At 69.9% G+C, this 57,671-nt stretch carries 40 protein-coding genes and 1 pseudogene (2 of these 41 running past the window's edge); 30 read left to right on the top strand and 11 right to left on the bottom strand.

What is annotated here, in order from left to right; all coding sequences use genetic code 11:
• The 4 genes from dapF to hflX all read left to right on the top strand — a co-directional run.
• Positions 1–766, top strand: partial view of a diaminopimelate epimerase gene (gene dapF / locus ACZ4UU_RS38900; protein WP_471908145.1) — the 3' portion only. 104 nt of this gene lie to the left of the window's left edge; only the last 766 of its 870 coding nucleotides appear in the window; the start codon falls outside the window, past its left edge; it ends in the stop codon at positions 764–766.
• A gap of 297 nt (positions 767–1,063) precedes the next feature.
• On the top strand, positions 1,064–3,253 hold the full coding sequence (locus tag ACZ4UU_RS38895; RefSeq protein ID WP_471908144.1) for a RelA/SpoT family protein: 2,190 nt from the start codon (positions 1,064–1,066) through the stop codon (positions 3,251–3,253).
• A gap of 140 nt (positions 3,254–3,393) precedes the next feature.
• Positions 3,394–4,992, top strand: coding sequence for a M1 family metallopeptidase (locus tag ACZ4UU_RS38890; protein WP_471908143.1), 1,599 nt, complete (start codon positions 3,394–3,396; stop codon positions 4,990–4,992).
• Between the two features lie 191 nt (positions 4,993–5,183).
• Positions 5,184–6,677, top strand: a complete 1,494-nt coding sequence (gene hflX, locus ACZ4UU_RS38885; protein ID WP_471908142.1) for a GTPase HflX — start codon at positions 5,184–5,186, stop codon at positions 6,675–6,677.
• A gap of 70 nt (positions 6,678–6,747) precedes the next feature.
• Here hflX and ACZ4UU_RS38880 read toward each other — a convergent pair whose 3' ends face one another.
• On the bottom strand, positions 6,748–7,944 hold the full coding sequence (locus ACZ4UU_RS38880) for a trypsin-like serine peptidase (RefSeq protein ID WP_471908141.1): 1,197 nt from the start codon (positions 7,942–7,944) through the stop codon (positions 6,748–6,750).
• 157 nt (positions 7,945–8,101) lie between these two features.
• The gene (locus tag ACZ4UU_RS38875; protein ID WP_471908140.1) at positions 8,102–9,322 is read right to left on the bottom strand and encodes a trypsin-like serine peptidase; all 1,221 of its coding nucleotides are present in this window, start codon (positions 9,320–9,322) and stop codon (positions 8,102–8,104) included.
• A gap of 289 nt (positions 9,323–9,611) precedes the next feature.
• Between ACZ4UU_RS38875 and ACZ4UU_RS38870 the strand changes: the two genes are divergently transcribed.
• Positions 9,612–10,433, top strand: a complete 822-nt coding sequence (locus ACZ4UU_RS38870) for a methyltransferase domain-containing protein (protein ID WP_471908139.1) — start codon at positions 9,612–9,614, stop codon at positions 10,431–10,433.
• A gap of 33 nt (positions 10,434–10,466) precedes the next feature.
• Here ACZ4UU_RS38870 and ACZ4UU_RS38865 read toward each other — a convergent pair.
• Together ACZ4UU_RS38865 and ACZ4UU_RS38860 are read right to left on the bottom strand one after the other, a co-directional pair.
• A pseudogene (locus ACZ4UU_RS38865) lies at positions 10,467–10,594 on the bottom strand (IS630 family transposase); the annotation flags it as partial.
• 141 nt (positions 10,595–10,735) lie between these two features.
• Positions 10,736–11,242: a nitroreductase family deazaflavin-dependent oxidoreductase gene (locus tag ACZ4UU_RS38860; protein WP_471908138.1), complete on the bottom strand. Its 507-nt coding sequence runs from the start codon at positions 11,240–11,242 to the stop codon at positions 10,736–10,738.
• Between the two features lie 202 nt (positions 11,243–11,444).
• Between ACZ4UU_RS38860 and ACZ4UU_RS38855 the strand changes: the two genes are divergently transcribed.
• The gene (locus ACZ4UU_RS38855) at positions 11,445–12,515 is read left to right on the top strand and encodes a PP2C family protein-serine/threonine phosphatase (RefSeq protein WP_471908137.1); all 1,071 of its coding nucleotides are present in this window, start codon (positions 11,445–11,447) and stop codon (positions 12,513–12,515) included.
• A gap of 858 nt (positions 12,516–13,373) precedes the next feature.
• On the opposite strand, the gene ACZ4UU_RS38850 is transcribed toward ACZ4UU_RS38855, so the two are convergent.
• Positions 13,374–14,882, bottom strand: coding sequence for a SulP family inorganic anion transporter (locus tag ACZ4UU_RS38850; RefSeq protein WP_471908136.1), 1,509 nt, complete (start codon positions 14,880–14,882; stop codon positions 13,374–13,376).
• A gap of 419 nt (positions 14,883–15,301) precedes the next feature.
• Between ACZ4UU_RS38850 and ACZ4UU_RS38845 the strand changes: the two genes are divergently transcribed.
• From ACZ4UU_RS38845 to ACZ4UU_RS38825, 5 genes are all read left to right on the top strand, one after another.
• Positions 15,302–15,706: a MerR family transcriptional regulator gene (locus tag ACZ4UU_RS38845; protein ID WP_471908135.1), complete on the top strand. Its 405-nt coding sequence runs from the start codon at positions 15,302–15,304 to the stop codon at positions 15,704–15,706.
• Between the two features lie 358 nt (positions 15,707–16,064).
• Positions 16,065–17,783, top strand: a complete 1,719-nt coding sequence (locus ACZ4UU_RS38840) for a diaminobutyrate--2-oxoglutarate transaminase family protein (RefSeq protein WP_471908134.1) — start codon at positions 16,065–16,067, stop codon at positions 17,781–17,783.
• Between the two features lie 262 nt (positions 17,784–18,045).
• Positions 18,046–20,259 carry an IucA/IucC family protein gene (locus ACZ4UU_RS38835; protein ID WP_471908133.1) on the top strand — a complete coding sequence of 738 codons (2,214 nt, stop codon included), beginning with the start codon at positions 18,046–18,048 and terminating at the stop codon, positions 20,257–20,259.
• A gap of 177 nt (positions 20,260–20,436) precedes the next feature.
• On the top strand, positions 20,437–21,345 hold the full coding sequence (locus tag ACZ4UU_RS38830; protein ID WP_471908132.1) for a GNAT family N-acetyltransferase: 909 nt from the start codon (positions 20,437–20,439) through the stop codon (positions 21,343–21,345).
• Between the two features lie 493 nt (positions 21,346–21,838).
• Positions 21,839–23,818 (top strand): ATP-dependent DNA helicase, encoded by a 1,980-nt coding sequence (locus ACZ4UU_RS38825; RefSeq protein WP_471908131.1) that lies wholly within the window; start codon positions 21,839–21,841, stop codon positions 23,816–23,818.
• A 188-nt stretch (positions 23,819–24,006) separates the two neighbouring features.
• Here the strand turns inward: ACZ4UU_RS38825 and lexA are convergent, their stop codons facing one another.
• On the bottom strand, positions 24,007–24,786 hold the full coding sequence (lexA, locus tag ACZ4UU_RS38820) for a transcriptional repressor LexA (RefSeq protein WP_471908130.1): 780 nt from the start codon (positions 24,784–24,786) through the stop codon (positions 24,007–24,009).
• 564 nt (positions 24,787–25,350) lie between these two features.
• Between lexA and nrdR the strand changes: the two genes are divergently transcribed.
• Positions 25,351–25,920: a transcriptional regulator NrdR gene (gene nrdR, locus ACZ4UU_RS38815; protein WP_471908129.1), complete on the top strand. Its 570-nt coding sequence runs from the start codon at positions 25,351–25,353 to the stop codon at positions 25,918–25,920.
• A gap of 164 nt (positions 25,921–26,084) precedes the next feature.
• Positions 26,085–28,979, top strand: a complete 2,895-nt coding sequence (locus ACZ4UU_RS38810; protein WP_471908128.1) for a vitamin B12-dependent ribonucleotide reductase — start codon at positions 26,085–26,087, stop codon at positions 28,977–28,979.
• 121 nt (positions 28,980–29,100) lie between these two features.
• On the opposite strand, the gene ACZ4UU_RS38805 is transcribed toward ACZ4UU_RS38810, so the two are convergent.
• Complete coding sequence (locus tag ACZ4UU_RS38805) at positions 29,101–29,634, bottom strand: TerD family protein (protein ID WP_471908127.1); 534 nt, start codon at positions 29,632–29,634, stop codon at positions 29,101–29,103.
• A 154-nt stretch (positions 29,635–29,788) separates the two neighbouring features.
• On the opposite strand from ACZ4UU_RS38805, the gene ACZ4UU_RS38800 reads away from it, so the two are divergent.
• The 3 genes from ACZ4UU_RS38800 (at position 29,789) to ACZ4UU_RS38790 (ending at position 32,090) form a co-directional block, all read left to right on the top strand.
• The gene (locus tag ACZ4UU_RS38800) at positions 29,789–30,394 is read left to right on the top strand and encodes a YdbC family protein (protein ID WP_471908126.1); all 606 of its coding nucleotides are present in this window, start codon (positions 29,789–29,791) and stop codon (positions 30,392–30,394) included.
• 118 nt (positions 30,395–30,512) lie between these two features.
• Positions 30,513–31,172: a histidine phosphatase family protein gene (locus tag ACZ4UU_RS38795; RefSeq protein WP_471908125.1), complete on the top strand. Its 660-nt coding sequence runs from the start codon at positions 30,513–30,515 to the stop codon at positions 31,170–31,172.
• Between the two features lie 12 nt (positions 31,173–31,184).
• Entirely contained in the window at positions 31,185–32,090 is a 906-nt protein-coding gene (locus ACZ4UU_RS38790) for an ADP-ribosylglycohydrolase family protein (protein WP_471908124.1), read from the top strand.
• Between the two features lie 352 nt (positions 32,091–32,442).
• Here ACZ4UU_RS38790 and ACZ4UU_RS38785 read toward each other — a convergent pair whose 3' ends face one another.
• On the bottom strand, positions 32,443–33,990 hold the full coding sequence (locus tag ACZ4UU_RS38785) for an MFS transporter (protein ID WP_471908123.1): 1,548 nt from the start codon (positions 33,988–33,990) through the stop codon (positions 32,443–32,445).
• A 188-nt stretch (positions 33,991–34,178) separates the two neighbouring features.
• On the opposite strand from ACZ4UU_RS38785, the gene ACZ4UU_RS38780 reads away from it, so the two are divergent.
• The 3 genes from ACZ4UU_RS38780 to ACZ4UU_RS38770 all read left to right on the top strand — a co-directional run bounded on the left by ACZ4UU_RS38780 (position 34,179) and on the right by ACZ4UU_RS38770 (position 36,296).
• Positions 34,179–34,802: a TetR/AcrR family transcriptional regulator gene (locus ACZ4UU_RS38780; RefSeq protein ID WP_471908122.1), complete on the top strand. Its 624-nt coding sequence runs from the start codon at positions 34,179–34,181 to the stop codon at positions 34,800–34,802.
• A gap of 82 nt (positions 34,803–34,884) precedes the next feature.
• Positions 34,885–35,586: a ribonuclease HII gene (locus ACZ4UU_RS38775; RefSeq protein ID WP_471908121.1), complete on the top strand. Its 702-nt coding sequence runs from the start codon at positions 34,885–34,887 to the stop codon at positions 35,584–35,586.
• Between the two features lie 68 nt (positions 35,587–35,654).
• Complete coding sequence (locus tag ACZ4UU_RS38770; RefSeq protein WP_471908120.1) at positions 35,655–36,296, top strand: hypothetical protein; 642 nt, start codon at positions 35,655–35,657, stop codon at positions 36,294–36,296.
• A gap of 574 nt (positions 36,297–36,870) precedes the next feature.
• Here ACZ4UU_RS38770 and ACZ4UU_RS38765 read toward each other — a convergent pair.
• Positions 36,871–37,506, bottom strand: coding sequence for a hypothetical protein (locus ACZ4UU_RS38765; RefSeq protein ID WP_471908119.1), 636 nt, complete (start codon positions 37,504–37,506; stop codon positions 36,871–36,873).
• Positions 37,507–37,842: 336 nt separating this feature from the next.
• Here ACZ4UU_RS38765 and ACZ4UU_RS38760 point away from each other — a divergent pair, with 336 nt between their 5' ends.
• From ACZ4UU_RS38760 to ACZ4UU_RS38725, 8 genes are all read left to right on the top strand, one after another.
• Positions 37,843–40,002, top strand: coding sequence for a RecQ family ATP-dependent DNA helicase (locus ACZ4UU_RS38760; protein WP_471908118.1), 2,160 nt, complete (start codon positions 37,843–37,845; stop codon positions 40,000–40,002).
• A gap of 237 nt (positions 40,003–40,239) precedes the next feature.
• Positions 40,240–42,000, top strand: a complete 1,761-nt coding sequence (locus ACZ4UU_RS38755) for a DUF4192 domain-containing protein (protein ID WP_471908117.1) — start codon at positions 40,240–40,242, stop codon at positions 41,998–42,000.
• Positions 42,001–42,688: 688 nt separating this feature from the next.
• Positions 42,689–44,605 carry a glycogen debranching N-terminal domain-containing protein gene (locus ACZ4UU_RS38750; protein WP_471908185.1) on the top strand — a complete coding sequence of 639 codons (1,917 nt, stop codon included), beginning with the start codon at positions 42,689–42,691 and terminating at the stop codon, positions 44,603–44,605.
• 130 nt (positions 44,606–44,735) lie between these two features.
• A complete protein-coding gene (locus tag ACZ4UU_RS38745) occupies positions 44,736–45,494 on the top strand; it encodes an NUDIX hydrolase (protein WP_062719454.1) in 759 nt (252 codons plus the stop codon).
• 188 nt (positions 45,495–45,682) lie between these two features.
• A complete protein-coding gene (locus ACZ4UU_RS38740; protein ID WP_471908116.1) occupies positions 45,683–47,710 on the top strand; it encodes an ABC transporter ATP-binding protein in 2,028 nt (675 codons plus the stop codon).
• A 163-nt stretch (positions 47,711–47,873) separates the two neighbouring features.
• Positions 47,874–48,761 (top strand): FadR/GntR family transcriptional regulator, encoded by an 888-nt coding sequence (locus ACZ4UU_RS38735; protein ID WP_471908115.1) that lies wholly within the window; start codon positions 47,874–47,876, stop codon positions 48,759–48,761.
• Between the two features lie 427 nt (positions 48,762–49,188).
• A complete protein-coding gene (locus ACZ4UU_RS38730) occupies positions 49,189–50,724 on the top strand; it encodes an RNA polymerase sigma factor (RefSeq protein WP_471908114.1) in 1,536 nt (511 codons plus the stop codon).
• A gap of 133 nt (positions 50,725–50,857) precedes the next feature.
• Positions 50,858–51,715 carry a serine protease gene (locus tag ACZ4UU_RS38725; RefSeq protein WP_471908113.1) on the top strand — a complete coding sequence of 286 codons (858 nt, stop codon included), beginning with the start codon at positions 50,858–50,860 and terminating at the stop codon, positions 51,713–51,715.
• A 111-nt stretch (positions 51,716–51,826) separates the two neighbouring features.
• Here the strand turns inward: ACZ4UU_RS38725 and ACZ4UU_RS38720 are convergent, their stop codons facing one another.
• The gene (locus ACZ4UU_RS38720) at positions 51,827–52,057 is read right to left on the bottom strand and encodes a DUF7455 domain-containing protein (protein ID WP_266961483.1); all 231 of its coding nucleotides are present in this window, start codon (positions 52,055–52,057) and stop codon (positions 51,827–51,829) included.
• A gap of 446 nt (positions 52,058–52,503) precedes the next feature.
• Between ACZ4UU_RS38720 and ACZ4UU_RS38715 the strand changes: the two genes are divergently transcribed.
• The 3 genes from ACZ4UU_RS38715 (at position 52,504) to ACZ4UU_RS38705 (ending at position 56,857) form a co-directional block, all read left to right on the top strand.
• Complete coding sequence (locus tag ACZ4UU_RS38715; RefSeq protein WP_471908112.1) at positions 52,504–54,627, top strand: DNA gyrase/topoisomerase IV subunit B; 2,124 nt, start codon at positions 52,504–52,506, stop codon at positions 54,625–54,627.
• 218 nt (positions 54,628–54,845) lie between these two features.
• A complete protein-coding gene (locus ACZ4UU_RS38710) occupies positions 54,846–55,268 on the top strand; it encodes a DUF485 domain-containing protein (protein WP_471908111.1) in 423 nt (140 codons plus the stop codon).
• The gene (locus ACZ4UU_RS38705) at positions 55,265–56,857 is read left to right on the top strand and encodes a solute symporter family protein (RefSeq protein ID WP_471908110.1); all 1,593 of its coding nucleotides are present in this window, start codon (positions 55,265–55,267) and stop codon (positions 56,855–56,857) included. Before ACZ4UU_RS38710 ends, ACZ4UU_RS38705 begins: the two co-directional genes overlap by 4 nt.
• Positions 56,858–57,024: 167 nt before the next feature.
• On the opposite strand, the gene ACZ4UU_RS38700 is transcribed toward ACZ4UU_RS38705, so the two are convergent.
• Positions 57,025–57,671, bottom strand: partial view of a response regulator gene (locus ACZ4UU_RS38700; protein WP_471908109.1) — the 3' portion only. Its footprint extends 34 nt past the window's final position; 647 of the gene's 681 nt are visible here — the last part of the coding sequence; its start codon lies beyond the right edge, outside the window — the gene reads right to left on this strand; its stop codon occupies positions 57,025–57,027.

Below are 57,671 nucleotides of genomic sequence, written 5' to 3'. Positions count from 1 at the left end.
CGCCCTGTGCGACCGCCGCGCCGGCATCGGCGGTGACGGGCTGCTGCACGTCGTGCGGTCCGCGGCGCACCCCGAGGCCAAGGACATGGCTGCCGAGGCCGAGTGGTTCATGGACTACCGCAACGGCGACGGCTCGATCGCGGAGATGTGCGGCAACGGCGTGCGCGTGTTCGCGCGCTACCTGCAGCACGCCGGGTACGCCGCCGAGGGTGATCTCGCGGTCGCCACGCGCGGGGGTGTGAAGACCGTGCACATCGCCAAGGACGGAGATGTCACCGTCGGCATGGGCAAGGCGCTGCTTCCCGAAGGGGACGTCACGGTCACCGTCGGTGAGCGCACCTGGTCCGCGCGGAACGTGAACATGGGCAACCCGCACGCGGTCGCCTTCGTGGACGACCTCGCCCACGCCGGCGACCTGTACTCGGCGCCGCCGTTCAGCCCGGCCTCGGCCTATCCGGACGGGGTCAACGTCGAGTTCGTGGTCGACCGAGGGCCCGGCCACGTCGCGCTGCGCGTGCACGAGCGCGGCGCCGGCGAGACCCGGTCGTGCGGCACGGGCGCGTGCGCCGTCGCCGTGGCCACCGCTCGGCGGGACGGGACCGACCCGGCGGTCACCGGCGTCCCCGCGACGTACACCGTCGAGGTGCCGGGCGGCACCCTGGTGATCACCGAGCGGCCCGACGGAGAGATCGAGATGACCGGCCCCGCGGTGATCGTGGCCGAGGGAGAGATCGACGCCGAGTGGCTGGAAAAGTTCGTTCCCTGAACGGTTTGGCGACGCGGCATCAGAGTCTCGGGCCGGACGTGGCTTGAGAGGTGAGCCGTCGGACCTTCAGGGCGTTCGAGATCACGAACGACGGCTGGCTGTCTGGCGCAAAAACGTATACCCGCACACCCTCGCTCGAATGGGTGATCCGTTTCACGCTCGGCGGGAGGCGGTCAGTCGCACGTGATGGGCTCGGTAGCATCAAGCACCGGCCCGGACGGGGGAGATGTCTTCATCCCCTGAGCCGTGTCCGCCATGGGGCACCCCGTTCGCCGGTCCACGCAGCCGGAGGTGCCCATGAGTGCGGAGGCCACGAATTCCGCGACGCCAGGCCCGGTAGCAGGCCCTGTGACGCCTGCGGTGCCTCGCAGGAAGGCCCGTGCCCGCATCGACCTGCGCCGCCTCGGCCGGGCGGCGTTGCTCGGCCCCGCCTCGCGCGGCCGGTTGCCCGACGCCATCAGCCATGTCGTCGAGGCCCACCGGGCCCACCATCCCGACGCCGACCTCGAACCGCTGCGCCGCGCCTATGTGCTGGCCGAGTCCTCGCACCGCGGCCAGATGCGCAAGAGCGGCGAGCCGTACATCACGCACCCGCTCGCGGTGACCCTGATCCTCGCCGAACTCGGCGCCGAGACCACGACCTTGACGGCCTCTCTGCTGCACGACACCGTCGAGGACACCGACGTGACGCTCGATCAGGTCGGCGAGCAGTTCGGCGCGGAGGTCCGCTTCCTCGTCGACGGCGTCACGAAGCTGGAGAAGGTCGACTACGGCGCCGCCGCCGAGCCCGAGACCTTCCGCAAGATGCTCGTCGCCACCGGCAACGACGTCCGCGTGATGTCGATCAAACTCGCCGACCGGTTGCACAACATGCGCACCCTCGGCGTGATGCGCCCCGAGAAACAGGCCCGCATCGCCAAGGTGACCCGTGACGTGCTCATCCCGCTCGCCGAGCGACTCGGCGTCCAGGCGCTCAAGACGGAACTGGAGGACCTGGTCTTCGCGATCCTGCACCCCGAGGAGTACGAGCACACCCGGGAGCTGATCGTCGGCAACGCCTCACGCGAGGACGATCCGCTCGCGGAGATGGCCGACGAGATGCGCACGGTCCTGCGCGAGGCCGGCATCCAGGCCGAAGTCCTCATCCGGCCGCGGCACTTCGTCTCCGTGCACCGCGTCTCCCGCAAACGCGGCCGACTGCGTGGCGCCGACTTCGGGCGGCTGCTGGTGCTGGTGAACGAGGACGCGGACTGTTACGGCGTGCTGGGTGAACTGCACACCTGTATGACGCCGGTCGTCTCGGAGTTCAAGGACTTCATCGCCGTCCCCAAGTTCAACCTGTACCAGTCGCTGCACACAGCGGTCGCCCGCGCGGACGGCCAGGTCACCGAAGTCCTCATCCGCACCCACCAGATGCACAAGGTGGCCGAGGCCGGCGTCGTCGCGCTCGGCAATCCCTATGCTCCTCCTTCGGAGGAGCAGGTCGCTGCCGGCGACGGCGAGCGCGCCGACCCCACGCGCCCCGGCTGGCTCTCCCGCCTCCTCGACTGGCAGGAGGCCGCCCCCGACCCGGACACCTTCTGGTCCACCCTGCGCGAGGATCTCGCCCAGGACCGCGAGATCACCGTGTTCCGGCCCGACGGTGGCACTCTGGGGCTGCCCGAGGGCGCGACCTGTGTGGACGCCGCCTACGCGCAGTACGGCGAGGACGCGCACGCGTGCATCGGCGCCCGCGTCAACGGCCGCCTGGCGACCCTCAGCACCGTTCTGCGGGACGGCGACACCGTACAGCTCCTCATGGGCCAGGACCCGGCCTCGGAGCCTTCCAGGGAGTGGTTGGAGCACGCTCACACGCCTGCCGCCAGGATCGCCATCCAGCGGTGGCTGGCCGCGCACCCCTCGCAGGGGACCGCGGAGGCCAAGGAGGCCGGGGTGGCCTTCCGGGGGGCGGCGGAAGGGGCCATGAACCAGACGGCTGCCCCGGAAGGGGCGCCCGTGCGGCCGGGTGCCGAGGGCCCGGTCGGCCGGTCCGAGGGCGGCGACGTACTCGTCGACCGTCCCGGCGCGACCGTACGCCTCGCCGGCTGCTGCACCCCCGTACCGCCCGACGAGGTCACCGGATTCGCCGTGCGCGGGGGAGTGGTGACGGTTCATCGCGTCGGGTGCTCCGCGGTGGCGCGTATGAAGGGGGCCGGGCGCGCGGAGGTCGGTGTGCGCTGGGGAGAGATCACCGAATGCCGGGTCACTCTGGTCGCCGAATCGTTCGTCCGCCCCCATCTGCTGGCGGACCTCACGGAGGCCATGGCCCTGGAGGGCGCGGAGATCGTCTCGGCGACGGTCGAACCCCCGACCCAGCAGCGCGTACGCCACACCTACACCGTCCAGCTGCCGGACGCGGCGCTGTTGCCGGGGCTCATGCGGGCGATGCGGAACGTGGGGGGCGTGTACGACGTGAGCAGGGCACAGCCGCAGACTCAGGGGGTGTGAGCAGGGCGCGTGTGAGGGGGTGACGCGGGCGCGTGAAGGCACGGGGGGCTCCAGCGGCTGGACCCACCTGACATACCCGTTCGAGTGGGACGGTCGCGCGTCGTCGACGCCCCGCACGCGCGCGCTGATAGCCGTGGTGCATGCTGCTCACCCCCCGCACCGAGGCTCAGCGACCAGTCCCTGGCGCTCCTCGCACCCGCCCCGGAACCCGCCGACGGGCCCAGGCGTCCGCCCTGGTCGCCCTCACCGCGTCCTTCGGCCTCCTCGCCGCGAGCGCCCCGGCCGAACCCCTGGGCGTCGGCGACCGTCTGTTCCCGCACCTGGGCAACCCCGGCTACGACGTGGCCTCGTACGACCTCTCCTTCACCTATACCGGCACGAACAGCAAGCCCCTCCAGGCCGTCACCACGATCGACGCCTGGACGACGAAGGACCTGGACCGCGTCAACCTGGACTTCGCCCACGGCAAGGTCGAGTCAGTCGAGGTCGACGGGACCTCCGCGACGTTCCGCAGCGCCGGTGAGGACCTGGTCGTCACGCCCGAGGAGCCGTTGGCCGACGGCAGCTGGACGCGGATCACCGTGCGGCACACCAGCGACCCCGTGTACGGCAAGACCCGGGAGGGCGGCTGGGTGCGGACCAAGGACGGCCTCGCCATGGCCAACCAGGCCGACGCCGCCCATGTCGTGTTCCCGTGCAACGACCACCCCTCCGACAAGGCGATGTTCACCATCCGGGTCACCGCGCCCAATGGCTACACCGCCGTGGCCAACGGCCTGCCGACGGACGTGGACCGCGCGGGCGGCTCGACGACCTGGACGTACCGCACCCGGCACCCCATGGCCACCGAACTCGCCCAGGTGTCCATCGGCCGCTCGGAGGTAGTGCACCGCACCGGGCCGCACGGACTGCCCGTCCGGGACGTCGTGCCCGTCAAGGACCGCAAGCAGCTCGAACCGTGGCTGAAGAAGACCCCGGGCCAGATCTCCTGGATGGAGAGCAAGGTCGGGCGCTACCCCTTCGAGACGTACGGCCTGCTCATCGCCGACGCCGCCACCGGATTCGAACTCGAGACGCAGACGCTCTCGCTCTTCGAGCGGGACCTCTTCACCGACTCCGCCTTCCCGAAGTGGTACATCGAGTCGATCATGGTGCATGAGCTGGCGCACCAGTGGTTCGGCGACAGCGTCAGCCCGCGCGCATGGTCCGACCTGTGGCTCAGCGAGGGGCACGCCACCTGGTACGAGACGCTGTACGCGGCGGAGAAGGCGGGCCGGCCGATGGAGGCGCGGATGAAGGCCGCGTACGCCGCCTCCGACCGCTGGCGTGCGGCAGGCGGGCCGCCCGCGGCGCCCAAGGTGGCCGCCGCCGGCCAGAAGAACGGGATCTTCCGGCCGAACGTCTACGACGGCGCCTCCCTGGTCCTGTACGCCCTCCGCCAGGAGATCGGCGCCCCGGCGTTCGAGCGCCTGGAGCGCGCCTGGGTGCAGCGCTACAAGGACCGTTCCGCCACGACCGCGGACTTCGTCGCGCTGGCGGAGGACATCTCCGGACGCCACCTCGACGGCTTCATGCACGCCTGGCTGTACGGCGAGAAGACCCCGCCGATGCCCGGTCAGCCGGAGTGGAAGTCTGCGGACCCGACGCAGACGGCCGGGAAGACGAAGGCAACCGGGAAGCCGGCTGGGAAGAAGGCCGCCGCCAGGACGGCCGCCGGGAAGAAGGCGACCGGCGAATAAGGCGGTGACGAGACGGGCCGTGCCGTGCGACCATCTTCAGGTCGGCACGGCACGGTCCGCGGGAATCTCCCGGGGTACTCGTGCGTTGTGGGTAGTGACGGACAGTTTCCGGGCGCTACGGACCCACTCCGAAGGGCCAGAACCACTGCCACCGTCGCCGCAAACGGATTCCCCATCGACGTAAGGACCCAATGACCTCCTCTTCTTCCCCTTCCCAGGACTCGCAGCGCTTCGCGCACACCTATCCCGAAGGTCTTCGGGCCGATGCCCTGATGGAAGAGGACGTCGCCTGGAGCCACGAGATCGACGGAGAGCGGGACGGCGACCAGTTCGACCGCTCCGAGCGCGCGGCACTGCGCCGCGTGGCGGGCCTCTCCACCGAGCTCGAGGACGTCACCGAGGTCGAGTACCGCCAGCTCCGCCTGGAGCGGGTCGTGCTCGTCGGTGTCTGGACCTCGGGGACCGTGCAGGACGCGGACAACTCCCTCGCGGAGCTCGCCGCCCTCGCGGAGACCGCGGGCGCGCTCGTGCTCGACGGCGTGATCCAGCGCCGTGACAAGCCCGACGCGGCCACCTTCATCGGTTCCGGCAAGGCCCTGGAGCTGCGCGACATCGTCGTCGAGTCCGGCGCCGACACCGTCATCTGCGACGGTGAGCTCAGCCCGGGCCAGCTCATCGCCCTCGAAGACGTCGTCAAGGTCAAGGTCATCGACCGTACGGCCCTGATCCTCGACATCTTCGCCCAGCACGCCAAGTCCCGAGAGGGCAAGGCGCAGGTCGCGCTCGCGCAGATGCAGTACATGCTGCCGAGGCTGCGAGGCTGGGGTCAGTCGCTGTCCCGGCAGATGGGCGGCGGCAAGGGCGGTGGCCTCGCCACCCGTGGTCCCGGTGAGACCAAGATCGAGACGGACCGGCGTCGGATCCGCGAGAAGATGGCGAAGATGCGCCGGGAGATCGCGGACATGAAGACCGGCCGCGAGATCAAGCGCCAGGAGCGCAAGCGCCACAAGGTGCCTTCGGTCGCCATCGCGGGCTACACCAACGCCGGTAAGTCCTCCCTGCTCAACCGCCTCACTGGCGCGGGCGTGCTGGTCGAGAACGCGCTGTTCGCGACCCTCGACCCGACCGTGCGCCGGGCCGAGACCCCGGGCGGACGGCTGTACACGCTGGCCGACACCGTCGGTTTTGTACGGCACCTGCCGCACCACCTGGTCGAGGCGTTCCGCTCCACCATGGAGGAGGTCGGCGAGTCCGACCTGATCCTGCACGTGGTGGACGGCTCGCACCCGAACCCGGAGGAGCAGCTGGCCGCCGTACGCGAGGTGATCAGGGACGTCGGCGCGACCGACGTACCGGAGATCGTCGTGATCAACAAGGCGGACGCGGCCGACCCGCTGACGCTCCAGCGGCTGATGCGGATCGAGAAGCGCTCCCTCGCGGTCTCGGCCCGCACCGGCCAGGGCATCGACGAGCTGCTTGCGCTGATCGACAACGAGCTGCCCCGCCCGTCCGTCGAGATCGAGGCGCTCGTGCCGTACACCCACGGCAAGCTGGTCGCCCGCGCCCACACCGAGGGCGAGGTGATCTCCGAGGAGCACACCCCGGAGGGCACGCTGCTCAAGGTGCTGGTGCACGAGGAACTGGCGGCGGATCTCGCGCCGTACGTTCCGGCGCCGGCCGCCTGAGCCACGCCGTAGATACGCCGAAGGCCCGCCCCCTCACGCAGGGGGCGGGCCTTCGGCGTATGTATGAGTGTCAGCGACCGCCGTACGTCTTGCTCATGTACTGGTACACGGATTCGGCGCCCGCTCCCAGCTGCGGGCCTGCCAGCCAGGTGTTGTCCTCAGGGCCGATGGACGTGTTCGACACCAGCTTGGTCTCGCCGTCCACCACCCGGAACCAGCCGCCCCCCGACGAACCGCCGGTCATGGTGCAGCCGATGCGGTACATCGTCGGCAGAGTCGAGCTGAGCGAGAACCGGCCCGGCTGGTCGAGGCACTTGAACATCCGCAGGCCGTTGTACGGCGGCGCCGCCGGGTAGCCCCAGGCGCCCATCGTGCCGGCCTCGGTCGCCGACGGCGCCGAGAAGTCCACGTCGAGGGCGGCGCCGACCGTCTCCTCGAGCGACTTGGAACCCTGCTCGGGCTTCACATGCAGCACGGAGTAGTCGTACGCGGCACCCGCGCCGCCGGTCTCCGAGCCGCCCTGGATCCACTCGTTGGACGTCGAGACCCAGTCCGCCCACCAGTTGCCGTACGGGGCGATCTCGGTGGCGTTCGCGTTGCTCAGCTGAGCCGCGGACTTGCCGAGATCGTTGTACGCCGGTACGAAGACGATGTTGCGGTACCAGCCGCCGTCGCCACCGGCGTGCACACAGTGGCCGGCGGTCCAGACGAGGTTGGACTTGCCGGGGTGGTTGACGTCCTTGATGACCGTGCCGGAGCAGACGGCCGGGCCGTCGGGGGAGTCGAAGAAGACCTTGCCGACCGGTGCCGCGTTGTCGTGGTACGGCGTCTTCTCGGCCGTGGCCTGCACGGGGGCGGGCTCCGGATCGCTCACGCCCTGGTCGGCGGAGGCGTCCTGCGTGGTGACCGTCTTGTTGGCCTCCTTGGCGGACTGCATCCGATCGGGCTTCCAGAGGCCCTCGATCACCGGGTTGACGAAGTCCTTGGCCTCACTCAGCCACTTGTCCTTGTCCCAGTCCTTCCAGCCGCCGCTGGTCCACTTGTCGACATCGATGCCGTGCTCATTGAGCTTGTCCGCGATGTCGGTCGGGATCTGGATCTTGCCGTCGCCGATCTCGTCGGCGGCCTTGGACGCGGCGGCATCGGCCCGGTCGTTCGCCGCGTCCTCCACCGAGCCGCCACAGGCGGTCGCGGTGAGCGCGAGGACGGCGACAAGGCCGGTGGCCGTCAGGGCGGAGCGCCGCCTGCGGCGTGGAGCTGTGGGCATGGGTGTGGAACGCACGGTGCGGTAACCCCCGTTGGAACGTGCTGAGACGTAGTGCGACCCCTCGGACGCGACACCCCACTATGCCCGTGGAGTTGAGGGCGAACGGCGGTGAGGTGGTGAAGGTTTCTCCCCCGCCCCACCGCCGCCGGTGCCTACGTCACTGACCGGCGTACTTGTCGCTCACCTTGTCGAAGATGCCGTTGGCCTCCTTGCCCAGCCGCGGGCCTGCCAGCCAGCCCGAGTCCACCGGGCCGATGGAGGTGTTGGAGATGAGCGCAGGCTTGCCGTCCGAGCCCGTCGCGACCCAGCCGCCACCGGACGAACCGCCGGTCATGGTGCAGCCGATGCGGTACATGGTCGGGTCCGATGCCTTGAGCGACAGCCGGCCCGGCTTGTCCTGGCACTGGTACAGCTTCTGGCCGTCGAACGGCGCGGCCGCCGGGTAGCCGATCGCCTTGATGCTGTCCACGTCGGGGACAGCGGGCGCGTTGAAGTCCACCGGCAGGGCCGAACCGACCATCTCCTCCAGGGACTTGCCGTTGCCGCCCTTCTCCGGCTTCACTTGCAGCACTGCGAAGTCGTACGAGGCGCCGTCGCCGCCCGTCGCACCGCCCTGCGCGATCCACTGGTCCGAGGTCTGCGCCCAGTCGGCCCACCAGACGCCGTATGGAGCGACCTGCTCCCGCGTGGCGTTCTTGATCTGCGCGGCCGGCATGCCCGAGTCGTTGTAGGACGGCACGAACGCGATGTTGCGGTACCAGCCACCGCTCTTGCCGGCGTGCACACAGTGTCCGGCCGTCCAGACCATGTTGGACTTGCCGGGGTTGGCCGGGTCCTGGACGACCGTCGCCGAGCAGACCATCGTGCCTTCCGGGGAGTCGAAGAACACCTTGCCGGCCTCGGGCGCGTTGGCGTGGTACGACGTCGGTACGGCCTGGGCGTCCACGGGCGCCGGCGTCGGGTCGGTCACGCCCTGGTCACCGGAGAGGTCGCTGTCGTCGACGCCACGGTCCGGATCCTCGGCGTCCCGCATACGGTCCGGGTCCCACAGGCCCTCGATGATCGGGTTGATGTAGTCCTGCGCCTCGCGGAGCCAGTCGTCCTTGTCCCACTGCTTCCAGGCGCCGTCCTTCCACTTGTCGATGTCGATCCCGTGCTCTTTGAGCTTGTCCTTGATGTCGTCCGGGATCGTGATCTTGCCCTCGCCCCCGGCCGCCGCCGACGCGGTGGCGGCGCCGCCGGCCTCGGGCTCGCCCGACTCGCAGGCGGTGACGCTGAAGGCCAGCGCCGCGGCCAGCGCGACCACGGGGAGCGGGGAGGTGGTGCGGCGCGTGTTCCTCCCTCGACGAGCGGTGAACGACGGCCGTATCGAACGCATGATCTGACTCCCCCTGGGATGACGGTACTTGGTGCCGCGGCCGTGTACTTCCGCGTTCCATCGCTGGTCCGGTGTGTGTCACGGCGCGTTGGGACGGCACCACACACTATGCGCTCGCTGCGGGGGAGTTCCGACGGAACGGCAACGGTTTCGCTACGGGCTTGCTGACCTGGCAATTCATCCGGAGAGGTGCTGATTGGGAAACGCCGTGGCTTGTGCATGGCCGAGTGAGGCTGGTGCTCTGGCGGGAAAGGCCCATGGGCCTGGTCGGCACCTCTAGCGTGCTCCCATGAACGATCGCGATGTTGCTCACGGTTTCACGTCGGTGGACACGCAGCCTCGGCCCGCCGAATGGGTCCAGGCCCTGGACCGGTTGAGTGCGGAGCCGTTCTACGCCGCTTACAAGCAGCGGTTGCGGGAGTTCCTGCGTGCCGAGCCCGGCGAGCTGTTCCTTGAGGTCGGAGCGGGTACTGGGGACGCCGCCGTAGCCCTGCGCTCGCGCTGTGGGGTCGAGGTCGTGGCGGTTGACAGCTCCTTGACGATGATCGCGCAGGCACGGAACCGAGGGCTGCCACGCGCCGCTGTCGCGGACGGGCATCGGCTGCCCTTCGCGGCGGGTCAGTTCAACGGCGCCTGGGCCGACCGGGTCCTGCAGCATGTCGCCGAACCGGCGCGGGTGCTGGACGAGTTGCTACGCGTGGTCCGCCCCGGTGGCCGGATCGCCCTGGCAGACCCGGACTACGACACCCAGGTACTCGACATCGAAGACCAGGAGCTCGCCCGCCGGGTGTTGCGCTTCCGGGCCGACGCGGGTCTGCGCAACGGTGCGCTGGCCCACCGACACGCCGGACTGCTCGGTGCTCGCGGCCTCCACGACATCACTGTGGAAGCCCGGACTCTGGTCGTGCGCGACTCGTCGGCGGCCGACAATGTCATGGGCTGCGCACCTGGGCGCACACCGCCGCTGCTCGGGGCTACCTCGACCTCAAGGACGCGGACCGGTTCGTGGCCCAGTTCGACGATGCCGTGCGCGCAGGTCGCTTTACCTACGCCGTCACGTTCTTCCTTACGGCGGGCACGCTGCCGTTGTCAGACTGAGGGCAGCGAGTGAGGGGGAGATATGCCGTATCCGACCGCGGCGGTGCGGGAGCGGCCCCCAGTGGTGGCCCTTCTCGCTGCGGGCGCGGGCTCGTTCCTTCGTTCGGCGGCCAGGAGGTCGCGGTGGCGGGTGTTGGCGTCGCGCCATCGCAGGTAGGCATGCAGGGCCCGGGTGGTGGTGACCGTGCTTGTGCCTCTCGTGCGCCGCCGGCTCAGCCCTTGGGGCGAGACCCTTGCGCAGTGCAAGAGATCGCCAGCCCCTGCCGTCCCGCCGTCCCGCTGGGCTTCGCTGCCGGACTCGCTGCCGGGCTTCGCTCAGCGGCGAGCACGGCTGACGGCGTCGAGACGCACGAAGGGGATGGCTCGTCCGGCATCTCGGAACGACGCGTCGCCACCATCCACCGGTAGCCCCATGAATGCGCACAGACGGCGGGCTGTTGCGGGATGCCTCCGGGCATAGCGGGCCATTTCCTCCCCTCCCTCCTCGGGTGACAGGAACTGGGCGGTGACGGCATGGTGACGGTTGCCGAACTGAATGACCGTCTTCGGCTCCGCGCGAAGGTTCCGGTACCAATCGGCTTTCGGGCCGAAGCCGGCAGCGACGGTCCAACTCCCTTCGGAGGGTTCGTAGTGCACGACCTCCAGGACCACATGGCGATTCAGTCCGGTGACGCGGCCGGTGTGGTGCAGCAGGAGCAGCCGTTTGCCGAAGACCGGCCCCAGTCCCGCGCGGAAGAGCAGGATCGGCAGCCGTGCGGCCAGGCGCCGCCATCCGGCAGGGAGTTGCGGGCGGACGGATGTTTCCTCGCGTCTGCGCGTCATCGTGGCTCTTTTCGCGGGTAGGAACTGTCGACTCTCGGACTCGGCTCGGACTCGGCTCGGACTCGGATCCGGACTCGATTGGGTAAAGGGCTGGTGCGGGGATCTCCTCGTTCGGCAAACCTTTGCATAGTCTAAATGTGATGGGGGGAGACATCTGGGAAGAGTGACCCCCTCCAGGGCTGCCACACCGCTGGAGTACGTCGTGACCGTGAACAAACCGTCGTCCGGTGGCCGGGCTCTGTCCTGGATGCCGATCATGGTGATGGCGGCGGTGGCGGGCGTGGACGTCGTGGCTGGCCCGAGTGTCGGGCTGCTTCCGCTGGTTTCGCTGGGGCCGGCGTTCTCAGGGCTGGTCGGAGGGTGGCGGCGTACCGCGCTGATCGGCTTCGTGGCGCTGGTGCTGTGCGTGGGGCTGGGGCTGTACGACGGACTGTTCGAGTCCCGGCGGGGATACACCGCTATGGCTTCTGTGGCGGGAGTGACGGGCGCGGGTATCGCGGCGGCCGTGATGCGTTCGCGTCGGGAGGCGGAGCTGGCCAGTGTGCGGTCGATCGCGGAGGTGGCCCAGCGGGTGCTGCTGCGGCCGGTGCCGCTGACCGCGGGGCCGTTGCAGGCGGCGGTGTCGTACACCTCTGCTGTCGCCGAGGCTCGGATCGGCGGAGATCTGTACGAGGTGGTGGCCTCGCCGCACGGCGTCCGGGTGATCGTGGGCGATGTGCAGGGCAAGGGGCTGGCCGCGGTGGAGACGGCCGCGGTGGTGCTCGGCGCGTTCCGGGAAGCCGCCCATGACGAGCCCGAATTGACGGGACTCGGCGCGCGTCTGGAGCGCAGTGTGGCACGGGAGTTGGAGGGGGAGAAGTTCGTCACCGCGATACTCGCCGAGATCGGTACCGACCACGAGGCCGTCTTCCTGAACTACGGCCATCCGGCCCCGATGCTCGTACGGCGCGACGGAACGACTGACTTTCCCCAGCCCTTCGCGTACGCGCTCCCGTTGGGACTGGGTGCGCACGGGACGGATGCTCCCGAGCCGTTCCGCGTGGGCTTCGCACCTGGCGAGCAACTGCTGCTGTACACCGACGGCATCACCGAAGCCCGCGACGACACCGGCCGCTTCTATCCCCTCGGCGACCGCGCCCACCTGCTGAAGGATCTGGACGCGCACGCCGCTCTGCGGGGCTTGCGCGAAGACGTGGTTCAGCACGTCGCCGGGCCAGTGCATGACGATGCGGCGATGCTCCTGCTGCGCTACCACGGTCATGGACATGCTTAGGGGCGGGGCGGGGCGGGGCGGGGCGGGGAGAATCTGTCCCCGGTCCGTGATTGAGCAGCAACCACTGGCGCCGACGTCGGACGATCCGGAACCGCACCCGCTGGTTGGGCGACCGACGCCGCTGTCGGGCGCGACGCGTGATGGTCGGACATGCGCCGACCGCATCGCCCTTGGCCCGGGTGGAACCGCGTTTGATGGGGCAATCGCGCGCCGTGGTGTGGGGGCCCGCGGATTTCGTCGGTCTGCCACCGTGGTGGCTGACCGGGGAGGGACTCCTGGCCGGAGTGCTCGGGGCGGGGTTCCATCGGCCTGAGTGCGCTGGTGGGCGCCTGGTGCGGGATCCCCGGGCTGGCACACGGCGAAGCCGGCCTGTTGTGCGCTGCGGCACTTGCTTTCCACCCTGGCGTGATGCGGGCCGGACGGGCGCTGATCGGCATCGTGGCGTGCTCGGAATGGGCCTGGCCCTCGTCACCTCAGGCCGCCGCTGGTGTGGTCCTGGCCGGGCACGGGCGTGTCGAGTCCGTGGTCGTGACGTCGGTGCAGGACGCTGCGGCGACGGCCGGCCGTGGCCGCTGCCTGTGCTACGCGGCCGCTACCTGTGCTCCGTGGCCGACCGGTATGGCGCACCGCTCGAGATCCGCATCTGGCGAGGCTGCGGTAAGACGACTCGCCCTGGCGACGCACTCGCCGTCGTGTACGACCCGAAGGGGCGGGCGTCTTGGCGGAGCGTGGAGACCGGGGCGTCCCGGGTGAAGCCCCTGCGTGATGCGGCCGGCTGGGCCGAAGGCGCAGTGTGCCACGGCGGAGGGCCGTGGGAAGCGATGCCTCCCACGGCCCTCGGTTGCGGGTACGCGCCGGTCAGTGACTTCCGGTGAGCTCACCGCTGAGCGTCTTGTGGATCCGGGCGCTGGGTTCGTTCAGGCCGATGATCTGGACGGTCTTGCCGCGTTGGGCGTACTTGGTCTCGATGGCGTCCAGGGCCGCGACGGAGGAGGCGTCCCAGATGTGGGCGGCGGTCAGGTCGATGACCACCTTGTCGGGGTCGGTGGCGTAGTCGAACTGGCCGACGAGGTCGTTGGAGGAGGCGAAGAAGAGTTCGCCGGTGACCCGGTAGACGGCCGTGGCGTGGTCGGGGTCGGTGACGGCGGTGACCTCGGCGAGGTGGGCGACGCGCTTGGCGAAGATGACCATGGCGGTGATGGTGCCGACGACGACGCCGATGGCGAGGTTGTGGGTGGCGACCACGCACGCGACGGTGATCACCATGACGGTGATTTCCCCGGCCGGCATTCGCTTGAGGGTCTTCGGGGCGATGGAGTGCCAGTCGAAGGTGGCCACCGACACCATGACCATCACGGCGACGAGCGCGGCCATGGGGATGTCGGAGACGACCGGCCCGAAGGCGATGCACAGCACCATCAGGAATGCTCCCGCGAGGAACGTCGACAGGCGGGTGCGGGCGCCGGAGACCCGTACGTTGATCATCGTCTGGCCGATCATGGCGCAGCCGCCCATGCCGCCGAAGAAGCCGGTGACGATGTTGGCGATGCCCTGGCCGACGGACTCGCGGGTCTTGGAGGAGTGGGTGTCGGTGATGTCGTCGACCAGCTTGGCGGTCATCAGCGACTCCATCAGGCCGACCAGTGCCATGGCGAGCGCGTACGGGGCGATGGTGGTGAGCGTGTCCAGGGTGAAGGGCACGTCCGGCATGCCGGGGACGGGCAGGGACGAGGGCAGGGCGCCCTTGTCGCCCACCGTCGGCACCGCGATCCCGGCCGCGACGGTGATGACGGTGAGGATGACGATGGACACCAGCGGCGCCGGGATCACGGTGGTGATCTTCGGGAAGAACACCATCAGTGCCAGCCCGGCGGCGATCAGCGGATAGACCGGCCAGGGCACGTCCGTCATCTCCGGCACCTGCGCCATGAAGATGAGGATGGCGAGGGAGTTGACGAAGCCGACCATCACACTGCGCGGCACGAACCGCATCAGCTTCGCCACCCCGAGCGCGCCGAGGACGATCTGGAAGATGCCGGCGAGTATGACGGCCGCGACGAGGTAGCCGAAGCCGTGCTCGCGGTTGAGCGGGGCGATGACCAGGGCTACGGCACCCGTGGCCGCGGAGATCATGGCCGGCCGGCCGCCCACGACGGCGATGGTCACCGCCATGGTGAACGAGGCGAAAAGGCCGACCGCCGGGGCGACCCCGGCGATGATCGAGAAGGAGATCGCCTCCGGGATCAGCGCCAGGGCGACCACGAGACCGGCCAGCACCTCGGTGCGCAGCACCTTCGGATCGGACAGCCAGGACGGGCGTCGGGAGCCGCGCAGCCACGCGGCCGGGGACAGTGCGGAGGAAGACAAGAGATGAGGAACCTGTCGTGCTCGGGCACACCCGGCATCAGGCGGGCGCGCAGAAAGGTGTGGAAGGCCAGGCGGCCGGCCACGAAGTCCGTGAACGGCGGACCGGAGTCAGAGCGGCGGTAGCTGAGCGACCCGCGAGGGAATCGGTCGCTGCTCAGGAGCGAAGGGTCACGGCGGGCAGGCAGCGGCGCCAGGCATCACGGACATGCGCACGCTCTCTCCTGCTTCACGGACTACGGTCTTCGCCGGGGGCATCGTCGGCCCCGACATGACTGACGGTCACGGGACGGCATCCCGCACCATGGGTATGGGCAAGGCAGCCAGCCGAGCCAGTACCAGGGAAACTCTACCCTAACGTTAGAGTAGAGATCGGCGGCGGCCATGCGCGGCCGTGACGAGAGACGAGGAAGGCACCCCGCGTGAGCAGCGAGCACATGCAGATCGGCGAGGTCGCCGCACGGACCGAGCTGTCGCTGCGCACCATCCGGCACTACGAGGAGACCGGCCTCGTCATCCCCTCCGCCCGCTCCCAAGGCGGGTTCCGCCTCTACACCGAGGCCGACGTCGCCCGCCTGATGGTCATACGCCGCATGAAGCCCCTCGGCTTCACCCTCGACGAGATGCGTGCCCTGCTGGAGGCCACCGACCGCCTCGACTCGGGCGAGGAACTGCTGTCGGAGGAGCGCGAGGAACTCCTGGAGCGGATTCGCGGCTTCGAACAGGCCGCCCAGCAGCGGGTCGAGGACCTGCGCACCCAACTGTCCCGTGCTGAGGAGTTCGCGGCCACCCTGGCCGAGCGCCTCTCGCGGGCTCCCGCCCTCTGACGCGGTCCTGTTCCTGTCGCCTGCTGGACATCTCGTACACGACCGGGCTGGGCCCCCAGGCCGGTCCTGATACGACGCTGCGCGACCGTCTGCGTAGCGTCCAGAGGGGGTCGGCGGGCGCTGCACCTGGGCATGTGCGGAACCGGCAACGGTTCCCGCCACGGCAAGGATCTTGAAGCAACCCGTAACCCGGTGAACGGTCCGGGGTTGGTAGCGGTGGGGGGCCTGCTGTCTGTGTGCGGTCCCCTGTGCCCAGTTCCCCGGAGTTTCGAGTGGACGCTCGCGGGGCTTCGTATGTCGGGTCGGGCGAGGATGTGTGAGACCTGCTCGCCCCTGGACAGCGGGAGGACAGGGAGCCATGGCAGTGACCGAATCTGTGCGCGGGGAAACAACGGAGTCGGCGGGGGCGCACCCGGTGCACGAGGGGATTCTGCGGCGGCAGTCGGCGCGCGAATCGGCGGCACGCACGTACGCGCGTGCCCTGCCCATCGTGCCGGTGCGGGCGCGCGGACTGACCATCGAAGGGGCCGACGGCCGCCGCTACCTGGACTGTCTGTCCGGTGCCGGGACGCTGGCACTCGGACACAACCATCCCGTGGTCCTCGAGGCCATCCGCAAAGTCCTGGACTCGGGCGCACCACTGCACGTCCTGGACCTGGCGACCCCGGTCAAGGACGCCTTCATCACCGAGCTGTTCCATACCTTGCCGCCCGGCCTCTCCGACCACGCGCGCGTGCAGTTCTGCGGCCCGGCCGGCACCGACGCGGTGGAGGCCGCGTTCAAGCTTGTCCGGGCCGCCACCGGACGCAACGGGATCCTCGCCTTCAGTGGCGCCTATCACGGGATGACCGCCGGGGCGCTCGAAGCGTCCGGGGGCGCCTTCGACGTACGCGTCGCGCGCCTGCCCTACCCGCAGGACTACCGCTGCCCCTTCGGCGTCGGCGGCGAACGCGGTGCCGAACTCGCCGCCCGCTGGACCGAGTCCGTCCTCGAAGACCCGAAGTCGGGAGTGCCGCATCCCGCCGGGATGATCCTCGAACCCGTCCAAGGCGAGGGTGGTGTCATCCCCGCGCCGGACGGCTGGCTGCGGCGCATGCGGCAGATCACCGCCGACCGCTCCATCCCACTGATCGCCGACGAGGTCCAGACAGGAGTCGGGCGCACCGGTGCCTTCTGGGCCGTGGAGCACAGCGGCGTCACCCCCGACGTCATGGTCCTCTCCAAGGCCATCGGCGGCAGCCTGCCCCTGGCGGTCATCGTCTATCGCGACGAACTCGACGCCTGGCAACCCGGCGCGCATGCCGGAACGTTCCGGGGAAACCAGCTCGCCATGGCCGCCGGCACAGCGACCCTCGCCTACGTCCGCGAGAACCGGCTCGCCGAGCGGGCGGCCGAACTGGGCTCGCAGATGTTGCGCCAACTCCGTGCACTCGCCGGTGAGTTCACGTGCATCGGCGATGTGCGGGGGAGGGGGCTGATGATCGGGGTCGAGGTGGTGGAGCCAGCCGAATCGGTGCGCAATGCAGGGCCGCGGACGGCGAACAGGGCGGCGCTTGAGAGGGCGGGCGGCGAGCCGGGTCTCCTGGCTCCTCTGGGAGGGCACGGGCGCGCTCCCGGCCAGGCTGATCCTGGTGGTTCCGATGATCTGGGATGGCCTGGTGGGGGTGCGGCGAGCGGTCTCGTGGACGCCGCCCATGCCCGGACTACGGGCGGTCTCTCGGAGGACCTGGCACCAGCCGGCGGAGGAGCGCGGGCGGCGGCAGCGCAGGACCAGGATCGCCGCCCACGTCCAGCTGCGCCCGAACTCGCTGCCGCCATCCAGCGGGAGTGCCTTCGACGCGGCCTGATCGTCGAACTCGGCGGCCGCCACTCCAGCGTCGTACGGCTGCTTCCACCGCTGACCATCAGCGACGAGCAGGCCAGCGCAGTGCTGGACCGGCTGACCGACGCGGTGGACGCGGTGTCCCGCGATCAGGTCGGCCACGACGGGACCTATCAGCCGCACCGGGGCCACCGACAGCGCGGAGGGCGAACAGATCGGACAGGCCGGGCCGACTGGGCCGATCGCGCCGTGTAGCTGCGCAGCCGATGAGGGCGCGCCACTGCCTACCTCGACCTGTGCCGTCGTGCCGGCGTCAGTCGACCGACCCACGTCCGAGCGCCCCCTCACTCCCCTCCGAAACCTCATTGCCAACTGACACACCCCCTCCGAGCTCACCCTTTGGCCGCGGCCCCCTCGCGGCCACGCCCACCCTCACCACCAGCACGGCGGCCGCCGCCGCACAGCCGGAACCACCTCAAGTCGCCGTACAGCCGGACCCACTTCAAGAGGACCAGCCTTGACCACCACCCCCGCGACCGACGGCCGTACCGATACCCGCGCGCAGAGCTCGTCCGCTTGGCAGCCCTCCCAACAGGAGCCGGAGCCGACCGTGCCGGAACGGGGCCTCGCCGATCCCCAGGCGTCGGTACTCGCGCCGATGCAGGGAGGCGCGCCGGACGCGGAGTCGCTGCCCGAGTGCACCGCCGACTTCTTGGACCATCCCGACACCTTCTTGGACCATCCCGACCCCCACATGGCAGCCCAGGCCGCCGCAGTGGAGAACCTGCTCCGCTGCTGGGTACGCGAGACGAACGTCCCGGCGCCCGACAACGGGGCCCTCCGAATCCCCTTGCCGGCCACTGGTACCGCCCTGCTTGTCCCGGTCCGCTATTGGTCCCCGACCGGATGGCACCGTTTCGGCCTCCCACACCTCGCCGACGCCCCGTCCCAGTCCCCGCCGACCGACGCGGTCACCCTCGCCGCACTACTCAGCAGGGAGGCGCTCGGAGGTGGCACCCCGCCTGCTGGTGGCGCCGGCCCGCTGCCGAACTCCGACACCGCGACACCCTCGACTGCCTCCACACCGTCTGCTGGGGCCTCCCTCGCTTCCTTGTCCGTCCCATCTCCCGCCGCTGTATCCGTGAAGTCCGCCGAGTCTGCGACCCCTGCCGTACCTCCGCTCCCTGATGTGCCTCCGGCCTCCGAGTCTTCGGCCTCTCCAGAGCCCACAACCCTGCCCCACCCCGCGTTTTCCTCCGCCGCCACTGACCTCGTTGCCCGTGTCGCCGACTCCGTCCGGCGGACCGTCACGTTCATCAGCGAGCGCCGTGAACGCCTTGCCGACTGCCCAGACCGCTTCCTCGCGGCCGAGCAGGCACTTCTGCTCGGACACCCGCTGCACCCGACGCCGAAGAGCCGCGAGGGGCTGTCCGAAGGCGAAGCCGGGCGGTACTCACCCGAGTTGCGAGGCTCCTTCCCTCTGCACTGGCTGGCTGTCGCTCCCTCCGTGCTCGCCACTGACTCCGCTTGGACCGAACGGGGCCGTGCGGTCCCAGCCGCCCATCTCACGGCCCGACTCGCCGGCCCTGACTTGCCATTGCCCGACGGGTACGCGGCACTCCCTCTGCACCCTTGGCAGCACCGCGAGGTGCTACACCGCTCCGACACCGCGGCCCTGATCGAGGCCGGTGTGCTCCGGGACCTCGGCGCCCACGGTGCCCCGTGGCATCCCACCTCCTCCGTTCGAACCGTCCACCTGTCCGGCGCACCCGCCATGCTCAAACTGTCGCTGGGGCTGCGCATCACCAACTCCCGCCGTGAGAACCTCCGCAAGGAACTGCATCGCGGTGTCGAGGTCCACCGCCTCCTGCGTAGTGGTCTCTCGACTCAGTGGCAGATTGCGCACCCGGGGTTCGACATCGTTCGCGACCCGGCATGGATCGCCGTCGACGGGCCGGACGGCGCTGCTGTGCCTGGCATCGACGTGGTGATCCGGCACAACCCGTTCACGCCTTCCGATGACGTGTCCTGCGTAGCCGGACTCGTCTCGCCCCGCCCCTGTGCACGACCCGGCACCGCCTCCGGCCGACCGCGGTCGGGCAAGGAACTCCTCAGGTCCCGTCTGTCCGAGGTCGTCACGCATCTCGCCGCCCGGACAGGGCGCCCTCGCGGGGCCGTTGCTGCCGAGTGGTTCCTGCGCTACCTCGAACAGGTCGTCCGTCCGGTGCTGTGGCTGGATGCCGAGGCCGGGATCGCCCTGGAAGCACACCAGCAGAACACCCTGCTCCTGCTGGATGGCGACGGCTGGCCCGCAGGCGGCCGATACCGCGACAACCAGGGCTACTACTTCCGTGAGTCCCGGCGCACGGAACTCGACGCCCGGCTTCCCGGCCTTGGCGAGTGGAGCGACACCTTCGTCTCGGACGATGTCACCGACGAGCGCTTGGCGTACTACCTCGCGATCAACAACGTGTTCGGGCTCATCGGGGCGTTCGGTTCCCAGCGTCTCGCCGACGAGCAATTGCTGCTCGCGGCATTCCGTCGTTTCCTCGGCGACATCGCCTCCGGTCCCGCCCGCTTGAACACAGCACTGCCAGCACACCTGCTCGACTCACCCGTCCTGCGGTGCAAGGCGAATCTACTGACCCGAGTGCATGGCCTCGACGAACTCGTCGGCCCGGTCGACACCCAGTCCGTCTACGTCACCATCGCCAACCCCCTCCACACCTGACCCTCCCTGTCGCCCCCGTCATCCCTTCCTTGCGTCCTGGCTGCCGCCAACCCTCGCCCTCCCTCGTCACTCCCCCTTCGCTCGACTCCTGTGCTCCCGACACTGTCTCCGGCCTCCAGCAACCTCCTTTATCCCTGAGGAACACGCCCCACCCCGTCTCCTGAGAGGAGCGTCGCCGTGCCCCCCACCGACGCGAGTGCCGACGCCGATACCGCCCCCGTCACCGCCCCCGGAACCGCCACGAGCCCTGGGGATCGTGAGAGCCGTCGCGCCCTGGATGCCGGCGCGAGCGCGGACAGTGAGGACACGCTGGACGTGCCCCTGCCCGACGAGATCACAGCGCTCTTCGCGGAGGAGGCCGGTGGCGTCGGGGCAGGGAACCCGGGCGCTGCCTCAGCAACCGGGGGGACGTCCGCGCCTGCGCCCGACCTCGCAGCCAAGCCGGTACCCGATCCCGCGGACGCACCGGTACTCGATCCCGTAGGCGCACCCGCCTCCGACCTGCCCCTCGCCGACGATCTGCTCGATCACATCGCCGACTGGGGGCCGATCAGCACCCCCGCAGGGGTGCTTCACCTGGTCCCCGTGCGGATCGACCGAGACCTTCCGATCATCGACCGTTGGATGAACGATCCCGCCGTAGCAGCGTTCTGGGGACTCGCCGGGCCCCAGAACGCGACCGAGGAGCACCTGGGGGCGCATCTCTCAGGTGACGGACGCAGCGTCCCGTGCCTGGGATTGTTGGAAGGCACGCCGATGAGCTACTGGGAGATCTATCGAGCAGACCTCGATCCGTTGGCTCGGCACTATCCGGCTCGGCCCCATGACACCGGTGTCCATCTCCTCATCGGAGCCGTCGGTGACCGTGGGCGAGGACTTGGTGGAACCCTCTTGCGAGCAGTCGCCGACCTTGCATTCGACAAGCGCCCCACTTGCGCTCGCATCGTCGCCGAACCCGACATTCGCAACACTCCTTCCGTCGCCGCTTTCCTGAGCGCCGGCTTCCGGTTCTCCGCCGAGGTCGACCTGCCCGCCAAGCGGGCCGCCCTCATGGTCAGAGACCGAAGTCTGCGCCACCTGCTGTGACGCCACGTCACAGCGTCATCACTTTTGGTACACCGCTCACGGCGATCCGGTTCCCACTCCCGACGAACCGGTTTCAGGCAGACTCGAGCCCGGACCGCGACCGAATTCGCCTCGCCACACCCTGCCGACCGCGACGTGTCCGAATCGCCCCGCCACACCCCGCCGACCCGGCCACTTCCGAACCACCTGGATCGCGGACGTGCAGCCTCTAGCCCCGGCCGAACCGATCCCACCTCACCCGATCCCGCACCGACCCCACTCCGTACCGCCCGGAACCGAAGCCGCCCCGCCCCGAACCGAACCCGCACCGACCCGACTCCGCACCCGTCCCGAACCGAACCCGCACCGACCCGACTCCGCACCGTCCCGAACCGAACCCGCACCGACCCGAACCAAACCGGTCCCCACCCGAGGAATCCCAGGTCTTGATCCCGCCGCTCGTCCCCACCGTGGGCGCCCCTTTGTCAGTGCCGGGCCGTAGGGTGGTCGCGCTATGACAAAGCCCTCACTCCCCGAACTCCTGCATGCTGCCGTCACTGCCGTCGGCGGTACCGAGCGCCCCGGCCAGGTGACCATGGCCGAATCCGTCGCGGAGGCGATCGACGGTGGGTCCCATCTGCTGGTCCAGGCCGGCACCGGCACCGGAAAGTCGCTGGGCTACCTCGTGCCCGCGCTTTCTCAGGGGGAGCGCGTCGTCGTGGCGACGGCCACCCTGGCGCTCCAGCGCCAGCTCGTGGAGCGCGACCTGCCGCGCACCGTCGATGCGCTGCACCCGCTGCTTCGCCGTCGCCCCGAGTTCGCGATGCTCAAGGGCAGGTCGAACTACCTGTGTCTGCACCGCCTCCACGAGGGCGTGCCGCAGGACGAGGAGGAGGGCCTCTTCGACCAGTTCGAGGCCGCCGCACCGACCAGCAAGCTGGGGCAGGACCTGCTGCGGCTGCGCGAGTGGTCGGACGAGACGGAGACGGGTGACCGGGACGACCTGACGCCCGGTGTGTCCGACCGGGCCTGGGCTCAGGTGTCGGTGTCGTCGCGCGAGTGCCTGGGCGCCTCGAAGTGTGCGTACGGCGCCGAATGCTTCGCCGAGATGGCCCGCGAGCGCGCCAAGCTCTCGGAGGTCGTCGTCACCAACCACGCTCTGCTCGCGATCGACGCGATCGAGGGCGCCCCCGTACTCCCCCAGCACGAGGTCCTGATCGTCGACGAGGCGCACGAGCTGGTCTCCCGGGTCACCGGAGTGGCCACCGGCGAACTCACGCCGGGCCAGGTCAACCGCGCCGTGCGCCGCGCGGCGAAGCTGGTCAACGAGAAGGCCGCCGATCAGCTCCAGACCGCCGCAGAGGGCTTCGAACGGCTGATGGAGCTTGCGCTGCCGGGCCGCCTGGAGGAGATCCCGGAAGACCTCGCCTACGCGCTCATGGCGCTGCGCGACGCCTGCCGTACGGTCATCTCCGCGATCGGGGCGACCCGCGACAAGTCGGTACAGGACGAGGACGCGGTCCGCAAACAGGCGCTGGCCTCGGTGGAGTCCGTGCACGACGTGGCGGAGCGCATCACGAACGGCTCCGAGTGGGATGTCGTCTGGTACGAGCGGCATGACCGTTTCGGGGCTTCACTGCGCGTGGCTCCCATGTCCGTGTCGGGCCTGTTGCGGGAGAAGCTCTTCGCGGATCGGTCCGTCGTCCTGACTTCCGCGACCTTGAAGCTCGGCGGCGACTTCAACGGCGTGGGCGCGTCTTTGGGACTCGCTCCCGAGGGCACCGAGGGCGATGACCTTCCGCAGTGGAAGGGAGTGGATGTCGGCTCACCCTTCGAGTACCGCAAGCAGGGCATTCTGTACGTCGCCAAGCACCTGTCGCGGCCCGCGCGGGACGGCGATCGGGCGGACATGCTCGACGAGCTGACCGAGCTCATCCAGGCGGCAGGCGGCCGCACGCTCGGTCTGTTCTCCTCGATGCGCGCCGCCCAGTTGGCCGCTGAGGAGCTTCGCTCCCGTATCCCCGAGTTCCCGATCCTTCTGCAGGGCGAGGAGACGCTCGGCGAACTGATCAAGAACTTCGCGGCCGATCCGAAGACCTGCCTCTTCGGCACGCTCTCCCTCTGGCAGGGCGTCGATGTCCCCGGCCCGAGCTGTCAGCTGGTCGTCATGGACAAGATCCCGTTCCCGCGCCCCGACGATCCTCTGATGAGCGCTCGCCAGAAGGCGGTGGAGGACGCCGGTGGCAACGGGTTCATGGCGGTCGCGGCCACGCATGCCGCGCTGCTCATGGCGCAGGGCGCCGGCCGCCTCGTACGGGCATCGGGAGACCGCGGCGTGGTCGCCGTACTGGACCAGCGGCTGGCCACAGCGCGGTACGGGAGCTATCTGAAGGCGTCGCTGCCCGACTTCTGGTACACGACGGACCGTAACCAGGTCCGAAAGTCGCTGGCCGCCATCGACGCGGCGGCGCAGAAGTCGGAAGCGGAACAGTGATCGCGGGTTAGCCTGTCGCGGCGCCGCGACAGGCTAACCCGCGATCTTGCATCCACCGACGTCGGGGTCGGCACCGCTCAGGATCTGGAGCAGCACGAGCCCCGCAACAGCACAGGGCCCCGGAACCGGCGCAGGGGTTCCGGGGCCCGGTCAGAGGGCGACGCCGTGCGCTTCGCCCGCCGCAGCGGTCACACACGCCGCAGCACTGCCACCACCTTGCCCAGGATGGTCGCGTCGTCACCGGGAATCGGCTCGTACGCGGCGTTGTGCGGGAGGAGCCAGACATGGCCGTCCTCGCGCTTGAAACGCTTGACCGTGGCCTCGCCGTCGAGCATGGCGGCCACGATGTCGCCGTTCTCGGCCACCGGCTGGCGCCGGACCGTGACCCAGTCGCCGTCGCAGATCGCGGCCTCGATCATCGAGTCACCCACGACCTTGAGGACGAACAGCTCGCCGTCACCGACCAGCTGTCGGGGGAGCGGGAAGACGTCCTCGACGGACTCCTCCGCGAGGATGGGGCCGCCGGCGGCGATGCGGCCGACCAGCGGAACGTACGATGCGGCGGGCTTGCCTGTGGTGTCCGTAGGCTGCACGGAGGCGGCCTGGTCGGAGCCACGCACCTCGTACGCACGCGGACGGTGTGGGTCACGGCGGAGGAAGCCCTTGCGCTCCAGTGCCATCAGCTGGTGTGCCACCGAGGACGTGCTGGACAGGCCGACCGCCTGGCCGATCTCCCGCATCGACGGCGGGTAGCCGCGTCGCTGCACGGAATCCCTGATGACCTCGATCACGCGGCGCTGGCGATCGGTGAGCCCTGAGCTGTCCGCCCGGATGCCGGGAGGTCGGCCCGGCAGGGAGCGCTTGTGCCCCTCGGGATTCATGGCTTCGTTCATCGCATGCACCGGCTCGAGTCGGCCCTGGGAGCGGTCCTGGGCAGTGATGGTGGCACTGTCTGCGGTGGTGGTCACGTCGGCCCCTCTCGATGGTCTCCCTGCTGCACAACGGTAGTTGCTTTCGAAAGGTTGCGCCAAACACACGTTCGAGTGAAAAATCGCGAATCACCTGACGTGATCGTGTGTCCGGGTGTATGGCTGGCGTGCGGTCCGGCGGGCAAAAGGGTTCATTGTTGTACCCTTCACCGCCGGGGTGACGACCTCGTGGGTTGTTGCCCCAGTCTGCCATCCGAGATCGGATCAGCCGGGAACCGACCCCCATCTGTGCGGGAGTCCCACGTCCCCTTCGTGCGGCGCTCACGGTATCTCCGTATGTGCCGGGGCGATACGCCCGTGCGCCAAAGCGTGCGGCGCGTCGGTGCGGACGTACGCCACCTGCCACGGCTCGTGCGACACGCGAGAAGCGTGTCGATGTATGAGCCAATCCCCACATCTAGTGGTTGGATTGCGGCAGCAGCCCAGAAGTTGTGGTCCCCCCGGTCTTCGACCGCTCGGAGATCGCCTATGCTTGGGGCTGCTTCGAGGGGCCCATGAGGTCCCGCGAGGCTATTGAGTCTGCTGTGAGGAGGGTTGGGAGTTATGCACTGCCCCTTCTGCAGGCACCCCGACAGCCGCGTCGTCGACAGTCGTACGACCGACGACGGCACGTCGATCCGTCGACGCCGCCAGTGTCCTGACTGCTCCCGCCGTTTCACGACGGTGGAGACATGCTCACTGATGGTGATCAAGCGGTCCGGAGTCACCGAGCCGTTCAGCCGCACCAAGGTCATCAACGGTGTGCGCAAGGCATGCCAGGGACGACCGGTCACCGAGGACGCGCTCGCCCAGCTCGGCCAACGGGTCGAGGAGGCGGTGCGAGCCACCGGAAGCGCCGAGCTGACCACCCACGACGTGGGACTGGCCATACTCGGCCCGTTGCAGGAGCTCGACCTCGTGGCCTTTCTGCGATTCGCCTCCGTCTACCGGGCGTTCGACTCGCTCGAGGACTTCGAGGCCGCGATCGCGGAACTCAGGGAGGCGACGGGACGCCCCGCCGCGGACGACGACGACCGCGAAGACGACGCCGGCGCAGTCACGGGGGGCCAGGAAGACGAGCGCGGGTCCGGAGGGACTGCACAGGTCCCCGTGCCCGCCAACGCCGCCGACTGAGGGCGGGCCGGATCCGGTCCTCGGACCGTCGGATCCGGCCGAGGGCGGCGACAGAAGACCTGCTGCGGGCGGCAATCGGACGGTGCCCGCAGCACCAGACAGAACATGTGCCACGGGGAACATCGGGGCACTTCAGGGCGTTTTAGCCCGTACAGGGAGGCGGCATGACAGAGACGGCGAGCGGTCCGGCACGGAGTTCCCGCGCCAAGGGCACCAAGGCGACCAAGGGACTGCGTATCGAGCGCATCCACACCACCCCCGGCGTACACCCGTACGACGAGGTGGCCTGGGAGCGCCGTGACGTCGTCATGACCAACTGGCGCGACGGCTCTGTGAACTTCGAGCAGCGCGGCGTCGAGTTCCCCGACTTCTGGTCGGTGAACGCGGTCAACATCGTCACCAGCAAGTACTTCCGCGGTGCCGTCGGCACCCCGCAGCGCGAGGTGAGCCTCAAGCAGCTCATCGACCGCATCGTGAAGACGTATCGGAAGGCAGGCGAGGACTACAAGTACTTCGCCTCGCCCGCCGACGCCGAGATCTTCGAGCACGAGCTGGCCTACGCCCTCCTGCACCAGATCTTCAGCTTCAACAGCCCTGTGTGGTTCAACGTCGGCACGCCCCAGCCGCAGCAGGTCTCGGCCTGCTTCATCCTGTCCGTCGACGACTCCATGGAGTCGATCCTCGACTGGTACAAGGAAGAGGGCATGATCTTCAAGGGCGGCTCCGGCGCCGGCCTGAACCTCTCCCGGATCCGTTCCTCCAAGGAACTGCTCTCCTCCGGTGGCAACGCCTCCGGTCCGGTCTCCTTCATGCGCGGTGCCGACGCCTCTGCAGGAACGATCAAGTCGGGTGGCGCCACGCGCCGCGCCGCCAAGATGGTCATCCTCGACGTCGACCACCCCGACATCGAGGACTTCATCGAGACCAAGGTCAAGGAAGAGGAGAAGATCCGCGCCCTGCGTGACGCGGGCTTCGACATGGACCTGGGCGGCGACGACATCACGTCCGTCCAGTACCAGAACGCCAACAACTCGGTCCGCGTGAACGACACGTTCATGAAGGCGGTCGAGGCCGGCGGCAAGTTCGGCCTGACCTCCCGTATGACCGGTGAGGTCATCGAAGAGGTCGACGCCAAGGCCCTGTTCCGCAAGATGGCCGAGGCCGCCTGGGCCTGCGCCGACCCCGGCATCCAGTACGACGACACCATCAACCACTGGCACACGTGCCCGGAGTCCGGCCGTATCAACGGCTCGAACCCGTGCAGCGAGTACATGCACCTGGACAACACGTCCTGCAACCTCGCCTCGCTGAACCTGATGAAGTTCCTTAAGGACGACGGCAAGGGCAACCAGTCCTTCGACGTCGAGCGCTTCGCGAAGGTCGTCGAGCTCGTCATCACCGCGATGGACATCTCCATCTGCTTCGCGGACTTCCCGACGCAGAAGATCGGTGAGAACACGCGCGCGTTCCGCCAGCTCGGCATCGGCTACGCCAACCTCGGCGCCCTGCTGATGGCGACGGGCCACGCGTACGACTCCGACGGTGGCCGCGCCCTCGCCGGCGCCATCACCTCCCTGATGACGGGCACCTCGTACAAGCGTTCCGCCGAACTCGCCGCGGTCGTCGGCGCGTACGACGGCTACGCCCGAAACGCCCAGCCGCACCTGCGTGTCATGAAGCAGCACGCCGACGCCAACACCGCGGCCGTCCGCATGGACGACCTGGACACGCCGATCTGGGCCGCCGCCACGGAGGCCTGGCAGGACGTGATCCGCCTCGGCGAGAAGAACGGATTCCGTAACTCCCAGGCGTCCGTCATCGCCCCGACCGGCACCATCGGTCTCGCGATGTCCTGCGACACCACCGGCCTTGAGCCCGACCTCGCGCTGGTCAAGTTCAAGAAGCTGGTCGGCGGCGGCTCGATGCAGATCGTCAACGGCACCGTCCCGCAGGCCCTGCGTCGCCTGGGCTACCAGGAGGAGCAGATCGAGGCGATCGTCGCCCACATCGCCGAGCACGGCAATGTCGTCGACGCCCCCGGCCTCAAGCACGAGCACTACGAGGTGTTCGACTGCGCCATGGGCGAACGCTCCATCTCCGCGATGGGCCACGTCCGCATGATGGCCGCGATCCAGCCTTGGATCTCCGGCGCCCTCTCCAAGACGGTCAACATGCCGGAGTCGGCGACCGTCGAGGAGGTCGAGGAGATCTACTTCGAGGCCTGGAAGCTGGGCGTCAAGGCGCTCGCCATCTACCGCGACAACTGCAAGGTCGGCCAGCCCCTCTCCGCCAAGACCAAGGAGAAGGAGAAGACCGAGATCACGGAGAAGGCCGAGGCCACCATCCGTGAGACGGTCGAGAAGGTGGTCGAGTACCGCCCGGTCCGCAAGCGCCTCCCGAAGGGCCGTCCCGGCATCACCACGTCCTTCACGGTCGGCGGAGCCGAGGGCTACATGACCGCCAACTCCTACCCGGACGACGGTCTCGGCGAGGTCTTCCTGAAGATGTCCAAGCAGGGCTCGACTCTCGCGGGCATGATGGACGCCTTCTCCATCGCGGTCTCCGTCGGCCTTCAGTACGGCGTGCCGCTGGAGACGTACGTCTCGAAGTTCACGAACATGCGCTTCGAGCCGGCCGGCATGACGGACGACCCGGACGTGCGGATGGCGCAGTCGATCGTCGACTACATCTTCCGTCGCCTGGCGCTGGACTTCCTGCCGTTCGAGACGCGCTCCGCCCTCGGCATCCACTCCGCGGAGGAGCGTCAGCGTCACCTGGAGACGGGCTCCTACGAGCCCAACGAGGACGAGGTCGACGTCGAGGGACTGGCCCAGTCGGCGCCGCGCGCCCAGGAGCTGAAGGCCGTCGCCACGCCGAAGGCCGAGGCCTCGGCCGCCAAGCCCGCTCCGCAGCAGGCCCACACCAGCGCCGAGCTGGTGGAGATGCAACTGGGCATCCAGGCCGACGCCCCGCTGTGCTTCTCCTGCGGCACCAAGATGCAGCGGGCCGGCTCCTGCTACATCTGCGAGGGTTGCGGCTCGACCAGCGGCTGCAGCTGACACCGGGCAGGGGCATGGCCCGGGCGTCGGGTAGCCGTTGATCCGACGAAGGCCCTGAAGAGGGGCGCCGACACATGGTCGGCGCCCCTCTTGGCCGTATGCCCGGCGAACCAGGAGTGTCTCAGGGCCGGCGAGCCTGTCCCATCGTCGCTGTGAACGTCTCCGGGTCGTCCTCGAAACCATGGATGCCCGGGTGGAAGTCCCAGGTGCTCGATCCGTCGCGGACGAACTCCGCGACCGTCGTCGCCGTCGCCCCGAGGACACCGCCGAAGTCGTCCTCGGCCATGACCGTGTAGCCCTCACGAATGCGCAGGGCCGGGTTGATGACGCTGACGAAGGTGCGCTTCGCGGGGTTCTGCTGGATCACGACTCCGACCATCACGCGCGCGTACCGGCTGTCGAGCCGGTCGAGCTCCACGGTGAGGACCTCGTCCCATCCGAAGCCCTTGCCGTCCTTGCTGTCCCGGTTGAGGTAGATGGTGCCGTCGGGAGAACGGCTGTCGAAATGCACTACGTATGCGGGATCGCCGTACGGATCGCTCGCCAGGTAGGTCGCGGCGACGAGGTCCAGGTCGGTGGGCGGCTGTCCCGCCGGACTCGGATCCCACTTGAGCGAGATCTCGACCTTCCGGATCCCCTTGTTGATGGCGTTCACCAGGCTCCCCTTCCCCGTTGCGCGTTTGTCTCAGCCCGAACTGCCCAGCAGACAAGGCCGGTTGTCCATCCTGCCACGCGCGCGGGAGGGTACGCCGGAGAGCACTCCCGCCGAGAGTGACCGACGCCACGCTCCGGGGCCTTACGATGGCGCGGTGCTGGTCAAGTGGATTCGCTGCACCGTGGTGGACCGCCGCGGCTTCGAGCGGGGGCAGCGAAAGTGGGCGGGGCTTCTGGGGGAGCCGGGATTTCGGGGGCAGGGTGGTGGCTGGAGTCGGGGGCGGCAGGGGGTGGCGCACATCTTCTCGTTCTGGGAGAGCCGTTCCTTCTACGACTCCTTCATGGCCCGCTCCCACGACAGACTGGCGACGGCGCAGTCGGGCACCTACAAGGACATGCAGGTCAGACTCTTCGACTACCGCTTCGACGTGAAAACCGGGTTCGAGCCGCGCTTCACCGACGCCGATCTCGTCCGGGTCGCCCACTGCCGTGTCCATGAAGAACGGGCCGAACACTTCACGCTCATGCAGGAGAAGGTCTGGAACCCGGCTATGGCCGGTTCCCCGGGGATGATCCGCGGGCTGTTCGGTGAGGCCCCGGGGCATGAGTTCCTGGTGCTGTCGATGTGGCGGTCGGCCGCGGAGCACGGTAAGTACCGGACGGAGCGCGTGGAGCGACTGGCGCTGCGAGCCCAGACCGAGGCGGACATCGCGGCCCTTACGGGTGACATCGTGGAGCTCGAACCGACCTGGACGGTTTGAATTCCGGACCCCCAGTGGTGGGCCTTGATGTGGCTGGTGGTGCAGGAAATGTGTGACCTACGCTGTATGGAGCCCGTACGAGTCTTCGATGGGGCGTGACCCGATCTAGGGTTTTGGCATGGCACGACCACGGCGCATCGTCCTTGTCCGGCACGGCGAGTCAACGGGCAATGTTGATGACACCGTCTACGAGCGTGAGCCCGACCATGCCCTGGCCCTGACCGCGCGGGGCCGGCTTCAGGCGGAGGAGACCGGGAAACGGCTGCGGGAGGTGTTCGGCCGGGAGCAGGTCAGCGTGTATGTCTCGCCTTATCGCCGTACGCACGAAACGCTGCGGGCCTTCCACCTGGACCAGGAGCTCATACGCGTGCGTGAAGAGCCCCGGCTGCGCGAGCAGGACTGGGGAAACTGGCAGGACCGCGACGACGTACGCCTCCAGAAGTCCTACCGGGACGCATACGGCCACTTCTTCTACCGCTTCGCCCAGGGCGAGTCCGGCGCCGACGTGTACGACCGGGTCGGCAACTTCCTGGAGAGTCTGTTCCGTAGCTTCGAGGCACCCGACCATCCGCCGAACGTGCTGCTGGTAACGCACGGACTCGCGATGCGGCTGTTCTGTATGCGCTGGTTCCACTGGACGGTCGCGGAATTCGAGTCGCTGTCGAACCCGGGGAACGCGGAGATGCGGATGCTCGTTCTCGGGGACGACGGCAAGTACACGCTTGACCGGCCGTTCGAACGCTGGCGAGATCCGGAACCCTACGGGATCACCGGATAGAGTGGCAGAGCGATGACCGCTGACTCCTCTCCTGAAGGGCGCCTGGACCGCGCCGTGGCCAGCCTGCGCGGACTCGCGGTGGGGGACGCGCTGGGCTCGCAGTTCTTCGTCCCTGTGAACTACCCCCTGCTGAAGCGCCGTGAGCTGCCCTCCGGGCCCTGGCAGTGGACGGACGACACGGAGATGGCCTGCTCCGTGGTCGCCGTTCTGGCCGCTCATCACCGCATCGACCAGGACGCCCTGGCCCGCTCCTTCGCGGAGCACCACGACTTCGACCGGGGCTACGGTCCTGCCGTCAACCGGCTGCTGCGCCTGGTCCGGGAGGGCGGGGACTGGCGCGAGCTGTCGGCCGCGCTCTTCAACGGGCAGGGCTCCTGGGGCAACGGCGCCGCGATGCGGATCGCGCCCCTCGGCGCCTGGTACGCGGACGACCCGGAGCAGGCGACCCACCAGGCCGAGATCTCCGCCTACCCTACGCATCAGCACCGTGAGGCAGTGGTCGGCGCCATGGCTGTCGCCGCTGCGGCCGCGCTGGCTGCGGCTCCAGGCGGTCCGCCCAGCCCTGAGTCGCTTCTCGACGATGTCATCGCCCTCGTGCCGAAGAGTGCGGTCGGAGCAGGTCTACGACGTGCCCGGGACATGCTCGACTACGACGACGCGGGCACTGTCGCCGCTGTCCTGGGCTGCGGACGCCGTACGACGGCCCACGACACCGTCCCTTTCGCGCTCTGGTCGGCGGCGCGGGCCCTCGGCCACTATGAGCGGGCTTTCTGGACGACCGCGCAGGTCGGCGGCGACGTGGACACCACGTGCGCCATCGTGGGCGGTGTGATCGGTGCAGGGAAGGCCGGGTCGGTGCCAGCCGAGTGGCTGGAGCGGACCGAGGCGTTCCCCGAGTGGCTGGCGCCTTTGGCGTAGCGGCCCGAACGCCGCTGCCGGCATAGATCCCCCGATAACTTTCTGTGCATGCCGGGAACTCTGTGTGACCGGCCTTCCGTTGTCATGGCAGCTGGTGTGCGGCCCCGCTCGGGTCGTACGCACATGACATACGAGAGGCGCTGGGGGTGGAGTCGTGGAGTTCGTGTCGGTGCTGGGTGCGCTGTTCGTCGCGGCCGCCGTCGCGTGGGGCAGCATTCGACTTTCCCGCGCGGGCGGGGCTCCTCTGCCGTCGGCCGCCATGAGGGTGGGGCGGATGGCCGGCTCGACGTCCTCGCGGGAGGTCCCCCGGACGCGATCCGGCCATCCGCGGCCCTTGGAGGGCCGGACTGAGTCAGCCGGCCATCGGACCCGCCGTCCCGGCAAGGGCGTCAAGATCACTCTTGCGAACCCGTATCACGAACCACGCGGTGGCCAGGGCGAGGACCGCCATCGCTGCGGCCGCCACGAAGCCCATCGAGATGCCCTGGGTGAGCACTTCGTGCCCCCAGGGTCCGGGCAGCTGTTGCGTCTTGGCGAACTCCGCCTTCTGTTCGGCCGATCCCTCCGCCATGAACTTCGGCAGCTGCTTCTCCGCCTCGTCCTTGCTGGCCGAGCCGAACACGGTCGTCAGGATGGACAGACCGAGCGAACCACCCACCTGCTGTGTGGCGTTGAGCAGCCCGGAAGCCGCGCCGGCCTCGTGCTGGGCGACACCGGACACCGCGGTGATCGTCAGCGTCACGAAGTTCAGGCCCATGCCGAAGCCGAACGCCAGCATCGGGCCGAGGACTCCGCCGACGTACGAGCTGTCGGCACTGAGGAGGGTCTGCCAGGCCAGCCCGATCGCCGTGAGGGCCGATCCCACGAGCATGAACGGCTTGGGGCCGAGCACCGGCAGGAAGCGCTGCGACAGTCCGGCACCGAGCGCGATCACGACCGTCACCGGAAGGAACGCGAGACCGGCCTCGATCGGGCTGTACTCCAGCACGTTCTGCACGAACAGCACGATGTAGAAGAACATGCCGAACATCGCAGCGGCCAGGCTGAGCATGATCACGTACGTGCCCGAGCGGTTTCGGTCGGCGAACATCCTGAGCGGTGTGATGGGCTCCCTGGCCCGCGACTCGATGAACGCGAAGGCCAGCAGCAGGACCACCGCGGCGCCGAAAGAGCCGATGGTCAGGCTGTCCCGCCACCCTTCGTCCGCGGCACGGATGAAGCCGTAGACCAGGGAGGCCATGCCGGTCGTCGAGGTCAGTGCGCCGGCGATGTCGAAGCGACCGGTGTGCCGCTCGGACTCACTGATGTACAGCGGCGTGAGCACGGCGATCACGATGCCTATCGGCACGTTGACGAAGAGCACCCACCGCCAGTCGAGCCATTCGGTGAGCATGCCGCCCGCGAGCAGACCGATGGCGCCACCGCCCGCGGACACGGCGGCGAAGACGCCGAACGCCCGGTTGCGTTCCGGCCCTTCGGGAAACGTCGTGGTGATGAGCGCCAGCGAGGTGGGCGAGGCGATGGCGCCTCCCACGCCCTGGAGTACGCGCGCGGCCAGCAACTGCCAGGGCTCCTGGGCGAGTCCGCCGAGCAGGGAGGCGAGCGTGAACAGCAGGATGCCGGACATGAAGACCCGGCGGCGCCCGAGGATGTCACCAGCGCGGCCACCGAGGAGCAGCAGACCGCCGAAGGTGAGTGTGTAGGCGCTGACGACCCAGGTGAGGTCGGTGGTGCTGAACTTGAGAGCGTCTTGAATGTGCGGGAGCGCGATGTTCACAATCGTCGCGTCGAGTACCACCATGAGTTGGCAGGCCGCGATGACGGTGAGCGCGATACCGGGATGCCCCTCCCGGCGGGCCGCACCTGGTTTCTGATCCTTGATCAACTGAGAGGTTGTCACTATGGGTCCCCCACAAATGCCTTAGTGAACGCTCGCGTTCACTGCCGCGTCAACCGTAGTGAGTCCCCAGTAGTGAACGCAAGCGTTCACTTAGGTTGTCGTTGTGCGGCCCGTCCCCCCCGTAGTGGCCGCGCGGTGTTCCCCTGTCCCCGAAATCCCCGCTTCCCTTGTTCGTTGGAGACGCTCAGATGGTTACCTCGCGCTGGACGGCCGCCCCCGCTCAGACGGCCTCTCTCCGCCGGCGTGGCGCTGTGCTCGAACGTGCGATCCTCGACGCCGCGCTGGAACAGCTCAGTACGGTCGGATGGAACGGCCTCACGATGGAGGGCGTCGCCGCCGGTGCTCAGACCGGGAAGGCCGCCGTCTATCGGCGTTGGCCGTCCAAGGAGGATCTGGTCGCCGATGCGTTGCGTGCCGGGCTGCCCCGGTTCGAGTCGGCTCCCGATCTGGGGAGCGTGCGCGAAGATCTGCTCGAGCTGTGTCGACAGACGCGTGAGGCGATGTTCTCGCGCCCCGGTTTCGCGCTGCGCTCGGTTATTCACGAATGCGACAGTATCCAGGCGGAGCGGTTTCATGGCGTGATCTTCGAGGGGGTCGTGGAGCCGACCATCGGATTGCTCCGGGAGGTCATCACCCGTGGCATTGCGCGGGGAGAGGTGCGGGCCGACGCGGCGAACGGCTATGTGTTCGACGCTATTCCGGCGATGATGATGTACCGATCGAAGATGTGCTCAAGCGAATGGAACGACCAGGATCTCGCGGAGATGATCGACCAGTTGATGCTTCCACTGCTACGCCCGACACGCGGCTGAAGCATCGCTCCGGCGTACCGGAGGTTGCTTCGCCGAACCGGGGTGTCGAAGCCTGCCCGGGTCGGCGTACGCTAAGGGCGCCATGCCGTACGAACCGCCTACTCACACCGTCGAGCGCTCCCTTCGAGCCACGACCGGAGCGAAGATCATTGCCGGTGTCGACGAGGTGGGGCGCGGCGCGTGGGCCGGTCCCGTCACCGTCTGCGCGGCGATCACCGGACTGCGTCGGCCCCCCGCGGGGCTCACCGACTCCAAGCTGCTCACGATCAAGCGGCGTACCGAGCTCGCCGACCTGCTGCGGACGTGGGTGACGTCGTACGCCCTTGGGCACGCCTCTCCGGAGGAGATCGACGACCTGGGGATGACGGCTTCGCTGCGGCTCGCCGCGGGGCGCGCCCTGGAAGCCCTGCCGGTCCGTCCCGACGCTGTGATTCTCGACGGGAAGCACGACTACCTGGGGGTCCCCTGGAAGGTCCGGACGGTGATCAAGGGTGACCGGTCGTGCGTGGCGGTCGCGGCGGCCTCGGTGATCGCCAAGGTGCAGCGCGACAAAATGATGGCCGAACTGGGTATCGACCATGCAGACTTCGGTTTTGCGGACAACGCCGGGTATCCGTCGCCCGTGCACAAGGCCGCACTGGCGGAGCGGGGGCCCACCCCGTACCACCGGTTGTCGTGGGCGTATCTTGATGCGCTGCCCCAGTGGCGGCATCTCAAGAAGGCCCGCACCTGGGTGGAAGGAAGCGTTCCGGAGATCGAGGGTCAGCTCGGCTTCGATTTCTGACGTTTCCGCTCGCATTTGTGTGCCACCCGCTCGCGCGAGTCGCACCAGCGTTTGATAAACATCAGCTCATGCCTCTCATTCCCGAGGAGCCTCAGATTCACGAGAGTGCCCAGGGTCCCCGCGCCACGCCGGCCAGCGGCCGTACCGCGCCGACCCCTCGCCCCGTACCCGGCCCCCGCCCCGCGGCTCCGTCGCGTCCCGGCCGACCCGGGCCCCCGCGGCCCGCTCCGCCGGTGCAACGTACGCCGCGCGACGTGGCCGTGACCAAGCCCGGACCGACCGGCCCGGCTGCCCCCGCCGCCTCCGCTCCGGCTGCGGCGCCCCCGCAGATCCAGCTGATCCCGGCTTCCCCCGAGGGTGCGCTCGACGCCGCCGAGGAAGCCGTCGACCTGCTCCTGGATTCGGGCCGTGCCCCCAGCGACGTGCTGGTGATCACGACTGGAGAACAGCACCCGTGGGCTGCCCACGAGCTGTCCTTCGGCGAAGCCTCCTACTGGGCGCAGCACGACGCGGGGGACGACGTCTTCTACGCCGACGCCGCGGTCGCGGGTCGTGCCGCGGTGCGCCCCGTGGTCGTGGTGGCGGTCAATGGCGGCCCCGACACCGCTGCTGCCACCGCCCTGCCTCTGGCCCTCGGCCGAGCCGGTGCCCTGCTGATCGTCTGTGGTGACCCGCAGCGGATCAACTCGGTGCTGGGCGCGGGCGTCTGAGGCGGATCCGACTCGTCCGCGGGGAGACTCCGCAGGACAGCGGGGGCAGGACGCCGTCACTTTTGGCGGCGTCTGCACAGTGGCGCCCTTGGCATGCGTGGACGAGCGGGGAGCTCGCTGTGCACAGGTTCAGCGAACCCCCATGAGCGTCCTGCCGACGGACAGCCGATGGACAGTCGTCGTCGGTCGTGCAGGCGCGAGGGTGCGGCCGACTGCCGGTCCGCGTGATGCCGTGAGGGCGGCTGGGCGGGAGTACCAGGGCCGTCGCCGTCTGGTTCGTGGTGTGAGCTGCACGGGCCTTGGCCTGCCGTTGCCCGGCCGGGGTCGGGCAACGGCGCTCACTCGCGTCGCGGCGTCCGCGGCTGCCGATGTCGTACGTTGCAGCGCGCTCCGTAGGTGGCGGGTCTTGTACGGCAGGCGTCGCGTCGCGTCTCTCACGGCAGCGTCGCGTCCCGCACAGCACGTCGTATCCCGTACGCCACGTCGTATCTCGTGCGACGGGGGCCAATCGCCTATGTCGTGCGGCTTGGCCGTGCTGCCAGGTGCAGTCGGTCGAGGAGCCCGGACCGGGCCCTCAGCGGGCTGCCGCGCGTCGCAGGACCTCCGAGGCGGCACCGCCGGTGCGGGGTATCGGGAGCGGTGACTCGGACGTGGCGAAGGGCTCTGGTGTCGAGTCGGTGTGGGGGCGGCGGCCGCCGCGGCCCTCACCGAGGACCTGCCAGCCGTCACGGGTCAGTGTGATGTACGCCCCGCACCGCAGCCCATGCAGGGTGCAGGCGTCACGCAGCCCCCACATCCACGCCCCGTCCTCCTCCGTCCAACGGGCGTCGCCCTCACGGCAGTAGAGCAGCACCGCGGTGCGCACCGGGGTGCGTCGCCGCAAATCGTGCGGGATGACGCGGCGCAGCTGGGCGAGCAGCGAGTTGCGGAACATCCAGCCGTCGGCCGGGGCCGGGCGGCTGGTGAACGAGGCGCTCGCCCGTAGTCGCTCGTCCGGGTCGAGTACGGCCACGATCGCCGTCGCCGGTTTGGGGCGGTGCCGGGAGTGCAGACCGCTGACGACCTCGCGGGGGTTGCGCAGCAGTGGGATGCCCGCGGCGGCCCACTCCGCGGGTTCGAGCATGCGGGCCAGAGGGTTGGCGGATGCGGCGGACAGGTCGGCTGACGTCGACATGGATGCCGCGGAGGACGGAGCGAATCCGAAGGTCACGGTCCTCCCTTCGGCTACGCGCCCACACTGCGGGCGAGATCGGAATCGGGGGAGCGCACACCGCAGCAGAGCCCTACCGGACCACGGACGAGCCGTGCGGGGAGCGGACTTCAATTCTTCCTGCCGAACCTGAATGCGGCAACGAGCAATTGGGGCCACCGACCGTTATCTGGTGGTGCGCGGGTTATATCCCTACCCAGTGCGTCACGGTGCGATGCATGGGGCGGCCCCGCATCAGGAGGTCGTGGCTGCTCACCCGCTCTGTCGATGGCACAGGAGCGCCGGTCGGGCCGGGTGAGGTGGCTGATTGTCAGTGCCATCGGGTTGCATGGAGGCATGAACAATCTGGAGCTCCGCGCTGAAGCCGATGCCATCCTCGCCGAGCTCGTCGGAGCCCAGGAGGGCTCGGCGCGGCTGCGTGAGGACCAGTGGCAGGCCGTGGCGGCTCTGGTGGAGGACCGCCGACGCGCCCTGGTGGTGCAGCGCACCGGCTGGGGCAAGTCGGCGGTGTACTTCGTCGCCACCGCCCTGCTGCGCCGAAGGGGCGCCGGCCCGACGGTGATCGTCTCCCCGCTGCTGGCGCTGATGCGCAACCAGGTCGAGTCGGCGGCCCGGGCCGGCATTCAGGCGCGGACCATCAACTCGGCCAACCCCGAGGAGTGGGACACGATCTACGAGGAGGTCGAGCGCGGTGAGACCGACGTTCTCCTCGTGAGCCCGGAGCGCCTCAATTCCGTTGATTTCCGCGAGCAGTTGCTGCCCAAGCTCGCTGCCACGACGGGCCTACTGGTGGTCGACGAGGCACACTGCATCTCCGACTGGGGCCATGATTTCCGGCCCGACTACCGCCGGCTCCGCGCGATGCTCGCTGCGCTGGCCCCCGGGGTTCCGGTGCTGGCGACCACGGCGACCGCCAACGCGCGCGTGACGGCGGACGTGGCCGAGCAACTGGGCACCGGCGCCGGTGAGGCCCTGGTGCTGCGCGGTTCGCTGGAGCGGGAGAGCCTGCGGCTGGGTGTGGTCCAGCTGCCGGACGCCGCACACCGTCTGGCCTGGCTGGCCGAGCACCTGGACGAGTTGCAGGGTTCCGGGATCATCTACACGCTCACCGTGGCCGCGGCCGAGGAGGCCACCGCCTTCCTACGGCAGCGCGGCTTCCACGTGGCCTCGTACACGGGGCGCACGGAGAACGCCGACCGGCTGCAGGCCGAGGCCGACCTGTTGGCGAACCGGGTCAAGGCGCTGGTCGCCACGTCGGCGCTGGGCATGGGGTTCGACAAGCCGGACCTGGGCTTCGTGGTGCACCTTGGCTCGCCGTCCTCGCCGATCGCCTACTACCAGCAGGTCGGTCGCGCCGGCCGCGGTGTCGAGCACGCCGATGTGCTGTTGCTGCCCGGCAAGGAGGACGAGGCCATCTGGCGCTACTTCGCCGATACGGCCTTCCCACCCGAGGCGCAGGTCAGGCAGACGCTCTCGGCCCTGGCCGACGCGGGACGACCGTTGTCCGCGCCCGCCCTGGAGGCGGCGGTGGATCTTCGGCGGACCCGGCTGGAGATCATGCTCAAGGTCCTCGACGTGGACGGGGCGGTCAAGCGGGTCAAGGGCGGCTGGATCTCCACCGGCGAAGAGTGGATCTACGACTCCGAGCGGTACGCATGGGTGGCCCGGCAGCGGACGGCCGAGCAGCAGGCCATGCGGGAGTACGTGAGCACGTCCGGGTGCCGGATGGAGTTCCTGCGCCGGCAGCTGGACGACGAGGGGGCAGCCCCATGCGGTCGCTGTGACAACTGCGCGGGCACCTGGATCGCGTCGTCCGTCTCGGCGGAGGCGTTGACAGGGGCGGCGAAGGAGCTCGATCGCCCCGGCGTGGAGGTCGAGCCGCGCCGGATGTGGCCGACGGGGATGCCCGCCCTGGGCATCGACCTCAAGGGACGTATCCCGGCGAAGGAGCAGTGCTCCACCGGGCGGGCCCTGGGACGGCTGTCGGACATCGGCTGGGGCAACCGCCTGCGCCCCCTGCTGGCCGAGACCGCGACCGACATCCCGGTCCCCGACGACGTCCTTCAAGCCGCGGTCGCGGTGCTCGCCGACTGGTCGCGCTCACCGGGCGGCTGGGCGCCGAACGTCCCGGACGCCTCCGCCCGGCCGGTGGGAGTCGTTGCCGTACCGTCCCTGGCCCGTCCGCAACTGGTCGCTTCCCTCGCCCAGGGCATCGCCGGCATCGGCCGCCTGCCCTACCTGGGAACCCTGACCTACACGGGGCCGAGCGGAGCCCACGCGGCACGACGGAGCAACTCCGCCCAACGCCTGCGCTCACTGTCCGGCGCGTTCACCGTCTCCGAGGAACTGGCCGGTGCCCTGGCGAGTTCCCCGGGACCCGTCCTGCTCGTGGACGACTACACCGACTCCGGCTGGACCCTCGCCGTCGCGGCCCGGTTGCTTCGCCGGGCAGGCAGTGGAGAAGTTCTTCCGTTGGTTCTCGCTGCGGCGGGGTGACCTCGCAGAGAGGTGTCATCGAAAGATGAGGACTGGGGCCGAACTCGCTTGCTGACGTGTGCGGCTGGACGCTCGCCACCACTTGCGCTGGAAAGGGTGAGTGGACGGGACCGGTGGGTTGCGCGGGGTGCCGGTCGAACCTGACGCAACTGTCCATGGTGGGCCCGTTGTCGTGACCCTGATCGGACTTATCCACAGGGCAAAGCGGAACTTCGTGATCCGGGAGATCGTCTTCGCATGACGAATCACAGCGACACCACCGGATCTCCTGAGCGCGACGACAATCCGGGCGGCGAGCCCCACCTCGCTCCTGGAGCAACGGACCCGAACGACACGTCTGCGATGCACGACGTGCCTGGCGGACCCGACGAAGACCACGGACGCCCGCGGCAAGTGGCCCAACTCGACTGCACCCCGCACGAAGCGCACCTGCCCGAGCACCAGGTCACCCTGCGCACCCCGGCCGAACTGGCCGACGCTGTGCCCTATCTCCTCGGATACCGCCCCGAGGACAGCATCGTGCTCGTCGCGCTGCACGACAGGGCGGGGCGCGGCAGGTTCGGCGGCCGGGCCCGGCTCGGCATCCCCGCGAGTGCGGACGACTGGGACTCCGCTGCCACGCAGCTGGCCCATGGGCTGGTGACGGGCAGCGAGCGCAGGGGAGCCCGGCCGGAGCAGATGGTCGCTTTCCTCTGCCAGGAACCGGCGAGGGGCGAGACGGGTCGACAGGTCATGGAACGGCTGCGACCGCTCGCCCAGAAGATGCGTGTCGCATGCGGCAGCCTGGACGTGCCGGTGATCGAGGCGCTCTGCATTTCGGACGGTCGATTCTGGTCGTACTGCTGCGATCGAGCCGAGTGCTGCCCGCCCGAGGGCCGCCCCATGGGCCTGCCCGGAACGTCCGTGCTGGCCGCAGCGGCCACGTACGCCGGAGTCCAGGTACGCGGCACGCTGCGCGAGTTGCGTGCCAGGCTGCTGCCCCTTGAGACCGCTGCCGCCCTGGAGCAGGAGACCGCTCTGGACAGGGCCGGCCTGGCGCTGGTCTCCCGGATCCTCGACGACGCGACCCGCGGAGGTGTGGCCCAGGAGACACTCGAACTGGCCGAGCGAATCATGGGCCGGTTCGCTGTGGCGCCGCCCCTTTCCGGGACGCTCACGTCGGATCTCCGGGACGACGAACTACTCGGGCATGACGAGGCCGCGAGGCTGATTCTGGGTCTGCAGGACCGTGCGACCCGTGACCGTGCGGCCGAGTGGATGGAGGGCGACGAGGCCGGCCCCGCCCTCCGGCTGTGGCGGGCATTGGCCCGCCGCTGTGTCGGTCCGTACAGCGAGCACGCGGCGGCGCCCCTCACCCTCGCCGGCTGGGTCGCCTGGTCCACCGGCGACGATCTGGAGGCCCGAGAAGCCCTTGCCATGGCACTCGGCGCGGATCGCGACTACCTCTTCGCCCGTCTACTGCACCAAGCCTGCAACGAGGGCTTGGATCCCGAGTCGATCCGCCGCTGCTTGCGTTCGGAACGCGAGGGACGGGAGGGACCAGAGGAACGCCAGTGGCCTGAGGGACATGAGCCTGAGGGACGTGCGGGCCGCGAGGAATCTCAGGGGCGCCAGGAGCTCAAGGGACGCCAGGGGCCTGAAGAGGTGGCTGCCGGGCCTCATGGCAAGCCGGAGGGCGTCGAAGAGCCGCTGCGGGAGGAAGCTGTGAAGTCCGCGATGAACTCCGCCGGTGATTCTCACCCGTCCCGGCACCCCCGGCGTTCGACCGGCAGTCACCATCGGGCCGCGAGGGCTGCCGCGCGAGCGCAGAAGTCGAGCATCCCCCGCCCCCGTGCCGCAGCGAGGACCCACCCTGCTGCCCCGCGGCCGGGCGCCACGGTTCCCCGCGGTTCGAGGGGCACGGCTCCGCGTACGCCGAGGAAGGGCGCCGTTCGTCGTAGTGAGCCCCGTCCGGACAGCGCGCGTCCTGCCGGCGCAGGGGGCGAGGGGGATGCGTGAGCGCTCGCGGCAGAGCGGCGGCCCCTCGTGCCGTCGGGGGCACAGCTCCGGTGGGCGGCACGGTGACCCGCGCCGTGGAGGGCACGGCAGCGACCGCGCATGCGCCACCGCCACGCATTGCCTCTGCCAGTCCGGCGGACGTGCTGAAAGGGGCGGTCCTTCGCCGGGGTTACCACGCCCCGGGCGTGACCTGGTGGGATCCCTCCCCGTTCACCTGAGTGGCGGAACGCCTGAACCGGCCGTGCCGCCGCATCGCCCCGGTCACTCCCGGGGCCCCAGCCGGCGCCGCACACGCCCGAGGCGCACAGAGCGCAGAGGAAGCCGCCCCATGCCACAGCCGACCCCGGTGCCACCGCAGACTCAGACCTCACCGACCACCGACGATCGCTCTACAGCCGGTGGGTCGGTCCCGTCCCAGAGGTTGGACACGGGGCTGCCGCCGTCCACGGGAGGTGCGGGGCGGCACGCTCCCAGGCCGCTGCAGGATGCTCCTCGCCGGTCCGATCAGCCGAATCGGCCGACGGACCAGAGCCGGGCGTCGCCCTCGTCACCCACGAGCCCGCACACGGCAGCGCCGACATCAGCCGAGCCTGCACGGCGCTTCGCCCAGCCCCAGGACACCCCCTCGTCGGCTCAGCCGTCGACCGCGCTGCGGTTCGCCGACCTGCCGCCCAGCCACAACGCGCTGATCTGTGTCGCCCTGCCGGGCCTCGCCATCTCCACGGACCAGGGGCAGTTGACCGGCCGGGGACTCGACGGGTTCTACCGCGCGGGCCGACGTGTGCTCTCGCGCTGCCAGATCCGTGTGGCCGGACGCGAACCGCTCGCGGTCCAGGCCAGGATGACGGCGGCCGACCGCGCCCGCTTCGTGGGCACGCTGCGCAGCTCCCCACAGGCGGGCCCGGACCCGGACGTCGTCGTCGAGCGAACCCGCCAGGCGGACGGCATCGAGCGGATCACGCTGCACAGCGCGGCGGTCCGGCCCCTGCGCCTGCCGGTCGAGGTCGCCCTGGGCACGGACCTGGCCGACCTCGGCGCCATCGCGTGCGGCAGCCCCGGGCCGGAACTCCCCGCCACCGTGCACGACTCCGGCCTGCGCTGGTCGTCCGCCAGGGGCAGCTCGCTTGTGACGGCCGACCCGCCACCCGCCGACGCGCTGGCCTCCGCGGGGCTGCTGCGGTGGGTGTTCGCGCTTCCTCCGAGCGGCAGCGTGAGCATCGAGCTGAGGGTGCTGCCGGACGGAGCCGGCCCCGTGCGCGCCGCAGGCCGAGCAGCGACCAGCCCGCTGGCGACGGCGCGGGCGGCCGGAGACGATCCCGGGGTGGAGGCGTTGTTGCGGACGAGCATCGAGGACCTCCAGGCCCTTCTGTTGCGCGACCCCGCCCACCCCTCCGATGTCCACTTGGCCGCAGGGGCACCGTGGCGCTGCGGCCTGGCCCCGGCCGAGGCCCTCGCCGCGGCCCGCATGGCCCTGCCGCTGGGCACCCGGCTCGCCGCAGGCACGCTGCGCACCCTCGCCCGCACGCAACTCCCGCTCCAGGGAACGCAGTCCGGCATGATCCCCGCGCCGATACGGGACGCAGGCACGCATCTGCCACCGGGCTGCACGGGCACGGAGGCCACGCTGCTCTTCCCCGCCCTGCTCGCGGAGGCCCGACGCTGGGGGCTGCCCGAACCGGAGATCGAAGAACTCCTCCCGGCTGCCGAGCGCTGTCTGACCTGGCTGCGGGCCACGGTGGGCGATGGAACCTACCTGCCCGACCCGCACCCCGGAGGCCCTGTCCGCTGCGAGACCCAGGCCCACGCCCATCGCGCCGCGCTGCTCGGAGCCGATCTGCTCGACGCCTGCGGCAGACCGGGCGGTGCGGGGCTGCGGCAGTGGGCCGGGGCGCTGCGGACGGCGTTCCGCGCCGAGTTCTGGCTCGACGACCTGAGCGGCGGTCGGCCCGCGGCTGCCCGAGCCCCGGACGGGCGTGTCGTGCCGCATCTGGGCGCCGCCGCCGTCCACCTCCTCGACACCGGTCTGCTGGGCGGGGGCGAACAGGCGCCCGGCCTGCTCGACAGGGTGCAGACCGAACAGCTCGCCCGGCTGTTCGGCGGCCCGGCCATGGACTCGGGCTGGGGCCTTCGTGGACTGGGTGTGAAGGAGACGGGGCACAGCCCGTTCGGGCACCGCAGTGGCGCCGTTCGGGTACACGAGACCGCGCTCGCCGTCGCGGGGCTGGCCACGGCCGGTTACGAGAAGGAGGCGAGCGGACTGCTGCGGGGCGTACTCGCGGCCGCGGCCGCGTTCAGACACCGGCTGCCCGACATGTATGCGGGAGAGCGACGCAGGGACGGCGGCGCCCCCCTCCCGCATCCGGCGGCCTGCCGCCCCGCGGCCACCGCGGCGGCAGCCGGAGTGCTGCTGTTGACCACGCTCGCGGGTATCCGCCCGGACGCTCCGGCGGGGACGGTCATGCTCCGCCCCGTGCGCAGCGCACCGCTCGGCGAGATCGTCCTGACGGGCCTCCGGGTCGCCGGCGCACCCTTCTCCGTACGGGTCAGCCGGCTGGGACTCGCCATGGTCGAGGAGGCTGCCGACGGGCTGCAACTGCGAGCGTGACCTCGTACGACGCCCTGGGGTGCGAGCGCACGCGGGGGTGGTCAGGCCCATACCGGGCCGAATTGGATCAGCCATCGATGCGACCGGCGAAGGGAGTGTTTATCGTCAAGCAGACGACTATGATCGCGGCATGCCCTACGACCCGTCAGCCTTTCCGCCCTTTGCCGTCACCGTGGACCTGGTCGTGCTGACCGTGCGCCGCCACGCCCTGTGCGCGCTGGCGGTGCGCAGGGGCGAACCGCCGTTCCAGGGGCGCTGGGCACTGCCCGGTGGGTTCGTACGGGCCGACGAGGACCTGTCGCAGGCCGCAGCGCGTGAGTTGGCCGAGGAGACGGGGCTGCGTGCCCACGACCCCGCCGTCCCCGCGCAGGACAACGGCGCTCACCTGGAGCAGCTCGCGACTTACGGTGACCCCAAGCGGGATCCCCGGATGAGGGTGGTCAGTGTTGCCCACTTGGCGCTGGCTCCTGATCTGCCGGCACCTCGCGCCGGAGGCGACGCCAGCAACGCCCGCTGGGCGCCGGTCGACGAACTCCTGAAGCAGGGCGGCTATGGCCGCGACGGCGAACCGGTCGCGCCGCTCGCCTTCGACCACGCGCAGATCCTGGCCGACGGGGTGGAGCGTGCCCGCTCCAAGATCGAGTACTCGTCGCTGGCCACGGCGTTCTGCCCCACCGAGTTCACCGTCGGAGAGCTGCGCCGGGTCTACGAGGCGGTGTGGGGCGTCGCGCTCGACCCGCGCAACTTCCACCGCAAGGTGACGGGTACACCGGGCTTCCTCGTCCCCACCGGCGGCACCACCACTCGCCAGGGTGGCCGCCCCGCCCAGCTCTTCCGGGCCGGCGGCGCCACGCTGCTCAACCCGCCGATGCTGCGCCCCGAGGTCTGACACGAGGGGCCGGGCCGCGGCACAGGTCCGGACGCGAACCGATGCCGATCCGGGCTCAGTGGGGCGCAAGTTCATGCTCGCTCCGTGCTCGGGACGAAGGCCGCAGGACCCCGCCGGACCGATTCCAGCCGCTGCAGCGGGCCTTGCCCTACCCGAAAAAACGGACATAGCGCGCTATCTTGCTGCGAGTGATCCAGGCCATCGGACTGACCAGCGACCCTCGCAAGGAGCTTCCCCCCGCCGTCGACGACGTCTCCTTCGAGGCGCGCGCCGGACGCATCACCGCGCTGCTCGGCGCGTCGGGAGCGGGCAAGACGACGGTGCTCAGACTCATGCTCGAACTCCAACGCGGCCGTGGTATCACCTACTTCAGAGGCCGCCCCCTGCACCGCATCGCCCACCCCTCGCGCGAGGTCGGCGTGCTTCTCGGCGACCTTCCCGGCCACCCGTCACGCACCGTCCGCGGCCACCTGCGCATGCTCTGCGCCGCCGCGGGCGTGCCGGCCCGGCGCGCCGACGAAGTCCTGGAGGTCGTCGGACTCGTCAGCCTGCGCGAGGAACGCCTGGGCACCCTCTCGCGCGGCATGGACCGCCGCCTCGGCCTTGCCTGCGCACTGCTGTCCGACCCGCACACCCTCGTGCTCGACGACCCCGCGGGCGGGCTCTCGGCCCGCGAGAGCCGTTGGCTGTACGGCATGCTCCGCGCGCACGCCGCCCAGGGCGGCACGGTACTGCTGACCACGGCCGACCCGAAGCAGGCCGCTCGCACCGCCGACCGGGTCGTCACGCTTCAGCGCGGCAGGCTGATCGCCGACCAGGAGGCCGCCGACTTCGCCCGTACCCGGCTGCGCCCGCGCGTCGCCGTGCGCACCCCGCATGCCTCGCGCCTCGCCGCCCTGCTCACCAAGGAGGCGCGCGCCGCCCACCGCTCCGTCGAGGTCGTACGCGAGAGCGGCAACCGCCTCTCCGTGTACGGCAGTACATGTGCCGACGTCGGCGAGACCGCGTTTCGTCATGGCATCCTCGTGCATCAACTCGCCGACGAGATCGGGGACATGGGGCCGGAGACCGAGGCGGGCACCCGCACGGCGCAGCCACGGGCCCGCGAGGTGCCCCAGGCGCCCGGTGCCGCGTTGGCCACCGCCGGTGGCCGCGGGCGCAAAGCCACGCCGTCGGTGCCGGAAGGAGGGTCCACCTCGACCGACGATCCCGCGGCCACGAGCAAGGCGCCGCAGACGCCGGGCCGAGAGCCGGCCCCGGCAGATGCGCGGGATGCCACCGGAGGGCAGCAGGCGTCGGCGGAGGTTCCGCAGGCGCGGGCGGGCGGTCCACGCCCGACCGACGCGACCACGGGCGGCTCTCGCGCGTCGGGGGCCGGTTCGCGCTCGTCGAGCTCTTCCGCCGTCCCTCTTCCCGATCTCCCGCCCCCGATCTCCGTCCGCCCCGCCCCCAGCCCCCTCCGCCCCCTGCGCTACGAGCTCCGTCGCGCCATCGGTGTCGGCGCGAGCTTCGCCACCGGTGCAGCCGTACTCGTGGTGTCCGCCCTCACCGCCGTACTGCTGGCACGCGTCGGGCACACGCCGCAGCACCGCCTGATGGCGGCCTGGCCGCAGCAGCTGCCGCTGCCGCCCGCGGCGCTCGGTGCCGGGCTGCTCGGTGCGGTCGCGTTCGGCGACGAGTTCCGCCACCCCGCCCTGGCCGCGGATCGCGGCACCGTCCCCCGCCGGCTGGGACTGCTGGCCGCGAAACTCCTCGTCGCCTCCGCCACCGCGCTGGTGCTGGCCGTCCTCACCGTGGGCTGCGACACCGAAGTGCTCTACCTCGTCTACGGACCGGAGCTCGCGGAAGTTCCCGCCGACTGGCTCGGGCTGGGCGCGAGTTGGATCGGGCTCCTGGTCGGCTGTGCCTGGGCCGGCGTGCTTGCCGCGGGTCTGTTCCGGTCCACCACGGCCGGGCTCGCCGCGGTTGTCGCCGTACCCGTCGTCGTCGTACCACTCGTACAGAAGGCCTTCGAAGGGCCGTCTGTGCGGACGGCGGCCGGGTTTCCGCTGCGGCTGCGGGAGCTGCTGCTCTCGCAGTGGCCGTTCGGGGGAGAGCGATATCTGGAAGCCGCCGCGCGCGTGGTCGCCCAACCTGTCGGCGGCGCCCTGACGTTGTCGCTCACCGCCCTGCTCTGCGCATATGTCCTCACTACCCTGCGGAGCAGGGTCAGATGACAGCCGTCCCCGCCGCTCCCGGTCCTGCCGTCCGCACAACTCCCCGGGGAAAGCCCATTTCTTTCCGATAAGGCGTCAATTGCGACGGGGTGAGCGATCACCCTTTCGTGTGCTTTTCACCAAAGACCTCAAGGGAGTTGAGGACGGCGCCGACAAAGGATCCGTGAGTACCCTTGCGCACACCATGATGACCGCCGCCCGCGCCGCCGACTCCGGTCTTGCCGGCCCGGGCGATCTCGACCGCTACCCCTACGCCGAGGCCACCGTCGCCGACCGCGTCGGAGCCCCTGCCTGGGACGGCGCGGAGCCGGAACTGGGCCGTGTGGGCCGCCGCGCCGCGGGCAGCCGCGGACGCGGGCTGCACGGCCAACTCGTCCAGCAGCTGGGCCAGATGATCGTTTCGGGCGACCTGGGCGCCGACCGCCCGCTGGTGCCCGAGGAGATCGGCCAGCGCTTCGAGGTCTCCCGCACCGTCGTCCGCGAGTCGCTCCGTGTCCTGGAGGCCAAGGGCCTGGTCAGCGCCCGTCCGAACGTCGGCACGCGCGTGCGCCCCGTCAGCGACTGGAACCTCCTCGACCCGGACATCATCGAGTGGCGGGCCTTCGGGCCGCAGCGCGACGACCAGCGCCGGGAGCTGAGCGAGCTGCGTTGGACGATCGAGCCGCTGGCCGCGCGCCTCGCCGCCGGGCACGGGCGCGACGACGTCCAGCAGCGGCTCGGCGACATGGTCGAGATCATGAGTCACGCGATGGGACAGGGCGACGTCCTCACGTTCTCCCGTGCCGACGCCGAGTTCCACTCGCTGCTCATCCAGGTCGCCGGCAACCGCATGCTGGAGCACCTCTCGGGCATCGTCTCGGCCGCCCTCCAGGTCTCCGGCGGCCCTGTGACCGGCTGTGACCGGCCGAACGAGACGTCGCTGGCGCAGCACAGCAGGATCGTCGACGCCCTCGCCGCCGGCGACGGCGCGGCCGCCGAAGCCGCAATGCGTCAACTGCTCACCGTCCATCCCGAGGTCGAGCGCGTGGTGCCCGCCCCCCGCGAGCACTGACCGCGCCTCCGGGGGCGCGGCCGGGACTGCCTCCCCCTCCTGTGGCAGCACCCGGTCTGAGCGCCCTCTCCCGTCGGACCCGCAGGATCCATCACGGATCCTGCGGGTCCGACGGTGCGACGAGGCCGTGAAAAAAGCCGTACAGTGCTTGGTCCAAGCTGCGGGCGACCCGTTCTGTCCGCGTCTGCCTGCTTTTGATCGGTTACGGGATGTGACTCGGGCCACGCAGATTGGGCGTAACGCTCGGGGAAACAGCGCGATGACCTAAGAGGTGACAGCCGAGGAGGGAATACGGACGCCGCTCAAGGCGCTGTGCATCTTCCCGGCCCCCGCCCGCACCGTCGGCCCGATCCCCCGGCCGGTGGTCGGCTCCTGTCCGCCGTGGACGGGGCCGGAAGCCGTTTTTCAACGTTCCGAGAGGTTGTTCGTGTCGGCCAGCACATCCCGTACGCTCCCGCCGGAGATCGCCGAGTCCGTCTCTGTCATGGCTCTGATTGAGCGGGGAAAGGCTGAGGGGCAGATCGCCGGCGACGATGTGCGTCGGGCCTTCGAAGCTGACCAGATTCCGGCCACTCAGTGGAAGAACGTACTGCGCAGCCTCAACCAGATCCTCGAGGAAGAGGGTGTGACGCTGATGGTCAGTGCCGCGGAGCCCAAGCGCACACGAAAGAGCGTCGCAGCGAAGAGTCCGGCCAAGCGCACCGCCACCAAGACGGTCGCGGCGAAGACGGTGACCACCAAGAAGGCCACCGCCACCGCCACGCCTGCGGCGCCGGTCGCCGACTCCGCCGTCGAGGACGACGCCCCCGCCAAGAAGGCCGCCGCAAAGAAGGCGACGACCGCCAAGAAGGCGGCCGCGAAGAAGACCGTCGCCAAGAAGACGGCGGCCAAGAAGACCACCGCCAAGAAGGACGACGCCGAGATCCTCGAGGACGAGGTGCTCGAGGACGCTCCCAAGGGCGCCGAGGAGCCCGAGGGTGCCGAGAGCGCCGGCTTCGTGCTCTCCGACGAGGACGAGGACGACGCCCCCGCGCAGCAGGTCGCGGCCGCCGGTGCCACCGCCGACCCGGTCAAGGACTACCTCAAGCAGATCGGCAAGGTCCCGCTGCTCAACGCCGAGCAGGAGGTCGAGCTCGCCAAGCGCATCGAGGCCGGTCTCTTCGCCGAGGACAAGCTGGCCAACGCCGACAAGCTCGCCCCCAAGCTCAAGCGCGAGCTGGAGATCATCGCCGAGGACGGCCGCCGCGCCAAGAACCACCTGCTGGAGGCCAACCTCCGTCTGGTGGTCTCCCTGGCCAAGCGCTACACCGGCCGCGGCATGCTCTTCCTGGACCTCATCCAGGAGGGCAACCTCGGTCTGATCCGCGCGGTCGAGAAGTTCGACTACACCAAGGGCTACAAGTTCTCCACGTACGCCACCTGGTGGATCCGTCAGGCCATCACCCGCGCCATGGCCGACCAGGCCCGCACCATCCGTATCCCGGTGCACATGGTCGAGGTCATCAACAAGCTCGCGCGCGTGCAGCGCCAGATGCTCCAGGACCTGGGCCGCGAGCCCACCCCGGAGGAGCTGGCCAAGGAACTCGACATGACCCCCGAGAAGGTCATCGAGGTCCAGAAGTACGGCCGTGAGCCCATCTCCCTGCACACCCCGCTGGGCGAGGACGGCGACAGCGAGTTCGGTGACCTCATCGAGGACTCCGAGGCCGTCGTCCCGGCCGACGCGGTCAGCTTCACGCTTCTGCAGGAGCAGCTGCACTCGGTCCTCGACACCCTGTCCGAGCGCGAGGCGGGCGTCGTCTCGATGCGCTTCGGTCTCACCGACGGTCAGCCGAAGACCCTCGACGAGATCGGCAAGGTGTACGGCGTGACGCGTGAGCGCATCCGCCAGATCGAGTCCAAGACCATGTCGAAGCTGCGCCACCCGTCGCGGTCCCAGGTGCTGCGCGACTACCTCGACTAGGTCGCACCCGTACGACACACAGGGCCCGGTATCCCGAGTGGGGACCGGGCCTTCGTGCTGTCGCGCGGGTGCGGGGCGCGGTGGGCTGAATCACTCTGGGTGTCCCATGACCACTCCAGAGTGAGGAGCGTGCATGCGTCGTCCTTTTGTCCGGGCCCTGGCCCGGCCGCTGGTCCTGGCGGCAGCGGCGGCTGCCATACCGTTGGCGTCGGCCGCCCCGGTGGCTGCCGACAGCGTCGTCGTCGGCGGGTTCCCGGTCGATGTGTCGGACAGCCCATGGACCGTGGCACTGGCCAGCCGTGACCGGTTCGGGGGTATGCGGGCCGGTCAGTTCTGCGTCGGTGTGGCGGTCAGCCGGTCCACGGTGCTCACCGCGGCCCACTGCCTGAGCAAGGAGGTCCTCGGGGCGGCGCCGCAACAGGTGCGCGACCTCAGCGTCATCACGGGCCGTACGGACCTGCTGTCCGGCCGGGGCCAGGAGATCCGGGTCCGCGGCAGCTGGGTGAACCCGGCCTACGACGGTGTCACCAACGCGGGGGACTTCGCTGTGCTCTCCCTCGCCCAGCCGCTTCCCGCGAGCGCGGTCATCGCGATGGCGCGGGCCGGCGATCCCGCCTATCTGCCCGGCACTCCCGCCCTGGTCTACGGCTGGGGGGACGTCACGGGGGCCGGTGACTACCCGCGCAGCCTGCGGGCGGCACGCGTGCACGTACTGCCCGACGCGCTGTGCAGGCAGGCATATCCGGGTGGTGGTGAAGGCAGGTACATGCCGGCCAGCATGGTCTGCGCCGGGGAACAGGAGGGAGGCCGGGACGCCTGTCAGGGCGACAGCGGAGGTCCCCTGGTCGCTCGGGGGAGACTGATCGGCCTTGTGTCCTGGGGCACCGGCTGCGGGCGCGCGGGCAGTCCCGGCGTCTACACGCGGGTGTCCGAGATCCTCAGGACCATGGGGTGGCGGGCCGCGGTGCGTGGGCACCGTGCAGACCGCTGACGGAGGCTGAAGGCCCGCGGGGTATGAGCGCGGGCGGCTGCCCCTGCTCTCAGGGGCGGCCGCCCGTCGACCGGCCTGTGCCGGAAGCTGGCTCGTCGTTAGTGCGAGGTGTCAGCGCTCTTCTTCGGACGCCGATGCGGGAGCGGACGTCAGCCGCTCCGTCTCGTCCTGTATCTCAGCGGCGATCTTCTTGAGTTCCGGCTCGAACTTGCGACCGTGGTGGGCGCAGAAGAGCAGTTCTCCGCCGCTCAGCAGGACGACGCGCACGTACGCCTGGGCGCCGCAACGGTCGCAGCGGTCAGCGGCCGTCAGCGGGCTCGCGGGGGTCAGAACAGTAGTCACGTCGCCTCTTCTCTAGCTCGACGAGCTGTCGTACCAGGGTCAACATCCAACCAGCCCCAAAACGTTCCCGCTCGTGGCTTCACCCAGAGAGAAATTTTTTTCGGGGGCGGCCGACTGCTGCCGGTTTGGCGGCGAATGTGCCGTATTGCGTCGGTGTCTTGCTTACGGTTTCGCGCTGTTGGTCAAGGTCGGTCCTCCCGGCTGGCTTGCCGGTTTGTTCATGAGGACGTGCCCGGAGCCTAAATGGTTCATGCCTGGAAGGGAACGTGATATGTACTTCACCCCATCGAGGGATCGAACATGCATGCGACTCTGGACTAGTCTGTGTTCCGCACGAGGGTGGCGTTACAACGGCTCTACCAGGCCTCGGTACCCTCTTGACGGCGACCGAAGCCGAGCCCTTACCCAACAGGGCGCCACCTGAAATTCAGCGAGGAGCGAACCGCGTGACCGCCGAGACGTCCGTGCCGTCCACAGCGCTGCTGGCAGGAGCAGACCGGGACGGTTCCAACTACACCGCGCGGCACCTGCTCGTCCTCGAGGGGCTCGAGGCCGTACGCAAGCGCCCGGGCATGTACATCGGGTCGACCGACAGCCGCGGTCTGATGCACTGCCTGTGGGAGATCATCGACAACTCCGTCGACGAGGCCCTCGGCGGGTACTGCGACCACATCGAGGTGATCCTCCACGACGACGGGTCCGTGGAGGTCCGGGACAACGGCCGGGGCATCCCGGTCGACGTCGAGCCCAAGACCGGACTGTCCGGCGTTGAGGTCGTCATGACCAAGCTGCACGCCGGCGGCAAGTTCGGCGGCGGCTCGTACGCCGCCTCCGGCGGTCTGCACGGCGTGGGTGCCTCCGTGGTGAACGCCCTGTCCGCGCGGCTGGACGTCGAGGTGGACCGCGGCGGCCACACCCACGCCATCAGCTTCCGGCGGGGCGTGCCCGGAGCCTTCGCCGCCGACGGGGCGAACGCCAAGTTCGAGGCCAAGAGCGGCCTGCGCAAGGTCAAGAAGATCCCCAAGACCCGCAACGGCACGCGCGTGCGGTACTGGGCCGACCGCCAGATCTTCCTCAAGGACGCCAAGCTCTCCCTGGAGAACCTCCACCAGCGCGCCCGCCAGACCGCGTTCCTGGTGCCCGGCCTGACCATCGTCGTCCGCGACGAGTTCGGTCTCGGCGAGGGCGGCAGCAAGGGCGAGGAGTCCTTCCGCTTCGACGGCGGCATCAGCGAGTTCTGCGAGTACCTGGCCACCGACAAGCCGGTCTGCGACGTCCTCCGCTTCGGCGGCCAGGGCACCTTCAAGGAGACCGTCCCGGTCCTGGACGAGCACGGTCAGATGACGCCCACCCAGGTCACCCGTGAACTCGACGTCGATGTCGCGATGCGATGGGGCACGGGGTACGACACGACTCTGAAGTCGTTCGTGAACATCATCGCCACCCCCAAGGGCGGCACCCACGTCGCGGGCTTCGAGACGGCCGTGACCAGCACGATGAACGAGGTGCTGCGCGCCAAGAAGCTGCTGCGCGTCGCCGAGGACGACGTCGTCAAGGACGACGCCCTGGAGGGCCTCACCGCGGTCGTCACGGTCCGCCTCGCCGAGCCGCAGTTCGAGGGCCAGACCAAGGAGGTCCTGGGCACCTCGGCGGCCCGGCGCATCGTGAACACCGTGATCTCCCGGGAGCTCAAGGCGTTCCTGACGTCCACGAAGCGGGACGCCGCGGCCCAGGCCAGGGTCGTCATGGAGAAGGCCGTCGCGGCCGCTCGTACGCGCATCGCGGCCCGCCAGCACAAGGACGCCCAGCGCCGGAAGACCGCCCTGGAGTCCTCGTCGCTGCCCGCCAAGCTCGCCGACTGCCGCAGCGACGACGTCGACCGCAGTGAGCTGTTCATCGTCGAGGGAGACTCCGCGCTCGGCACCGCCAAGCTCGCCCGGAACTCCGAGTTCCAGGCGCTGCTGCCGATCCGCGGCAAGATCCTCAACGTCCAGAAGTCGTCCGTCACCGACATGCTCAAGAACGCCGAGTGCGGCGCGATCATCCAGGTCATAGGAGCGGGCTCCGGCCGGACCTTCGACATCGACGCGGCGCGCTACGGCAAGATCATCATGATGACCGACGCCGATGTGGACGGCTCCCACATCCGGACGCTGCTGCTGACGCTGTTCCAGCGCTACATGCGGCCGATGATCGAGGCCGGCCGGGTGTTCGCCGCGGTGCCGCCGCTGCACCGCATCGAGCTGATCCAGCCCAAGAAGGGGCAGGACAAGTACGTCTACACGTACTCGGACCGTGAACTGCGCGACAAGCTCATGGAGTTCCAGAGCAAGGGCATCCGTTACAAGGATTCCATCCAGCGCTACAAGGGCCTCGGTGAGATGGACGCCGACCAACTGGCCGAGACGACGATGGATCCGCGGCACCGGACCCTGCGCCGGATCAGCCTCACCGACCTGGAGGCCGCCGAGCGGGTCTTCGACCTGCTGATGGGCAACGACGTGGCGCCCCGCAAGGAGTTCATCTCCAGCTCGGCGGCGACGTTGGACCGGTCGCGTATCGACGCGTAGCCGCTGCGCTGGGCTTGGGCCGTGTTTTCGGCCTCGGCTTCGCCTTCGGCACTTGATCCGGGTACCCACCCGCACCGCCGTGCGGCTCTCGTCGTCGGGTGCGGGTGGCCCCGGTGGAGCGTATGCGCCGTTGGCGGCCTGCGGTGGTCTTCACCTGATGGGGTGAAGCCCGGAGGGAAGTCCGGTCGGGGATCTTTCCGTTCTGTCCATGCTTGGGCATGTACTCAGACGATCCCTGGTACGACGCCCTCGCCTCCGGATGGGGGGAGGCGGACGCCACCGACGCTCCCGACGCCGCGCCGCCCCGCGCGGGTGACGTGTACCTCGAGGTACAGCGCAGTGCGGCCTTCCAGGAGGTGCGCAGCCGGTACCGGAGGTTCGTGGTGCCGGCGGTCGTGGGGTTTCTCTCGTGGTACGTGGCGTACGTGGTGGCCGCCACGACCGCGCCGGAGTTGATGGCCCGACCCGTGGTGGGTGCCGTGAACGTGGCCATGGTGGCGGGGCTCGGACAGTTCCTCACCACCTTCCTGCTCACCTGGGCCTACGCCCGCCACGCGCGACTGCGCCGGGACCGCGCCGCGCTCGAAATCAGGTGGGACACCCAGGAGTTGACGCGCGTCACCAGAGGCGGTGCCTCGTGACGGACGACCATCAGACCCTGGCGCTCCTTCTGTTCAGCGTGTTCGTCGCGATCACGCTGGCGATCACGACATGGGTGAGCCGCGACCGGCAGGGTTCGGCGGAGGAGTTCTACGCGGGCGGTCGGCTCTTCACGCCCATGGAGAATGGTTTTGCCATCGCGGGTGACTACATGTCGGCCGCCTCCTTCCTCGGTATCTCCGGGCTCATCGCCCTCTTCGGCTACGACGGAATGCTGTACTCGGTGGGCTTCCTCGTGGCCTGGCTGGTGGTGCTGTTCCTCGTCGCCGAACTGGTACGCAACTGCGGGCGGTTCACCCTCGCCGACGTCGTCGCCGCGCGGATGAGGGAACGCCCCGTGCGGATCGCGCTGGGAACTTCCTCGGTCACCGTGTCCGTTCTGTATCTGGTGGCGCAGATGGTGGGCGCGGGCACCCTGGTCGCGCTGCTGCTCGGGGGCGAGGGCGAGGCGGCGCGGGCGTGGACCGTCATCGGCGTCGGCGCGCTCATGGTGATCTATGTGTCGTGGGGAGGGATGCGGGCCACCACCTGGATCCAGATCGTCAAGTCGGTACTGCTGCTCGGCGGCACCGTCGCGTTGACCGCGCTCGTCCTGGTGCGCTTCCACGGCGACTTGGACCGGCTGCTGCTCACGGCGGCCGAGCGCAGTGGTCACGGTGAGGCGTTCCTCGCGCCGGGACTGAAGTACGGGGGTGACTGGACGTCCCGGTTCGACTTCATCAGCCTGGGGCTCGCGCTGCTCCTGGGCACCGCAGGGCTGCCGCACATCCTGTCCCGCTTCTACACCGTGCCCACCGCCCGCGCGGCCCGGCGCTCGGTGGTCTGGGCGATCGGGCTCATCGGCGGGTTCTACCTGATGACGATCGTGCTGGGGTTCGGCGCCGCCGCGATCGTCGGACCCGAAGCCGTACGCGGGTCGAACGCGGCCGGGAACACGGCCGTCCCGCTGCTCGCACTCGACCTGGGCGGCGGCGCGGCCTCCACCGGAGGAACGGTTCTGTTCGCCGTCGTGGCCGCCGTCGCCTTCGCCACGATCCTCGCCGTGGTCGCCGGAATCACGCTCTCCTCCTCGGCCTCCGTGGCCCACGACCTGTATGCCTCGCTGCGGCGCAGGCGCGCCCGGCCCCGCAGGGAGGTGGCCGTAGCGCGCGCAGCCGCGGTCGGCATCGGCGTCGTCGCGATCGCCCTCGGACTGCTGGCCCGCGACCTCAATGTCGCCTTCCTCGTGGGCCTCGCCTTCGCCGTCGCCGCGTCCGCCAATGTGCCGGTGCTGCTCTACTCGCTGTTCTGGCGGGACTTCACCACGCGGGGCGCCGTTTGGGCCGTGTACGGCGGCCTCATCCCAGCCGTGGTGCTGGTGCTGTTGTCGCCGGTGGTGTCGGGGAGCCCCGAATCACTGCTCCCCGGCGTCGACTTCCAGTACTTCCCCCTCCAGAACCCGGGTCTCGTCTCCATCCCGCTGGGTTTCGTCGCGGGCTGGCTCGGCACCGTCACCTCGGCCGAGGTTCCGGACGAGGCCAAGCACGCGGAGACCGAGGTGCGTTCGCTGACGGGGGCCGGGGCTGTCTAGGGGCGGTGCCATCGTCGTCGTACGTCCGTCGCCGTCCCCGTCCCGCCCTCGTCGCCGTATGGCGGAGGCCACTGTGCGCTGTCGAGCGGTCGGCTGACATTTCGGCGCCCGGCGTCCGTATCAAAGGGAGGGCACGGTTCCCTTCCCCCGCCCCCACGGACCGTGCCTCAGGCGCGGGTCGCCCACACGTAACGGTGTTCCGGGCGGCCCGCGTCCCCGTACTTGAGGGTGAGCCGGGCCCGTCCCGTGCGTTCCAGGAGCTTGAGGTAGCGCTGGGCGGTCTGGCGGCTCACCCCGGTGCGCTCGGCGATCTCCTGGGCCGACAGGGGGCCTTCGGCGTTCATCAGGGAGCGGCGTACGAGTTCCGCGGTGGTGGGGGAGTGGCCCTTGGGCAGGTCGGGCTCCGAGGACGCGGACAGCGCGCCGAAGATGCGGTCCACCTCGGCCTGCTCGGCCTCGCCGCCGCCGTCCAGGGTGCGGCGCAGCTCCGCGTATGCCTCCAGCTTGGCCCGCAACCCCGCGAAGGCGAACGGCTTGACCAGGTACTGAAGCGCGCCGTGCCGCATGGCCGCCTGGACCGTGGTCACGTCGCGCGCCGCCGTCACCATGATCACGTCGGTCTGGTGGCCGCGTCGACGCATCTCCTGGACGACCGACAGACCCGTCTCGTCGGGCAGGTAGTGGTCCATCAGGACCAGATCCACGCGGGGCAGCTCCTCCACCTGGCGCAGCGCCTCGGCCGCGCTGTGGGCCTCGCCGGCCACGTGGAAGCCCGGCACCTTCTCGACGTAGGCGCAGTTGACGCGCGCCACGC

The sequence above is a fragment of the Streptomyces sp. NPDC028907 genome (genome assembly GCF_055564995.1).
The sequence above is the reverse complement of the archived record's forward strand: the minus strand, read 5'-3'. Positions and strand labels throughout refer to the sequence as shown.

Excerpts from the sequence above, each read along its gene's own strand:
- ACZ4UU_RS38810 (WP_471908128.1), top strand. The coding sequence starts at position 26,085 with ATGACAGAGACGGCGAGCGGTCCGGCACGGAGTTCCCGCGCCAAGGGC.
- ACZ4UU_RS38890 (WP_471908143.1), top strand. The coding sequence starts at position 3,394 with ATGCTGCTCACCCCCCGCACCGAGGCTCAGCGACCAGTCCCTGGCGCT.
- ACZ4UU_RS38780 (WP_471908122.1), top strand. The coding sequence starts at position 34,179 with ATGGTTACCTCGCGCTGGACGGCCGCCCCCGCTCAGACGGCCTCTCTC.
- ACZ4UU_RS38760 (WP_471908118.1), top strand. The coding sequence starts at position 37,843 with ATGAACAATCTGGAGCTCCGCGCTGAAGCCGATGCCATCCTCGCCGAG.
- ACZ4UU_RS38725 (WP_471908113.1), top strand. The coding sequence starts at position 50,858 with ATGCGTCGTCCTTTTGTCCGGGCCCTGGCCCGGCCGCTGGTCCTGGCG.
- hflX (WP_471908142.1), top strand. The coding sequence starts at position 5,184 with ATGACCTCCTCTTCTTCCCCTTCCCAGGACTCGCAGCGCTTCGCGCAC.
- ACZ4UU_RS38770 (WP_471908120.1), top strand. The coding sequence starts at position 35,655 with ATGCCTCTCATTCCCGAGGAGCCTCAGATTCACGAGAGTGCCCAGGGT.
- ACZ4UU_RS38710 (WP_471908111.1), top strand. The coding sequence starts at position 54,846 with ATGTACTCAGACGATCCCTGGTACGACGCCCTCGCCTCCGGATGGGGG.
- ACZ4UU_RS38860 (WP_471908138.1), bottom strand. The coding sequence starts at position 11,242 with ATGACGCGCAGACGCGAGGAAACATCCGTCCGCCCGCAACTCCCTGCC.
- ACZ4UU_RS38870 (WP_471908139.1), top strand. The coding sequence starts at position 9,612 with ATGAACGATCGCGATGTTGCTCACGGTTTCACGTCGGTGGACACGCAG.
- ACZ4UU_RS38745 (WP_062719454.1), top strand. The coding sequence starts at position 44,736 with ATGCCCTACGACCCGTCAGCCTTTCCGCCCTTTGCCGTCACCGTGGAC.
- ACZ4UU_RS38875 (WP_471908140.1), bottom strand. The coding sequence starts at position 9,322 with ATGCGTTCGATACGGCCGTCGTTCACCGCTCGTCGAGGGAGGAACACG.
- nrdR (WP_471908129.1), top strand. The coding sequence starts at position 25,351 with ATGCACTGCCCCTTCTGCAGGCACCCCGACAGCCGCGTCGTCGACAGT.
- ACZ4UU_RS38840 (WP_471908134.1), top strand. The coding sequence starts at position 16,065 with ATGGCAGTGACCGAATCTGTGCGCGGGGAAACAACGGAGTCGGCGGGG.
- ACZ4UU_RS38755 (WP_471908117.1), top strand. The coding sequence starts at position 40,240 with ATGACGAATCACAGCGACACCACCGGATCTCCTGAGCGCGACGACAAT.
- ACZ4UU_RS38880 (WP_471908141.1), bottom strand. The coding sequence starts at position 7,944 with ATGCCCACAGCTCCACGCCGCAGGCGGCGCTCCGCCCTGACGGCCACC.
- ACZ4UU_RS38895 (WP_471908144.1), top strand. The coding sequence starts at position 1,064 with ATGAGTGCGGAGGCCACGAATTCCGCGACGCCAGGCCCGGTAGCAGGC.
- ACZ4UU_RS38790 (WP_471908124.1), top strand. The coding sequence starts at position 31,185 with ATGACCGCTGACTCCTCTCCTGAAGGGCGCCTGGACCGCGCCGTGGCC.
- ACZ4UU_RS38795 (WP_471908125.1), top strand. The coding sequence starts at position 30,513 with ATGGCACGACCACGGCGCATCGTCCTTGTCCGGCACGGCGAGTCAACG.
- ACZ4UU_RS38825 (WP_471908131.1), top strand. The coding sequence starts at position 21,839 with ATGACAAAGCCCTCACTCCCCGAACTCCTGCATGCTGCCGTCACTGCC.
- ACZ4UU_RS38775 (WP_471908121.1), top strand. The coding sequence starts at position 34,885 with ATGCCGTACGAACCGCCTACTCACACCGTCGAGCGCTCCCTTCGAGCC.